The sequence below is a fragment of the Archangium sp. genome (assembly GCF_057119385.1).
Window position 1 is genome coordinate 1 of the sequence record NZ_DBNGVP010000165.1, and the last position, 51,076, is coordinate 51,076.

The 51,076-nt window shown below is 68.8% G+C and carries 40 protein-coding genes and 1 other RNA gene; 17 read left to right on the forward strand and 24 right to left on the reverse strand.

The genetic code is table 11. The features are described from left to right. The 6 genes from tnpA to AC16DP_RS40385 all read right to left on the reverse strand — a co-directional run. Nucleotides 1–278 (reverse strand): IS66 family insertion sequence element accessory protein TnpA (tnpA, locus tag AC16DP_RS40360; RefSeq protein ID WP_483956964.1); only part of this gene is annotated, 278 nt, incomplete at its 3' end. Between the two features lie 73 nt (nucleotides 279–351). After that, nucleotides 352–708, reverse strand: a complete 357-nt coding sequence (locus tag AC16DP_RS40365; RefSeq protein ID WP_329731240.1) for a DUF2019 domain-containing protein — start codon at nucleotides 706–708, stop codon at nucleotides 352–354. Beyond that, entirely contained in the window at nucleotides 702–2,090 is a 1,389-nt protein-coding gene (sitA5, locus tag AC16DP_RS40370; RefSeq protein WP_329731239.1) for a SitA5 family polymorphic toxin, read from the reverse strand. The genes AC16DP_RS40365 and sitA5 overlap by 7 nt, the downstream gene beginning before the upstream one ends. A 196-nt stretch (nucleotides 2,091–2,286) precedes the next feature. Beyond that, complete coding sequence (locus tag AC16DP_RS40375; RefSeq protein WP_329731238.1) at nucleotides 2,287–3,360, reverse strand: M48 family metalloprotease; 1,074 nt, start codon at nucleotides 3,358–3,360, stop codon at nucleotides 2,287–2,289. Then, nucleotides 3,360–3,932, reverse strand: coding sequence for an SH3 domain-containing protein (locus AC16DP_RS40380; protein ID WP_329731237.1), 573 nt, complete (start codon nucleotides 3,930–3,932; stop codon nucleotides 3,360–3,362). The genes AC16DP_RS40375 and AC16DP_RS40380 overlap by 1 nt, the downstream gene beginning before the upstream one ends. Before the next feature lie 2 nt (nucleotides 3,933–3,934). Then, nucleotides 3,935–6,304, reverse strand: coding sequence for an adenylate/guanylate cyclase domain-containing protein (locus tag AC16DP_RS40385; protein WP_329731236.1), 2,370 nt, complete (start codon nucleotides 6,302–6,304; stop codon nucleotides 3,935–3,937). 210 nt (nucleotides 6,305–6,514) lie between these two features. On the opposite strand from AC16DP_RS40385, the gene AC16DP_RS40390 reads away from it, so the two are divergent. The 3 genes from AC16DP_RS40390 (at nucleotide 6,515) to AC16DP_RS40400 (ending at nucleotide 9,831) form a co-directional block, all read left to right on the forward strand. Continuing rightward, nucleotides 6,515–7,852 carry an agmatine deiminase family protein gene (locus AC16DP_RS40390; RefSeq protein WP_329731235.1) on the forward strand — a complete coding sequence of 446 codons (1,338 nt, stop codon included), beginning with the start codon at nucleotides 6,515–6,517 and terminating at the stop codon, nucleotides 7,850–7,852. 197 nt (nucleotides 7,853–8,049) lie between these two features. Beyond that, nucleotides 8,050–9,264 (forward strand): trypsin-like serine protease, encoded by a 1,215-nt coding sequence (locus AC16DP_RS40395; RefSeq protein ID WP_329731234.1) that lies wholly within the window; start codon nucleotides 8,050–8,052, stop codon nucleotides 9,262–9,264. A 72-nt stretch (nucleotides 9,265–9,336) separates the two neighbouring features. Continuing rightward, nucleotides 9,337–9,831, forward strand: a complete 495-nt coding sequence (locus AC16DP_RS40400; protein WP_329731233.1) for a hypothetical protein — start codon at nucleotides 9,337–9,339, stop codon at nucleotides 9,829–9,831. A gap of 123 nt (nucleotides 9,832–9,954) precedes the next feature. Here AC16DP_RS40400 and AC16DP_RS40405 read toward each other — a convergent pair whose 3' ends face one another. Then, complete coding sequence (locus AC16DP_RS40405) at nucleotides 9,955–10,911, reverse strand: phosphoribosylaminoimidazolesuccinocarboxamide synthase (protein ID WP_329731232.1); 957 nt, start codon at nucleotides 10,909–10,911, stop codon at nucleotides 9,955–9,957. A gap of 45 nt (nucleotides 10,912–10,956) precedes the next feature. Then, the gene (locus AC16DP_RS40410; protein ID WP_329731231.1) at nucleotides 10,957–11,472 is read right to left on the reverse strand and encodes a hypothetical protein; all 516 of its coding nucleotides are present in this window, start codon (nucleotides 11,470–11,472) and stop codon (nucleotides 10,957–10,959) included. Between the two features lie 136 nt (nucleotides 11,473–11,608). Here AC16DP_RS40410 and AC16DP_RS40415 point away from each other — a divergent pair, with 136 nt between their 5' ends. Next, nucleotides 11,609–12,376, forward strand: coding sequence for an RNA methyltransferase (locus tag AC16DP_RS40415; protein WP_414640765.1), 768 nt, complete (start codon nucleotides 11,609–11,611; stop codon nucleotides 12,374–12,376). Here AC16DP_RS40415 and AC16DP_RS40420 read toward each other — a convergent pair. The 3 genes from AC16DP_RS40420 to AC16DP_RS40430 all read right to left on the reverse strand — a co-directional run bounded on the left by AC16DP_RS40420 (nucleotide 12,373) and on the right by AC16DP_RS40430 (nucleotide 14,324). Beyond that, nucleotides 12,373–12,642: a vegetative protein gene (locus AC16DP_RS40420; protein ID WP_329731230.1), complete on the reverse strand. Its 270-nt coding sequence runs from the start codon at nucleotides 12,640–12,642 to the stop codon at nucleotides 12,373–12,375. The two genes, AC16DP_RS40415 and AC16DP_RS40420, sit on opposite strands and share 4 nt — an antisense overlap. Nucleotides 12,643–12,785: 143 nt before the next feature. Further along, nucleotides 12,786–13,943 (reverse strand): S1C family serine protease, encoded by a 1,158-nt coding sequence (locus tag AC16DP_RS40425; protein ID WP_329731229.1) that lies wholly within the window; start codon nucleotides 13,941–13,943, stop codon nucleotides 12,786–12,788. Between the two features lie 90 nt (nucleotides 13,944–14,033). After that, complete coding sequence (locus AC16DP_RS40430) at nucleotides 14,034–14,324, reverse strand: hypothetical protein (RefSeq protein WP_329731228.1); 291 nt, start codon at nucleotides 14,322–14,324, stop codon at nucleotides 14,034–14,036. Nucleotides 14,325–14,437: 113 nt separating this feature from the next. Between AC16DP_RS40430 and AC16DP_RS40435 the strand changes: the two genes are divergently transcribed. Together AC16DP_RS40435 and AC16DP_RS40440 are read left to right on the forward strand one after the other, a co-directional pair. Beyond that, on the forward strand, nucleotides 14,438–15,508 hold the full coding sequence (locus AC16DP_RS40435) for a CFI-box-CTERM domain-containing protein (protein ID WP_329731227.1): 1,071 nt from the start codon (nucleotides 14,438–14,440) through the stop codon (nucleotides 15,506–15,508). Continuing rightward, nucleotides 15,505–16,113 carry a TlpA family protein disulfide reductase gene (locus AC16DP_RS40440; protein ID WP_329731226.1) on the forward strand — a complete coding sequence of 203 codons (609 nt, stop codon included), beginning with the start codon at nucleotides 15,505–15,507 and terminating at the stop codon, nucleotides 16,111–16,113. Before AC16DP_RS40435 ends, AC16DP_RS40440 begins: the two co-directional genes overlap by 4 nt. A gap of 87 nt (nucleotides 16,114–16,200) precedes the next feature. Here AC16DP_RS40440 and omp85 read toward each other — a convergent pair whose 3' ends face one another. From omp85 to AC16DP_RS40470, 6 genes are all read right to left on the reverse strand, one after another. Beyond that, complete coding sequence (omp85, locus tag AC16DP_RS40445; protein WP_329731225.1) at nucleotides 16,201–17,559, reverse strand: Omp85 family outer membrane protein; 1,359 nt, start codon at nucleotides 17,557–17,559, stop codon at nucleotides 16,201–16,203. Between the two features lie 17 nt (nucleotides 17,560–17,576). Next, nucleotides 17,577–18,713 carry a DUF819 family protein gene (locus AC16DP_RS40450; protein ID WP_329731224.1) on the reverse strand — a complete coding sequence of 379 codons (1,137 nt, stop codon included), beginning with the start codon at nucleotides 18,711–18,713 and terminating at the stop codon, nucleotides 17,577–17,579. A gap of 4 nt (nucleotides 18,714–18,717) precedes the next feature. Beyond that, nucleotides 18,718–20,049 (reverse strand): pyridoxal phosphate-dependent decarboxylase family protein, encoded by a 1,332-nt coding sequence (locus tag AC16DP_RS40455; protein WP_329731223.1) that lies wholly within the window; start codon nucleotides 20,047–20,049, stop codon nucleotides 18,718–18,720. 84 nt (nucleotides 20,050–20,133) lie between these two features. After that, entirely contained in the window at nucleotides 20,134–21,843 is a 1,710-nt protein-coding gene (locus tag AC16DP_RS40460) for an OmpA family protein (protein ID WP_329731222.1), read from the reverse strand. Between the two features lie 161 nt (nucleotides 21,844–22,004). After that, nucleotides 22,005–23,624: a M16 family metallopeptidase gene (locus tag AC16DP_RS40465; protein ID WP_329731221.1), complete on the reverse strand. Its 1,620-nt coding sequence runs from the start codon at nucleotides 23,622–23,624 to the stop codon at nucleotides 22,005–22,007. Then, nucleotides 23,624–24,982, reverse strand: coding sequence for a M16 family metallopeptidase (locus tag AC16DP_RS40470; RefSeq protein ID WP_483956965.1), 1,359 nt, complete (start codon nucleotides 24,980–24,982; stop codon nucleotides 23,624–23,626). The genes AC16DP_RS40465 and AC16DP_RS40470 overlap by 1 nt, the downstream gene beginning before the upstream one ends. Nucleotides 24,983–25,185: 203 nt before the next feature. Here AC16DP_RS40470 and ssrA point away from each other — a divergent pair. The 3 genes from ssrA to AC16DP_RS40485 all read left to right on the forward strand — a co-directional run bounded on the left by ssrA (nucleotide 25,186) and on the right by AC16DP_RS40485 (nucleotide 28,716). Further along, nucleotides 25,186–25,551, forward strand: a transfer-messenger RNA (tmRNA) gene (gene ssrA / locus AC16DP_RS40475). A gap of 175 nt (nucleotides 25,552–25,726) precedes the next feature. Next, complete coding sequence (locus AC16DP_RS40480; protein WP_329731219.1) at nucleotides 25,727–27,667, forward strand: serine/threonine protein kinase; 1,941 nt, start codon at nucleotides 25,727–25,729, stop codon at nucleotides 27,665–27,667. A gap of 119 nt (nucleotides 27,668–27,786) precedes the next feature. Next, nucleotides 27,787–28,716, forward strand: a complete 930-nt coding sequence (locus AC16DP_RS40485; protein ID WP_329731218.1) for a DUF2381 family protein — start codon at nucleotides 27,787–27,789, stop codon at nucleotides 28,714–28,716. Nucleotides 28,717–28,731: 15 nt separating this feature from the next. Here the strand turns inward: AC16DP_RS40485 and AC16DP_RS40490 are convergent, their stop codons facing one another. Together AC16DP_RS40490 and AC16DP_RS40495 are read right to left on the reverse strand one after the other, a co-directional pair. Then, nucleotides 28,732–29,217, reverse strand: coding sequence for a hypothetical protein (locus AC16DP_RS40490; protein ID WP_329731217.1), 486 nt, complete (start codon nucleotides 29,215–29,217; stop codon nucleotides 28,732–28,734). A gap of 2 nt (nucleotides 29,218–29,219) precedes the next feature. Continuing rightward, a complete protein-coding gene (locus AC16DP_RS40495; RefSeq protein WP_329731216.1) occupies nucleotides 29,220–29,591 on the reverse strand; it encodes a hypothetical protein in 372 nt (123 codons plus the stop codon). Nucleotides 29,592–29,936: 345 nt separating this feature from the next. Here AC16DP_RS40495 and AC16DP_RS40500 point away from each other — a divergent pair, with 345 nt between their 5' ends. Both AC16DP_RS40500 and AC16DP_RS40505 read left to right on the forward strand, forming a co-directional pair. Beyond that, nucleotides 29,937–31,103, forward strand: coding sequence for a serine/threonine-protein kinase (locus tag AC16DP_RS40500; protein WP_329731215.1), 1,167 nt, complete (start codon nucleotides 29,937–29,939; stop codon nucleotides 31,101–31,103). Between the two features lie 2 nt (nucleotides 31,104–31,105). Next, nucleotides 31,106–31,498, forward strand: coding sequence for a helix-turn-helix transcriptional regulator (locus tag AC16DP_RS40505; protein ID WP_329731242.1), 393 nt, complete (start codon nucleotides 31,106–31,108; stop codon nucleotides 31,496–31,498). Here the strand turns inward: AC16DP_RS40505 and AC16DP_RS40510 are convergent. Next, the gene (locus tag AC16DP_RS40510; RefSeq protein WP_329731214.1) at nucleotides 31,495–31,872 is read right to left on the reverse strand and encodes a helix-turn-helix transcriptional regulator; all 378 of its coding nucleotides are present in this window, start codon (nucleotides 31,870–31,872) and stop codon (nucleotides 31,495–31,497) included. The two genes, AC16DP_RS40505 and AC16DP_RS40510, sit on opposite strands and share 4 nt — an antisense overlap. Nucleotides 31,873–32,194: 322 nt before the next feature. Here AC16DP_RS40510 and AC16DP_RS40515 point away from each other — a divergent pair, with 322 nt between their 5' ends. Beyond that, nucleotides 32,195–34,375, forward strand: a complete 2,181-nt coding sequence (locus AC16DP_RS40515) for a KAP family P-loop NTPase fold protein (RefSeq protein ID WP_329731213.1) — start codon at nucleotides 32,195–32,197, stop codon at nucleotides 34,373–34,375. 712 nt (nucleotides 34,376–35,087) lie between these two features. Here the strand turns inward: AC16DP_RS40515 and AC16DP_RS40520 are convergent. Next, complete coding sequence (locus AC16DP_RS40520) at nucleotides 35,088–35,504, reverse strand: hypothetical protein (protein WP_329731212.1); 417 nt, start codon at nucleotides 35,502–35,504, stop codon at nucleotides 35,088–35,090. Between the two features lie 102 nt (nucleotides 35,505–35,606). Between AC16DP_RS40520 and AC16DP_RS40525 the strand changes: the two genes are divergently transcribed. Then, complete coding sequence (locus tag AC16DP_RS40525) at nucleotides 35,607–39,185, forward strand: nSTAND3 domain-containing NTPase (RefSeq protein ID WP_329731211.1); 3,579 nt, start codon at nucleotides 35,607–35,609, stop codon at nucleotides 39,183–39,185. Between the two features lie 633 nt (nucleotides 39,186–39,818). Here the strand turns inward: AC16DP_RS40525 and AC16DP_RS40530 are convergent. Continuing rightward, complete coding sequence (locus AC16DP_RS40530) at nucleotides 39,819–41,189, reverse strand: hypothetical protein (protein ID WP_329731210.1); 1,371 nt, start codon at nucleotides 41,187–41,189, stop codon at nucleotides 39,819–39,821. Between the two features lie 145 nt (nucleotides 41,190–41,334). On the opposite strand from AC16DP_RS40530, the gene AC16DP_RS40535 reads away from it, so the two are divergent. Next, nucleotides 41,335–44,625 (forward strand): nSTAND1 domain-containing NTPase, encoded by a 3,291-nt coding sequence (locus AC16DP_RS40535; RefSeq protein WP_483956966.1) that lies wholly within the window; start codon nucleotides 41,335–41,337, stop codon nucleotides 44,623–44,625. A gap of 39 nt (nucleotides 44,626–44,664) precedes the next feature. Continuing rightward, nucleotides 44,665–46,332 (forward strand): helix-turn-helix domain-containing protein, encoded by a 1,668-nt coding sequence (locus tag AC16DP_RS40540; RefSeq protein WP_329735043.1) that lies wholly within the window; start codon nucleotides 44,665–44,667, stop codon nucleotides 46,330–46,332. A gap of 31 nt (nucleotides 46,333–46,363) precedes the next feature. Here the strand turns inward: AC16DP_RS40540 and AC16DP_RS40545 are convergent, their stop codons facing one another. Together AC16DP_RS40545 and AC16DP_RS40550 are read right to left on the reverse strand one after the other, a co-directional pair. After that, nucleotides 46,364–47,191, reverse strand: coding sequence for a hypothetical protein (locus tag AC16DP_RS40545; RefSeq protein ID WP_329735044.1), 828 nt, complete (start codon nucleotides 47,189–47,191; stop codon nucleotides 46,364–46,366). A gap of 2 nt (nucleotides 47,192–47,193) precedes the next feature. Next, a complete protein-coding gene (locus AC16DP_RS40550; protein ID WP_329735045.1) occupies nucleotides 47,194–47,910 on the reverse strand; it encodes a hypothetical protein in 717 nt (238 codons plus the stop codon). A 516-nt stretch (nucleotides 47,911–48,426) separates the two neighbouring features. Here AC16DP_RS40550 and istA point away from each other — a divergent pair. Both istA and istB read left to right on the forward strand, forming a co-directional pair. Beyond that, nucleotides 48,427–49,947 carry an IS21 family transposase gene (istA, locus tag AC16DP_RS40555; RefSeq protein ID WP_329735047.1) on the forward strand — a complete coding sequence of 507 codons (1,521 nt, stop codon included), beginning with the start codon at nucleotides 48,427–48,429 and terminating at the stop codon, nucleotides 49,945–49,947. Nucleotides 49,948–50,092: 145 nt separating this feature from the next. Then, nucleotides 50,093–50,851 (forward strand): IS21-like element helper ATPase IstB, encoded by a 759-nt coding sequence (istB, locus tag AC16DP_RS40560; protein WP_483956967.1) that lies wholly within the window; start codon nucleotides 50,093–50,095, stop codon nucleotides 50,849–50,851. Nucleotides 50,852–51,076: the final 225 nt, after the last annotated feature.

The following is a 51,076-nucleotide window of genomic DNA, read 5'->3' on the forward strand; positions in this document are numbered from 1 at the left end:
CCCTGCTCCCGCCCTGCCGCGCTCCGCTCGGCGGGCGCCACCTCCACGGGCACGAAGGACATGGCCGTGCGCGCTCCCTCCTTCCCTTCACGCCTGCGCGTCCAGAAGCGCAGCCTCTCGCGCGGCAACCCGTGCTTGCGCATGAAGGCCGACTGCGTGCCTCCTTCCTCCTCCCACGCTCGCACCACCTGCGCTGCTACCTCCAGGGTCCACCTCGGCCGCCGTGCTGCTTCCAACCACGCTGGCTCCGCCTTCGTCGTCGCTGTGTTCGTCGTCATCGCGCCGCGCACTCTGCGGCTCCTCGAGCACCAGCTCTACCTGGGCTGGATCGGACGCTTACGCCGCCGCGCCCTACTCGGGATCCAACGCCCATGTGCCTTCCTCCCAGTGCTTCAGGGTCATGACCGCACCAATCGCCGCCATCCCGTCCCCGCTAGCGGCTGCCTCTAGAACTGCCTTTGCTTCCGCTGTCCGGTAGCGTAGCAGAAACGCAGCAGCCTTGACTCGTACATCCGGGCGAGGGTGCTGTAGCAGGACGGCGAGCGCGTCACGTCCGGCATTACCCTCCGAGCGCAGTTTCTTGAGCGCAGATGTGTAACGGTTTGCGTGCTTGTTTCCGGTCTTGGCATCCCCTCTCTTTACCGCCTCTGTCTGTGCGGCCACATTCTCCGCAAATTCCTCTACAAGTCTATTCAGATCCTTCACCACTCCCCACTCCTGATCTTTTTGATGACAAGCAAGCCAAACGAGCGCTGCGCCTCGTAGCTTTGCGTTCTGATCCACTCTCGCACTGTCAGGCCATACGAACTGGTGACATCGAAGTTCTTCGAGGAGTAAAACGCACTCACTCTGGTATGCAGGTCCTTCTCGAGCGGAATCACGTTTTCGGTATTGTGAATGGCCTCGGCGCCGAAGCGCTTGATATTGAATTTGTGCTTCTCGACAAGGTGATGCCACTCCAGGCCCTCGCCAGCTTTGCCCATCTGACGTTTAAAGGCTCTGAACGAGCTGAAGGCACGATGCCCACCGGCGAGAATTCTGCCGCCTTTCGTGTTCTCCTCGGGCTTGAGTGCAGAACGCCCGCCGCCTCCGTTCCGGGCAGTCATGGACGCAGCGTTGACCGGCAGGACAACGCGGATCGTGCCCTCGTTCACGGAAAAAATGACTCGCTCGGTGCCGGTTGCTGTATCCATCAGGCGAAGCCCGGTGTTTGCCTCGACCGTGCGCGAGGCTTGCCCGAAGCCCGGCAGCTTTGGCCCTTTCGACATGAGCGCCGCCGTTTCGCCTATCGCCGCCGTCGCCACCATGACGAGAATTCGCACGCTATTGGGGCCGATGACATGGCCGAACCGCTCGCCTATCTCGCGCAGCTCCGCAAAATTAGAAGCTTGCGGCGCATCTTCGTAAAGCTGCGCATAGGCACGCAGCAGATCGAAGAATTCCCATCCGAGATAGCCCCACATGAGCACGGAAAATGCGAGCGCAACACCTTTCGTGACGGGCTCGGGTGCAAGCAAAAGCGACATGTATACTGTAATGGTGAAGCTGAGAGTAGCCAGCACCCGCGTAGGGTTGAGCATGGCCCGCACTTCCGCGTCCACTCCCTCCAGGGCAGGACCCACCGCCAGGGCAAGGGCAATGCTGCGCTTATCGTCAGCTTGTAGGCGGGGCCCGTCATCAAACAAAGTCAGACAGTCGCCAGGAGTACCGCGCCGCTCGCAAAATCGCCCATAGGACTGCGCAACGTCTGATTGCCACGCTTCGCCACTCAAAGGCGCAGACGCTAGCACCAGCTTCCGGCCTACGTACAGCGGGAGGCATGCGGTGGACACCCGCAGCGGGACTTGGAGCCAAAATTTTGCCAGAGCGGCCGTAAGCTCGGAGTCACTGACCCGCACCGGCTGAAAGTCCGTGGGCAGGTTGGAAAAGATGGCTTCGCTGTCGCCTGTGTCTTCTTCGTCCAGCCCTCCGCCCGAAGGGGCCCCCGTGGCGCACGCTGTAACCCACATCAACGCCGCCAGGGCCAGTGCCCCCACGCGCAAGGGCCGCCGTGTGTCCACGGGGCGAGTGTCGACGGCATGCCTGGACATTTACGCACCTCTCGGGGCAAGCCGCCCGAGTTGGAAGCCAAACCCGCCGATGACAGAAAACGGCTGCTAGCCAGGTCAAGCCGTCGGGTCTGGTGAAGTGCCCGAACCCCATGCGAGAGGAGGGCGCGGCTCGGAGCGGCGGGTCACTTCTAGTGAAGGCGGCGGGAATCGAAGCCGCCGAGGGGGACGTCCCCGTTCAGCGGGTGGGGGGCGCGGCCGCCGGTTTCTTCTGGAGTGCGTCTCGCAGGGGGACGACCTTCGTCTGGGAGAGGTCCACGGACGTGAGGAACTCGGTGTCCGAGGAGCGCTTGCGCAGCTCCGCCAGATGAGTCCGCAGCCGGCTCTGGCGCTTGTCCTTGCGTGGGTGCTCGGTGGACAGCCCCTTGTCCGGCAGCTTCGACAGGAAGGCCACGTATTCCTCGGGCGCGTAGCCGGCGGCCGCCATCAGCTCCACGGCCTCGGTGTCGGCGGCGTACTCGTCCTCCTCGCCGAAGCCCTTCTCGCTCAGGCGCGCGACGACCCCGTGGGTGATGGCCTGGATCGCCTTCTGGCTCAACGCGTTGAAGTCGAAGTCCGCCTGGGTGGCGAGCTGGTTGAAGAGGCCGCGCAGCTCGGCGGAGGGAAGCATCTGCCCGAGTCCGCCCACCGCGCGGCCGATCTCCTGCACCTTGTCCTCTCCGAACTGCTTCAAGGGCTTCGAGCGCTCGTTGGCCACGCCCTCCTCGCACTGCTCCACGAGGTAGCGCTGGTACTCCCGCATCGCGTGCTTGCCGGTGATGTGGGCAATCTCATGCGCCAGCACGCCCGCGAGCTGGGCCTCGTTGTCCAACTGCGCGAGCAGGCCCTCGGACACGAAGACGTAGCCGCCGGGCCCGCTCACCGCGTTGACGCCGTCGGACTGGAGCACGCCGAACGTCCAGGGCAGACCCGGCCGGCTGGACTGGGCCGCGAGGTTCTTGCCAATCTTGTTGAGCTGCACGTGCAGCGCCCTGGCACCCGGCCGGCGCGTGAGCCCGCCTCCCCGGCTCACCCAGTCGACGCTCACCGCGCCGCCAAAGGCGTTCTCCTCCTCGTAGGTGATGGCGCGGGCCTTCAGCGCGTCGCAGTCCTTCCGCATCGCGGTGGCGCGGAGCTCCGCCTCCTCGGACTGTCTCGCGAGCTGCCCCAGTTCGCCGTTGGACTGGCTCGCCACCTGGCGCAGGGCGGCGCAGCCCGGAAGGCCGCCGAGCAGCAGGCACGCCACGAGGGTCGTCACCTGTCGCCGTGCCATCACTTCCCTCCCTTCTTCCTGGCGGGGGAACGTCCCGCCACCTGGGGACGGCCCACCACCTCGGGCAGCCCTCCCGCGCGCGCGTACTCGGCCACCTGGGCCGTGTCGATGGAGGCGGCGAGCGACTCGAGCTCGATGAGTTGCTGGACGCTCTCGGGCCGGCTCAGCGTCTTGCCATACGCGATGGCTCCGGGCCCCAGCGCCTTGACGGCCGCTCCCGAGGAGGCGAATGCCTCGGGGGACAGCGGCTTGTCCGGGCTCTTGCTGGTGACCTCCAGCGACGGCGGCGAGACGGAGAGGTTGGCCTGGTAGACGAAGCCCTGGACGGGGCCCTTCTTGTCCACCGGCACCGTCACCTTGTACCAGGGCGTCTTGCCCTCGCGGCTGTCGTACGTCACCGCCTTGCCGGGTTGCAGCACCACGAGCGTGTCCGCGGTGGGGCTGCTCGAGGCCTTCAGGTGGGTGTTCTTCGCCTTGATGTACAGCGTGCCCCCGGGCTTCACGGCCAGGGCGGTGCCCGGGACGGCCAGGCACACCAGCGCGAGCAGGGGAGGAAGTTTCTCGAGGCTCACGGTCACTTCTCCAGGCTCACCACCCCATCGAAGGGGAGGGATGGGGGATTCAACGCATAACGCTCGCACCGCGCAAGCAGGGCCCGGCTGGGTCCATCCTCCGGGTCCGCCGCGAGCGCTTCCTTCAGCACGTGGCTCGCCTCCTGGAAGCGGGCCTCCCGGTAGAGCGCGAGCGCCTGGTGGTAGCGCTCCACGGTGGCGCGCTTCGCCGCGGGCAGCTCACCGGCGCGCGCCAGCAGCTCGTACACCGTCACCGCCTCCTGCTTGCCCGCCACCCGCACCCGGTCCAGCTCCCGCGCCTCGATGTGCTCGCGCGCCATCGCGTAGGTGAGCGGGCCGATCATGATGGTGGTGTCGTAGGCCTTGTTGGCGCCCTCCAGCCGGGCGGCCAGGTTCATCCCGTCCCCGATGGCGGTGTAGTCCAGCAGGTGCTCGCTGCCGAAGTTGCCCACGAACATCTCCGCCGAGTTGAGGCCGATGCGGGTGTAGACGTCCGGCAGGCCCTCCTTCTGGAACTCGGCGCGCAGGGCGTCCACCTCGGCGCGCACGGCGAGCGCCGCATGGCAGGCCCGCACCGCGTGGCCGGGGATGGTGAGCGGGGCGCCGAAGAGGCACACCACCGCGTCGCCGATGTACTTGTCCAGGCAGGCCCCGTGCGCCATCAACACCTCGCTGACCCGGGTGAGGTAGCGGTTGAGCAGGGCCCCCAGCGCCTTCGGGTCATCCTTGAAGCGCTCGCTGAAGGAGGAGAAGCCGCGGATGTCGGAGAAGAAGGCGGTGATCTCCCGCGTCTCGCCCTCCAGCGAGGGCAGCTTCTGCTGCTCCACGAGTTGATCCACCAGCGTCTTGTCCAGGAAGCGGTTGAAGGACAGGCGGAGCCGCTCGCGCTCGCGGTTGGCGAACATGTGGTTGAAGGCCACCGCGGACAGCGCGGCGAGCTCCCCCGCGTAGACGGGCATGGCGTTGAGCAGGTGCACCCGGCCGTGCTCGAGGAACAGGCCGGTGACGAGGAAGAAGCCGAAGAAGAGCAGCAGCGGCCAGGCGAGCTCCAGCAGGGGCACGCGCACCAGGGAGATGAGGGCCCCGGAGACGAGCGCCACGAGGAAGGTGAGCAGCAGGGAGGCCGGGTAGGGCGCCTGGGTGATGAAGCCTCCGGACAGGAGGGACTCCAGCATCACCGCGTGCTTGACGAGGCCGGGCGCATCGCTCTGGAAGGGGGTGGGCTTCACGTCGCTGGTGCCCACCGAGAGCCCGCCCACCAGCACCACCTTGCCGCGGAAGGTGCCCTCGGGGATGACGGGCACGTAGGGCGTGCCCTCGCGCTGGTGCTGCTGGCGGCGGGCCCAGTCCTCCAGCACCGCGTAGACACTCAGCGCCTCGAAGCGCTCCGTCCACCTGCCGCCGAAGTCCAGCTCGGCGCTGCCGTCCGCGTTGATGGGCAGCTCGCGGGAGCCGATCCGCAGCCTGCCCGGCGTCAGTTCGACTCGCTCCGCGCCCAGGATGTCCGCCACCGCGGCCAGGGACAGCGTGGCGTAGGTGTTGGCTCCGTCCGAGTAGGCGAAGCGGGTGCGGCGCAGGCGCCCGTCCTCGTCCTCCTCCTGCAGGACGAGCCCGAAGCCCGGTGTGGCGCGCACCAGGCCGGGCAGGGGCGTCACCGGGTGGCGCATGAGCCGGGAGCCCGTGTCGCCCGGCTTCTGCTCCAGCGAGGGCAGCGCCAGGCCGGGGTGGTGCACGGGGAAGGCGAGCGCCCGGGCCACCTCCTCCGGCTTCAGGGGCGCAGGGCCCTCCGCCCCGGCGAGCTCGACGAAGTCCTCTTCCCCGGCCTCCGCGGCGGCCGGGCGGACGTCCGGCGCGGGCGGCGTGGGCCGGTGGGGCAGCCGGTTGACGGGCTCCACCCGGGGCAGGGCGGGCTGGCCCGCGTTGATGCTGAAGCCGAGCGTGAGGGGAATGCCGCGCTCCTCCAGCACCTGCGCGAGGGCCAGGTCATTGCTCTCGTCGGTGCCCCGCTCGTCCATCACACCGTCGAAGACGATGGCCCGGGCGCCCTCGTCCACGAGGTGCTCGAAGACGCGCGCCCACAGGTTGCGCGAGTACGGGTAGACGCCGTAGTTGCGGACGTACGACTCGTTGTCCCGGATGCCCTGCAGCGTCGTGTCGTCGATGCCGACGATGACCACGTCCCTGGAGCGCGGATGGCCCCGGGTGAAGAAGGTGAGGCCCTGGTCGTAGGCGCCGCGCTCGGCCTCGCTCATCCGCAGCAGATCGTACCTCTGGCAGAGCGCGGCGAAGGCGGTGGAGAGCACCGCCGCCAGCAGGATGAACTTCCAGCCATGGCGCAGCCGCAGGGCGTAGACGTGGAGGAAGGGCTTCACGGACGGGCTCGGAGGCGTCGGTGCGTCATCTGGCCCGCATGTTACAGAAGTAACGCCGTTTCCGCGCGTGATGTCCCGGCTCGCCGCGTCCGGAGCGGGAGCCGCGCGCCATGGCCCGCTTCATCTCCGCTATGCTCGCGGTGGCGGTTGCCTCGACGCCCCGTGACGCGGCCCGCGCACGTTCCACTCGCAGGACCAGGAGAACACACCATGAAGCACCTTCAACTCGTGATGGCCGCGGGACTCGCGCTGGGGAGCGCGGCCTGCGGTGACTCGAGCCTCGCGCCGGACGAGGGGCTCCAGCCACGCGTGAGCGTACGCGGTCTGAGCAACACGGTCCTTCCGCGCGGGCTGACGGAGGAGGAGCTGCTGCGCACGGAGACGGACCCGGCGCAGGGCGCGGCGCAGGCGTATGCGTGGCAGTGCAACCCGGGGCTGTACGGCTTCACCTCCGCGCCCTCGGGCGTGCGTTTCCCCGGCGAATATGCGTCCACCACGGGCCTTCTCATCGGCTGGCCGCAGTATGGCTGTGACGTCACCGAGCTGTCGGACCTCATCCGCACCGCGCTGGGCCGCACCCAGGTGACGGTGGTGGTGTCCACCGAGCACCAGCAGGGGGCGCGGACGTGCCTGCGGCACCGGGGGGTGAGCGACGTGCAACTGGCCCAGGTGGAGTGGGTGAACGCGCCGGTGGACAGCATCTGGATGCGCGACTACGGCCCCGAGGTGGTGACGGGGGTGGACGGCTCGCGGCAGCTCATCGACATGTCCTACTACCCGCAGCTCTCCGGCACCTGCAACAACCTGGCGGGCCGCACCAGCGACGACGCGGTGCCCACGCGCCTGGCGGAGGCCTGGGGCTCGCCCGTGCACCGCGCGAAGGTGCGCCTGGAGGGCGGCAACCTCCAGACGGATGGCGCCGGCACCTGCTTCCGCGCCCAACGCAATGCCAACGCGCGCAACTGCTTCTCCGGCTGGTGCTACACCGAGGAGGAGCTGAACGAGGTCATCGGCGGCTTCCACGGCTGCCGCGTCCACGCCATGGAGTCGCTGGTGGGCGGCGTCATCGACCACATCGACATGTGGATGACCGTGCTCTCCAGGAAGACCATCCTCGTGGGCCGCTACGACGTGACGGATGACCCGGAGAACGCGGCCATCCTGGACCGCAACGCGCAGCGGCTGAGCGGCCTGGGCTACCGGGTGGTGCGCGTGCCCATGCCCAAGCCCTACTGCAAGCAGCTCAACGCCACCTGCACGGGCCAGGAGAATCTCATCGGGCCGTGCGATGGCACCAGCGAGCGCGTATGGGCCACGTACATGAACTCCATCCGCCTGGGCAACGCGTTGGCCGTGCCCGTCTTCCGCTGGGTGCCCGGCTCGCACAAGGCCATCATCGCCGCGCAGGAGGCCGAGGCCTTCGCCATCTACCAGCGCGAGCTGGACCGCGAGTTCGGCCGGGGCGCCGTCCAGGTGGTGCCCATCCCGTCGGACGGCATCATCCCCTGCCAGGGCTCGCTGCACTGCGTGACGATGACGTACCGCTAAGGGTGGGAGTTTTTCCGGAAATTCCTTGATTTCTGTTCCGGCTTCATTTGAAGTCGGAGCGCCCCCGGAGGGCTTGCCTCGCTGCGGCTCTCACGAGCGGGTGGGTGAGCGCTCGCACCCAGCAACAAGGAGCCATTGCAATGCAAGGACGAATCCATTCCCGCGGGCCGAGAGGCCGCGGGCTCGGAGTGGCGCTCGTGGCACTCGGTGTGGCGGCCGCCCTCGGCGCGTGCTCGGAGGGGTCTCCCACCGAGCTGCCTTCGCTGGCGGAGAACGCACAGGCCATCAAGAACGGGCTCCCCTGGGATCCATGGACGCAGACCACGCAGACCTGGACGCGCAACGTGGTCCGGCTGGGGGGGTGCACCGGCACGCTGCTCAACCGCGAGTGGGTGCTCACCGCCGCCCACTGCTTCTCCAACGGCGCCAGCACGGAGCCCTCGACCATCACCGCCAGGCTCACCCTCGCCGATGGCAGCGTGGCAAGCTCGCCGGGCGTCGAGCTCCTCTTCCACCCTCGGGTCCCCGACGGCGTGGACGTCGCGCTCGTGCGCCTCGCGAATCCGATCGACCCCGGCGTCGGCTCGCTGCCCATCTACTCCGGCACCACCGCTTCGCTGATTGGAAAGACTGTCTTCTGTGCGGGCTATGGCGCCATCGACACCGGCTGGGCCTGCTCCGACAGCAGCCAGTGTCTGTCGGGTCAGTTCTGCAAGTGGGGCGTGTGCATGACGTCGAACGACGGGACGCTGCGCACGGCGAACTTCACCATCATCGGGGATACGGACGACCCGGTCATCTGGTACCAGTTCCAGGTTCCGAACATGCTCGGCCAGCTGGAGCTGCCCGGGGACTCGGGCTCGAGCTGCTGGGATGGGACGGGCCTCACCGGCGTCATGAAGGCTGGCAACCCGACGAACTACAACCGCCAGACCAGCGCCCAGGCCTTCATCGACTGGGTCAACAGCGTTGCAACCCCGGCCGTGCTCAAGCAGGTCAACAAGCCGGGGGCCGCGTGCCAGGCGGCCCAGGGGGGCCAGGCGACCTACTCGGGTGACGGCGAGGCCTTCAATGGAGGCAGTGGCACCCTGAAGCTCCTGTGCCCCATCCCACGCCCGGGTGAGGCCGGGTTCGCGGACGTGGTGGATGTCCCGCGGCTGTTCGTGTTCGATCGCCACCCGAGCCAGGACGTGTGCTGCCACCTCCAGTCGAAGAACCCCGACGGCCAGCTCATCACCACCACGCAGGTCTGCTCGAGCGGCGCGAGCTCTGCCTACCAGTCGTTGAGCCTGCCGTCCGTCTACGACGGCACGACCTGGAGCCAGTTCAACCTGGTCTGCTCCGTCCCGGGGAGCGCCACCCTCGGCCTCTCCGGCATCCAGGGGTATCGGTCGCGCCTGTCGAAACGCTGAGCCCCCTCACGAATTTCGGAACCGAGCCATCAAGCGTCAACCCAAAGAATCGGACAAATGAGGAATCAATCCATGTACAGCCAGCTCCACCGCCCCCTGAAGAGACTGCTCCTGCTCACCGGACTGCTCGCCGCTGGCGCCTCCCTGGGGGACTCGACCACCAACGCCCCCGGCTCGGCCTGTGTCGCCACGGGCAGCGCGAACCTCACCGTGCGCGACGACGGCGAGGCCGAGAATCGCACGGCGGCCGTGGTGACCGCCATCTGCCCGGCCGAGCGCCCGGTGGTCACCGGGACGACGACCCTCCTCAGCGGCCGCGTCTTCGTCGTGGATCAGAGCACCACGGGGAGCGTGTGCTGCCGCGTGGCCTCCAAGAACCCGGGCGGCACGAAGATCACCGGCGCGTGGCAGTGCTCGACGGGCAGCAGCAGCAGCTACCAGATCCTCGACCTGGCGCAGCTCACCGACACCTACACGTTCAGCTCGTTCTACATTGAATGCCAGTTGCCGGCGCTCAGCGGTGGCCTGGCCTCGAGGCTCCAGATGTACCGGGCGGTTCAGCAGTAGCGCCCCCGCGGGGGGCGCCGGAGGCCAGGCAGCCGCTCCGCTTTCGAGCCGCGGCGGCGCGGCGCGGCTCCCCTTCAATGTCTCGTGGATGCGGCGGGAATCGACCCCGCCGCCGGAGGCTTCTCAGAGATACCCGCGCGCCTTCAGGTTCTTCTCGATGCGCGCGTGCACGTCGCCCACGTTCAGCTCCAGCGGCGTGCCGGTAATCTGCGCGTAGGCCGCGAGGTACTTCTCCGCGAGCGACACGCGCACGTCATCCGGAATCGCCGGCGGCGTGCCATGGCCCTGGAAGCCCCGCTCGCGGATGAGCCACTGGCGGATGTTCTCCTTGTCCAGCATCCGCTGGTCCTCGCCCTGGGCGAAGCGCGCCTCGTACTCGTCCGCCACCCAGTAGCGGCTCGAGTCCGGCGTGTGGATTTCGTCGATGACGTACAGCTCATCGCCCACCTTGCCGAACTCGTACTTCGTATCCACGAGGATCAGCCCGCGCGTGCGCGCCCACTTCTGGCCCTCGAGGAACAGCCCCTTTGCCGCCTCGGTGATGCGCGCCCAGTCGCGCGCGCTCGCCAGGTTCTTCGCGAGAATCTCCTTCTCGGAGATGGGCTCGTCGTGCTGGCCGTACTGCGCCTTCGTGGACGGCGTGAGGATGGGGGAGGGGAACGCCTCGTCCTTGCGCATCCCGTCCGCGAAGGGCACCCCGTAGGCCGTGTGCGTGCCCTTCTGGTAGTCGCGCCACAGGCTGCCCGTGAGGTAGCCGCGCACCACCACCTCCACCGCGAAGGGCTCGCAGGCGCGCGCCACCGTCACGTTCGCGTCCGGCACGTCCAGCACGTGGTTGGCGACGATGTGCCTGGTGCGCTCGAACCAGAACGTCGCCAGCCGGTTGAGGACCTCGCCCTTGAAGGGGATGGTGGTCAGCACATGGTCGAACGCCGACAACCGGTCCGAGGTGACCAGCACCAGCCGGTCTCCCTGGCGGTACGTGTCACGGACCTTCCCCTGGTAGTGCTGGCCCAGGGTGGGCAGGTTCGTCTGCCGGAGCGTATGCGGAAGCTGCGCGTGGAGTGCGGAGGTGTTCACAGGAGGCGCCTCTGCCCCTCAGCGGGGCGGAAAGGAGGCGCGACTCTACTGGCCCGCGCCCGGCAGGGAAGCGGGACCTTGGGCCGCCGCCATGTACAGGAACGCCGGGTTGATGCGCAGGATGCCGTCCACGTACGCCGCCGCGTACGGCGCGCCCGAGGCCCGGTCCACCTGCACCCCGCCCGAGGGGTTGATCCGCCAGTGCGCCAGCAGCGTCCGGGCCACCAGCTCGGCCGCCTCGCGCTCCGACAGGCCCTGCAGGCCCTCGCGCCGATCCTCCGGCCAGCGCTCGCCCGCCCGGCCATCGAAGCTCAGCTGCAGCGGCGCCCCGGCGTCCGGCGCCAGGAGCAGATCCGTCCGCGCCTCGAAACCCGGGGCCGCCACCAGCTCACCGCGCTGACTGATGGGGAAGAGCACCGGGGCCTGCGCGGCCTGGCCCGCCTCCACCTCGGAGATGCGGGCCACCTCGCGGTACAGCTCCAGGCGGGTGGTGGACGTCTCGAACTCGAGCAGCTCGGGCGGACTGGTGAGTGCCTGTCGTGCGCTCAACGTCGCGCGCACGGGTGCACCCCCGACGCCACAACCGGTCAGGGTTACGAGGGAGAGGAGCAGGCTTGCGACCCAGCGACGCATCACCCGGGAATATACCGATGCGGGTCCGACACGGAAAGCTAAACTCGGATCCATGCTCTCGGTCGTGAACTTGACCGTCGTCCTCCACCAGACGCGATCACCGGACAACCTGGGGGCGGTGGCCCGGGTGATGGCCAATTTCGGCTTCTCCCGGCTCATCCTCTCCGACCCCGCCACCTACGCCTTCCGAGCGGCCGAGCGCCTCGCCGTCAAGAGCGACTCCGTCCTGGACGCCATGGCCGTGGCCCAGAACCTCCCCGAGGCCCTCCAGGACTGCGTGTACGCGGTTGGCACCACTTCTCGCACCCAGATTGAAGGCCGCACGGCGCTCACCCCCGAGGAGGCGGCGGCGCGGCTGGCGGAGCAGAGCCGGCGGGGGAGGGTGGCGCTGGTGATGGGGGGGGAGCAGCGGGGGCTGTCCAACGAGGAGCTGGCCTTCTGCACGGACTTCCTCGTCATCCCCACCAGCGAGGTGCAGCCGTCCATGAACCTGGCGCAGGCGACGGCGGTGCTGCTCTACCTGTGCTCGCGCGAGGGCCGGAAGCCCGCGGAGCAGCCGGTGGCCCCGGAGCAGCAGGGCGCGAAGATGGGGACGGTGCGCGCGCTGGGCGAGCGGATGCGCCAGGTGATGCTGGAGGCGCAGTTCCTCAACCCGCAGGCGCCGGAGCACATCCTCATGGAGCTGGAGCGGAGTCTGTTGCGTGCGGAGCTGACCCAGCGCGAGGCGGAGCTGTGGCTCACGGCCTTCAAGCACGTGGGACGGGCGATGGGCGGGGGCAAGGGCACTCCCGGGAAGGGAGCGCCCTCGCGAGGCCCCGGCCAGGACGGCTAGGCGGCGGCGTCGGCCTTCTTGTACGTCTCGGCGTAGTGCTTCTCGCACAGGCCGGCCTTGGACGTCTTCACGCGGCAGTCCGGCTTGGAGCAGGTGCGGTAACGGGCGTGGGGCAGCTCGCCCTGCCGCCACTTCTTGAAGTGGAAGAAGCAGTAGCTCTTGGCGCGGTAGGGGCGCTTGCAGCCCTCGACGGTGCAGGCCTTCTTGCCACCGGCCTTGGCCACGCGCGGCCACTTCTTCAGGGTCGTCTTCTGTGCTTCAGCCATGGAAATGCTCCTGTGTTGCGATAACGGTGCCTCGCGTCACCATGGGGAGACCCGCGGGGCGTGCAAAGGCGCTGTCTGTAGCTCTGGCCGTACCGGAACGCAAGGAGGCAGGCGGGGTTGCGGGCGCATCCCCCGTTTTCCGGCTAGGGAGAGGGGGCGTCCGGGCGGCCGCTGCCCCCCGTCGCCGGCTGCTCGTCCGGGGGGGGGCCCTTGGAGGCCTGCTGGACCTCGGTGGGGAGCTCCTCGAGCTTCACCCGCAGCTTCAGGGGCCGCTCCCCCCGGCGCACACGGAGGAGCACGCTGTGGCCCACGCCCCGGGCCGCCACCTGCCAGCGCAGCCTGGCGGCGCGCTCCACCTTCCCGGTGTCCAGGCCCTCGATGACGTCTCCCACCTGGAGCCCGGCGCGCGAGGCGGGGCCTCCATCCGTCACCTCGGACACCACCACGCCCCGGGCGTGGGCCAGCCCGTAGGCCTCGAGGGCGTCCGGGGTGCAGTCCAGCACGGACACGCCCATCCACCCGCGGCGCACGCGCCCGTACTTGCGCAGGTGCGGCACCACCGCCTTGGCGATGTCCACCGGGATGGCGAAGCCGATGCCCTGGCCCGCCACGTTGACGGCGTTGGCGATGGCCACCACGTCCCCGTGCACGTCCAGCACCGGCCCGCCCGAGTTGCCCGGGTTGATGGAGGCGTCCACCTGCATGTAGTCGAAGTCCCCGTCGCGGCCGTTGGGCGTCACGTCCGTGCGGCCCTTGGCGCTCACCACGCCCGCCGTCACCGAGTGCGTCAGCCCGAAGGGGTTGCCGATCACCACCACCCAGTCGCCCACGTCCACCCGCGACGCGGAGGCCAGCTTCAGCACCGGCAGCTTGCGGCCCGCGTCGATCTTCAGCAGCGCGAAGTCCGTGCGCTCGTCCTCGCCCAGCAGCTCCGCCGGGTACTCCTCGGGGTAGCCCTGCTCGGAGAGCACCGAGATGGAGATGCTCTCCGCGCCCTCGATCACGTGGGCGCTGGTGAGGATGTAGCCGTCCGGATGGATGATGACGCCCGAGCCGATGCCCTTCTGCTGCTCCCCCTCGGCATGGGTGCCCGGCTGCTCCGTGGTGATGGACACCACCGCGGGCATGGCTGACCGGGCCACCTGGCTCAGCACCGAGCGCTCCTCGCGGACGGAGCGCTGTTGCGCCTCCACCCACAGCCGCTCGTCCTCTCCCCGCCGCGCCCCCCAGGCTGGCGCACCCAGGGTGCCGCACAGCACTGTCGCCAGCGCGACACCCCTCCACCACCGTCCACCCGTCATCGTCCCGCCTCCGACCCCCGCCCGCCTCGCGAGAAGCTAGGGAGGGGGGGGCCGGAGGGGAAGCGGGGCGGCCGGCAAGGGTAGGGAACCCTACTTCTTCTGGGCGATGATGCGGTCGATCGCCGCCCGATCCTCGTTGGTGATGCGCTCGCGCGGCGCCGAGGCCGCTTGCTTCGTCGTCCGGGTGACGGTCTCCCGGGCGTCGTCCAGCGCGTCCTTCAGCTCGCCCTTCACCCGCTCCACCTTCGCCGGCTGCACGTGGCGCTTCCACTCCCGCTGCACGTACTCCATCGGCGGCCGTCCATCGATCTCACCGATCGCCAGGAAGACCCCGAGTCCCACCGCACAGCCCGTCCATACCAGGAACTTCACGAAGCCCATGGTTCACATCCTCCTACCCCCTCATACACGGGGGCAGGGAGGCCGGCCAGTTTCTGTCAGGAGGTGGGGAAGGGCGCTGACAGCGAGCGGGGGGCCCTCTAATGTGCGCGGCCTTGCAGCCCGAAGAGCTCTTCCAGGCCGCGCAGAAGCGTGCGGCGACGATCTCCCTCCCGCGAGCGCAGGAAGCGCAGGAGCAGTTGCGCGCGCAAGCATTGGCCCTGTTCGCCCGGATTCCGGAGCCACCGGTGTACCACCGGGCGGAGGACCCGGCGCGGAAGGCGGCCGAGGCGCTGGTGCCGGAGTTGGAGAAGGTGCTGGCGATGGCGTTGGCGGTGGCGCGCGAGTCGGGGCACTGGGAGGCCACGGAGCGCATCCTCGCGGCGTTGAAGGCGCATGGCGAGGCGCTGTGCCACACGGTGGACGGGCGGCTGGTGCAGGCGGAGGAGGCGTGGCGGCGGGCCATCGAGCTGGAGCGCCAGGCGCACCCCACGCGGGCGCTCGGGACGAAGGAGTCGGTGGCGGCGCCGGTGTACGACCGGGCGTCGGGGGCCTCGAGGTATGACCCGCGGCAGGAGCCGGTGGCGCAGGTGAAGCTCATCTGCCCCAACACGGGCTGCAAGCGCATCAACGACTTCGGGTTCGTGCCGGGGCCGGGGACGCGGCGCTACGTGTGCCCGGCGTGCGGCACGCCGTTCCTGGCGTACTTCGGCGAGCTGCGCGGGCTGGAGATCGAGCACAAGAGCAGCTCGCGGCGCTACTTCTTCACGGTGGACGAGGTGAGGGGCTCGGGCAGCTCGCGCATCGAGTTCGAGGAGGCGAGCGGCGAGGAGTTCCCGGTGGCGAGGAGGGACCTGCTGGTCTTCCTGTACACCGAGGCGCGTGAGCTGAAGGTGGTGCGCAACCTGACGAACGACCGGCTGATGTGGATTTCACCGGCGGGCTCGTGCTTCGTGGTGACGGCGGCGTTCGGGGAAGGGGCGCCGGAGCTGGTGGCGTTCCGGGAGTTCCGGGACGAGGTGTTGCGGCGCCACGGGCTGGGGCGGGAATTCATCCGGGTGTACTACCGGTATGGGCCGGGGGTGGCGGAGTGGGTGGTGCGGAGGCCGGGGGTGAGGCGGGGAGTGAGGGGGGTGCTGAAGCAGGTGCACCGGGTGTTGAAGACGACGAGGAGCGCAGGCACGTGACGGAGCAGCGGAACGCGGACACCGAGGGGCGGCCGGAGCAGGTGGGCGAGGGGAGCGCGCCAGCACCCGGGCGTCATGGATGGAGCAAGGTGCTGCTGGTGGTGACGGCGCTGCTGGGCCTGGCGGGGCTGGGGTACCTGGGGGTGCAGGAGGCGATGAGGTCGCGGCTGGCGTCGGACGGGACGACGGCGCCGTCGGTGCCGATGCAGACGTACGACGGCAAGAAGCTGTCGCTGGCGGACTTGCGGGGCAAGGTGGTGATGCTGGACTTCTGGGCGACGTGGTGCCCGCCGTGCCAGGCGGAGATGCCGTCGCTCATCAAGCTGGCGAAGGAGTACGAGGCGAAGGGGCTGGTGTTCGTGGCGGCGAGCCGGGACGAGATGCCGGACGCGCCGCTGTTCGTGGAGGAGTTCGTGGTGAGCCGGATGCCGGACCTGGCGCCGTACGTGGTGTACGCGCCGGACGAGATGGCGGCGGCGTTCCAGGTGACGGCGTTGCCGACGCTCTACTTCCTGGACCGGGAGGGCCGGGTGGTGGACGCGCAGCGGGGCGCGCTGTCCGAGGCCGCGCTGCGAGCGCGAATCGAAAGGGCCCTGGGCCAGTAACTCCAATCACCCCCCATTTCCCCTCTCCCCCCGGGAGAGGGACGGGGTGAGGGTATCCGGGCCCCGGGTTGCCCCCGTGAGCCCAACTCAGAACAAGTGGTTGAAGTCCAGGTAGAACCCCGAAGTGCCGTCACTCGGGCTGACGCCGTAGTCGAGCCGGAGGATGAAGTTGTCCTCCCAGGCGATGCGAAGCCCGCCGCCGCCCGCGTAGCGCGGCGTTCCCCCGTCGAGGAAGCGCAGATCGGCCCAGGCCTGTCCGGCGTCGAGGAACGTGACGAGGGTGAAGTCCAGGCGCTGATTCCCCGGAGCCACGGAGAGGAACTTCCAGCGCAGCTCCCCGTTGGCGAGCGCCTTCACCTGGCCCTGGAGGCGGTTCTTGAGGATGCCGCGGGCGGTGTACACGCCGCCGATGCCGCCCCAGCCCTCGCGCCACTCCACTCCGCTGAAGGCGGAGAGGAGGACGAAGGGAACGTCTCCGCCCATGACATCGACGAAGAGGCGCAGGGCGGCCACGAGCCGGTCGTCGAAGACGGGGTGGTAGAAGCGCAGGTTGGCGGTGGCGCCCCAGTACGAGAAGGCGCTGCCCGTCACCCCGGTGGCGCCGCGCAGCGCGAGCTCATGGAACATGCCGCGCACCGGTGCCGGCTCGTTGTCGCGGAGATCCAACAGCAAGCCGGCGGTCACCTCGGCGGTGCGGAAGGAGGCCGGCGCGTCCGAGTCCCCACTCAGCCCGGTGAGCAACCCCGCGCGGGCGTCCTCCACCAGCCGCGAGTCCCTCGCCTGTCCCAGGTCCTTCGCGGTGTAGCGCGTCTGCACCGTGGTGAGCCGGAAGCGATAACCGAGCGCCACCTGCCAGGGGCCACTCAGGGGCCGGCGCACGTTCAGCATCATGCTCGGCAGGGAGCGTTGCTCGAAGGTGTAGTAGCGCAGGCCGCGGAAGTCCGGGTTGCCCGGGCAGGCGTTCGGATCCGACTTCAACGCGTCCCGGTCCGCGCACGCGGCGAAGGCGGGCTCATACCCCGCCGAGCTCCCCAGGCCGTAGTACGGCGAGAACCGGTCGTTGAGCAGGCTGATGTCCGTGGTCAGTCGCCAGGGCGACGACAGGAAACCCGGCGCATCCACGATGAGGCGGTGCATGCCCAGCCCATTCGTCGTCTGGAAGAACTGCGCGATGAAGGCGAGGCGGTAGGGCCGCTGGGTGCCGTCGCCCGAGTCCACCACCATCAACCGCGCGCCATAACCAACCCCCTCGTCGCTGTTGAAGTTGACGAGCGGCAGGCCCTGCACGCCCCAGCCCGTCCGGGGCGCGGGGGAGGGCGCGGGTACGGGAACGGGCTCGGGGCCGGGGGCCGCGAGGGCTTCCTGGGGGGCCTCCTCCGCCCACGCGGGGGTGGCGGCCAGGGCGGTGGAGAGCACCACGGCCCACGTCTTCCGAATCGGATGCATGGAAGGCTCCAGGTACGTCAGGGCCGCAGCAACCAGGCCACGGCGAGTCCGAGATAGGTGCCCACGGCGTAGCCCATGATGCCGGTGGTGAGACCGGAGACCATGAGCTCGCGGTTGCGCAGCGCGCGCGCCACCGGGCCGATGAAGGGGGGGCCGAAGATGGTGGCGGTGGAGGTGATGAGGGCGGTGTCCGCGTCGATGCGGAAGAGGGCGGCGAGGGCGAAGTGCAGCCCCACGGCGAGCACCACCACGGCGGCGCAGAAGACGAAGACGAAGAGGCCCGTGTCGCGCATGCGGCTGGCGTCCGCGAGCGTGCCGACGGCCACGCAGAAGACGAGCAGCGCGTAGTCCCCCATGGCATAGCTGCCGGGCAGCTCGCGCACGGCGGGGACGAAGGACGCGGCCAGGCTCAGCGAGGTGATGAGCAGCAGCACCACCGGAGCCTCCATGCCGCCGAACGCCAGGAGCGTTCCGCCCACGGACATGCCCACGATGAGCGCGGCGAGGAGGAAGGCCAGGGCCATGCCGCGCGCCTGGCTCCAGGTGAAGCGCCCGGCCCCTTCCGCCTCCTGCGGGTCGCCGTCATCCCAGCCGGTGGCATTCGGGAAGCGCGGCAGGAAGAGCAGGGCGAGCCGCTGGGCCACCGTCACCAGGAAGAGGAGGTAGGCGGCGCCGACGACGATGTCCGCGGTGTTGAGGAGGATGAGGGTCTCATCGCTGACGCGGAGTGCCAGGCCGATGGCGTTCATGTTGGCGGTGCCACCGGTGTAGACGCCCACCAGCATGCCGGACATCTTCCACCACTCGTCCGAGCGGTCCGACAAGGCGAAGCCCACGACGGCGGCGCTCACCATGGCGGACAGGCACGCGAGGCAGAAGGACACCAGCGTGGGCCGCGCGAGCCGCATCCACCGGGGCACGTTCGTGGTGAAGAGGAGCAGGGGGATGGCCAGCGGGACGGCGGCCTCGCTGACGGAGAGACTCAGCCGCTCCTGCAGCCCCAACTCCGGGAGGTTGCCGAGGAGGATGCCGAAGGCGTAGCAGACGACCACGGGGCCCACCCAGGCCACGGGCTTGATGTGTCGCGCGGCGAGCAGGGAGAGCCCGGGGAAGCCCACGAGCGCGAGCACCTGGAAGAGCCCCACGGTGGTCATGGGCTCACTCCTGCTCGGGGACGTCGTACAGCCCGTCCATGAATTGGAGGATGAAGCCCTCGGCGTCCTTGGGGTCGGGGAGGGTGCCGAGCATGCCGTACATGGCCGCGCTGCCATCCGGGGCGGGCTCGCCGGAGGCGAGGCTGGCGGCGCACGTGCGCAGGTCATCGAGGAAGGGCTGCACCACGGTGGCATGGGCCGGCGTCACCATCAGGTGCAGCGCGGGAGGCATCATCTGCCGATCCAGCTTCCAGCCGCGCGCCTCCATGGCATCGCCCAGCGCGTAGATGTCCAGGGTGTCCGAGGAGAAGGCGAAGATGCTGAGCGAAGGCCTGCCCAGCAGCTCGAGCCCGGGGATGGCGGTGATACCCTCGCGCAGCGCCTTCGAGGTGTCGAGCACCGTGCGGGCCAGCCGCAGGTAACCCTCCTCGCCGAGGTACTTGAGGATGGCCCAGGCCGCGGCGATGGCCCCACCGGGACGGGTGCCGGCCATGGAGGGCGAGGCGTAGATGCCGCCGCTCCAACCGGCGTAGGTGAAGAACTGGTGCCGGCGCAGCTCGGGGGTGCGGTAGAGGACGAGGGAGGCGCCCTTGGCCGCGTAGCCGTACTTGTGCAGATCCGCCGACAGGCTGGTGACGCCGGGCACGGCGAAGTCGAAGTCGGGGATGTCGTGGCCGAGCCGCCTCGCGAAGGGCAGCAGGAAGCCGCCGAGGCAGGCATCCACGTGGAAGAGGACTCCCTTCTCCCGGGCCATGGCGGCGAGCTCGGAGATGGGATCCATCACCCCGTGCGGATAGGACGGCGCCGAGCCGACGACGAGCACGGTGCGCGGGCCCACGGCGGCGCGCATGGCGGCCACGTCCGCGCGGAAGTCGGGCCCGACGGGGACGTTGATGGGCTTCACCCCGAAGTAGTGGGCGGCCTTCTGGAAGGCGGGGTGGACGGAGGCGGGCAGCACCATCTCCGGCTCGGTGATGCCGCGCTCGGAGCGGGCGAAGTCCCGGGCCGTCTTGATGGCCATGAGGATGGACTCGGTGCCTCCGGACGTCATCGTTCCGGCGGCGGTGGGGCCGTGGAAGAGCTCCGCCGCGATGGCGAGCACCTCGGCCTCGAAGCGCCTCAGGCTGGGGAAGGCCAGGGGGCTGAGGCCGTTCTCCGACATGAACTCGGTGTAGGCCTCGGCGGCCACGCGGCGGATGTCCTCGCCCGCGTTGTAGACGAGGCTCCACGTCTTCCCCTCCTGCCAGCGTGCGTCCTCGGTGCGCATCTCGCGCATCCGGGCGAGCACGTCGTGATGGGACAGACCCTGGGAATCCAGGCGGGGACTCTTCGACATCGCATCTCCGGGAGTGTGGGGGGGGAGAAAGGCTGCTCCCGGTACTATAGGCAAACGCCGGGGGGATTGCTCCCGGCCTCCCCGTCACCGCTTCCCGGTATCGCCCTCGCCCTTCTTGTCGGCGGGGACGGTGCGCGCGGGCGTTTCGATCTCCGACTTGATGAGGCGGAAGTCGACGCGGCGGTTCTTGGCGCGGCCGAGCGCGGTGGCGTTGGTCGCGATGGGCTTGGACTCACCGAAGCCCTTGGCGCGCAGGCGGTGGGACTCGATGCCCTTGGAGATGAGGTAGTCCATCACGGACTGCGAGCGCCGCTGGGACAGGTTCAGGTTGAGGGTGTCGGAGCCAACGTTGTCGGTGTGACCCTCGATGAGCACGGGCCCCAGCTCGGGATTGCGGTCGAGCACCACGGCCACCTCGTCGAGCAGCTTGAGCGACTGTTTCTGGATGGTGGCCGAGCCTGTCTCGAAGAGGATGTTGCCCTTGATGCGGATGCGGTCCGATTCGATGACCACGAGCGGCGGATTGTCGATGGGGCAGCCATCGGCCTCGGGAGGGCCGGACTGGTCGGGGCACTTGTCCACGTTGTCGGGCACCTCGTCGCCATCGGTGTCCGGGCAGCCGTCATAGCTCTTGGGGCCGGCCATGTAGGGGCAGAGATCCTGGCCATCGGGCACGCCGTCGCCATCCGAGTCCCCGCAGCCCCCGTCGGCCTTGGAGCCGGCGGAGTTGGGGCACTGGTCCTCGCCATCCGTGATGCCATCGCCGTCGTTGTCCGGATCCGGGCAGCCGTCGTTGTCCCCGAAACCATCGAGGTCCTCGGCCTCCATGGGGCACCGGTCGCGCGAGTCGGGTACGCCGTCGCCATCCGAGTCGATGAAGACCTCGTCGTAGCGCAGGGCCAACATGACGCGCAGCTCCTCGCGGCCGTAGCCGCTGCCGAGCGTCACGCCGCGGCCCACGTTCAGCTCCACGCCCCAGTTGCCGTGGAAGTGGGCGCGCACGCCGCCGAGCACCTCCCAGGGCGTCTTGAGGGAGTCCGCCTGGCGGAAGTTGAAGGGCGCTGCGGCGGGCGTGGCCAGGTGCATCTCGGCGATGGCCTGCACGTCGGTGAGGCGGCCCACGTCGGGCAGGTCCACCACGGCGCCACCGCCGAACGTCACCTCGTTGCCCACGTAGAGGTTGAGGTACTGCGCATGCTGGGGACGCAGGCGCATGCCCAGGTTGCCCAGCACGCGCACCGGACCGAAGGCGCGCTCCACGGCGATGCGTGGCGCCACCAGCACGCTCCGCTCCCCGAGGAAGCTGCCGCCATCCCCGGTGGGGAGACGCACCTCGGCGGAGAGGGCGACGGCCACGGGGAACTCCTCTGGCAGCAGGAGGAAGGCGCGGGGCTGGAGCCGCACGTCGCCGAAACCGAAGCGGCTGACTCCGGCGGCCCCGGGGAAGTCCGGGGCATTGAGGCTGTCGCGCAGCAGCTGGAAGCCATCCCCCTGCGTGAGGGTGAAGGGCACGTCCGCGGCGAGCTCCAGCCGGCGGTGCAGCTGCCAGGCGAAGAGCGCGTGGGCATCCAGCCGGTAGGGGAGGAGGTCCCCCAGCTTCTCGTCGCCCAGCTTGAGGGCGAGGATGCCGCGGTTGTAGTCGAGGAGCAGGGCGCCCCGGAAACTGCCAGCGGGCTCGGCCTTGGCGCCCTCGAGGGCGATGCCGCTCCTCTGGGCAGGCGTGGCCTTCAGCGGCACGGCGTCGAAGCCGCGCGCGAAGGGATCATGGTCCGCCCGCGCCGTGACACCAGCCAACAGCAGGCACACCACTGCGAGTCGGGTTGCTGCGCTTCGCAAGGACCGCTCCCAGGGAGAGGCCCGGAAAGTCGGGCCCTTCAGTGGCTCGGCTCTTACCACCCACTCCCGGGGGGCGGAAGAAAACCCCCGCGAGAGTGTCTGCTCGCTACAGCTTCGCGCTACTTCTCCATGAAGGACTGCGCGGGCACCACCTGGATGGCCTCGGCCCGGATGGGCAGGGGCCAGGTGATGATGGCCTTGTCGTCCTCCAGCAGCGCGGGATGCTTGGTGGACGCGTAGGTGATGGGCGAGGGTGGCTGCTCCTCCAGGTTCCTCGCCAGCTCCTGGGCGTCCTGGGTGACGAAGGCGAAGTTGAGGGCCTCGGGACGCAGCCGCCGGCGCACGGCGGCGTGCACGGACTCGGGGGTCATCTTCGCGAGCGCGGCGCGGTACTCCTCCAGGAAGCCGGGCGTGCCGTAGAAGAGCGAGTCGATGGCGTAGCCGAGCCGGCGTTGATCCGTCTGCTCCCACAGGCGCGTGTAGCCCAGGAGGAAGCCGCGGCTGAGCTCGAACTTCTCCTGGGGAATGCCCTGCTTCACCAGCCGGTCGAGGAAGTAGACGGTGCCACGGGTGGCGAACATGCCGTTGGCGGGCACCACGGGGCGGATCCACAGGGTGAGGTCCTGCTGGGTGCGCGCGATGTTGGTGCGGTTGTAGGTGGTGCCGGGCTGCTCGATGAAGTGCTCGGCGTAGGCGTAGTCGCCGTAGTTGAGGCCGCGCTTCTCGCGCAGCTCGTTGAAGAGGACACCGGAGGACTGGCGGTGCTCGCCGAGGTACGAGAGGGCGAGGGCCACGGGGAAGAAGTCCGGATCCCCCCGGCGCAGGGGTGTGACGTAGCCCATGGAGACGGCGGTGGAGAGGGTGGGCTTCTGCACCACGAGCGCGCGGCCCGCGGTGGTGGGCACGGCGGGCAGCTCCACGCGCGGGGCGCCGGTGGCCGGGAGCGCGGACAGGCGCGAGACGACGGTCTTCTGGAGCGCCTCGTCCACGGGGCCCGCGAGGCCGATGACGAGCCGGTCCTGGGTGAAGACGCGCGCGGCGTGGGCCTTCACGTCCTCGAGGGTGAGGGACTCGAGCCCCTTCTCGGTGCCGCCCACGAAGTGCGCGTAGGGGTGGCCCTCATAGAGGAGCGCATCGAGCGCCACCTTGCCGAGCAGCTCGTCGTTCTCGCTGCGCAGCCCGTTGCGGACGTCGCTGAGGGCCCGCGCGCGCAGCCGCTCGAACTCCTGGGGCGAGAAGCGCGGCTGGAGCAGCACATCCGTGAAGATGTCGAGGAAGCGCGGCAGGTGGTCCTTGTGGACGCGGCCGGCGAAGACGGTGAACTCCTTGTCGGTGGAGGAGCTCAGCTCGGCGGCCATGGGGAAGAGCGCCTCGAGCAACTGGGCCGAGGTGAGGCTCTTCGTGCCGCCCTCGGACAGGAGGTCGGCGGTGAGCGAGGTGAGGCCCTCCTTGCCCTTCGGGTCATCCACCGAGCCCGAGTGGAAGACGAGCCGGAAGCTGACGATGGGGCTGGCCGGGTTGGCCTGGACGACGAGCCGCAGGGGCTCGGGACGCTTCAGGGGGACGGCGGGTACGGACGCGGGGGCCGCGGGAGCCGGGGGCTCGGCGGGAGCCTGCGCCTGCTGCTCGGCCTGGGGTGGGGGCGCCTCGGGAGCGGACGCGGTCTGGGACGTGGTGGCGCAACCGCCGAGGCACAGCACGGCGCAGAGGGCGAGGGAGCGGGACACGAGGGGACGCATCAGTTCTGGCCTCCGGCCTGCTTGGGGGTGAGGGTGAGCTGGGTGCGGTTGGCGGCGGTGAGGTACTTCTTGGCGAAGGTGACGAGGTCGCCCGGCTTCACCTCGGAGACCTTCTGGTAGTGGCGGGCGAGCGCGTCCGGCGTGCCGTAGACGCCGGCGAAATAGGACAGCTGGGTGGCCACGGCCTTGGCGGTCTCCATGTTCATGAGGAGCCCGTAGCGGGTGTTGCTCTTGATGGCCTCGACGCGGCCGGCGTCCACCTTGCCGGTGGCGAGCGCCCTCACGGCGGCGTTGAAGGCGTCGCGGACGGCGGCGCGGTTGCCTTCCTCCTGGAGGACGGCGACGAGGGTGAAGAGGTGCGGATCCCGGTGGATGGAGAAGTCGCTGCCGATCTCCTGGGCGAGCTGCTTGTCCAGCACGAGCTCCTTGTAGAGCGGGCTGGTGGGGCCGACGAGGTAGTCGGCGAGCACCGTCTGGAGGGCGGCGTCGGCGGTGTCGAGCCGGGCGGCGGGGGTGCGCCAGGCGAAGAGGTGGCGGGGCTGGGTGCTCTGGGGCCAGTCGATGTGGACGGAGCGCTCCTTCGTCTGGGGCGGCTCGGCGGGCACGGTGACGGTGGCGCTCTTGCGGTCCCACGGGCCGTAGTGCTCGCGCACGGCCCGCATGAGCGTGTCGTCGTCGAAGTCACCGACGACGACGAGGATGACGTTGTCCGGGGTGTACCAGCGCTCGAAGAAGGTGCGGCTGTACGGGTAGGCCTGGGGCATGGCCTTGATGTCGGCGTAGTGGCCGAGCGTGGTGTGCCCGTAGGTGTGCTTCGTGAAGAGGGTGCGGCCGAGCTCCTCCTCGATCTTCAGGTAGGGCTGGGCGGCGTTCTTGTGGTACTCGCCGAGCACGGCGAGCGCCTCGGTCTGGAAGGAGGGCTCGGAGTACTCGAGGTTGCGGAAGCGGTCGGCCTCGATCTCCACCAGCTTCTCCAGGCCGGCGGTGGGGCCGTACGAGTGGTAGAGGGTGAGGTCATCGGTGGTGAAGGCGTTGTCGTCGAAGCCGTAGGTGCTGATGACCTTGTCGCGCTCGCCCTCGGGGAAGTTCTTCGTGCCCTTGAACATCATGTGCTCGAAGAAGTGGGCGAAGCCCGTCTTGCCCGGCTCCACCTCGTTGCGCGAGCCCACGCGCACCACGGTCTGGTAGGCGATGAGACCGGGCGAGTTGAAGGGCACGCGGACGACCGTGAGCCCGTTGGGCAGGCGATCGACCTTCATGGGGTAGGGGAAGAAGGGGGAGGCGGCCTGCTCGGCGGCCGCGGCGGGGAGGGCCACTCCCAGCAGGAGGAGCAGGAGGGGGATGAAGCGCCGGTGCATGCGTGTCCTCATGTCGCTGAAGCACCCACGAGGTGGGGGGCCAGCAAACGGCGCAGCCTACCCGCTATTCCCACGAGCGGGCGGGCGGCGAGGGGAGGCCGTTGGAGGACGACAGCACGAGGCGTCAGAAGGATTGACCGGGCGCCGTCAGCGGTTATGGTGGGTGGAGCAAAGAGGAAGTGAGCGAAGTTGAAGTGCCCGAAGGGGGCGACCTGGTTTCGACGGGGGCATGGAAGTTCGAGACGCGTGCCGAGCTTGTTGGTTCGCTCGTAAAACCAACCGACAAAGACACAAAAGCCAACGACAACGTTGAGCTCGCGCTGGCTGCCTAACTAGCAGTTTCCTAGTGCGCGGTCCTCCTGCTCTCGGCCCGTGGGGCGGGGTAGGACCGTCATAATGCGGGCTGGCCGTCGAGGGTGCCTGGACTCTCGGCGGTGAGATCATCCAGGACCGGCTCACAGAATCCCGTCCGTGGGAGTCTGGGGGACGTAGCAAATCGCGGACTACGCACGTAGGGTCAAAGGACGGAAGGCTTTCGGACGCGGGTTCGATTCCCGCCGCCTCCACTGAAGTGAAAGAGCCCCGGCCGCCATCAGGCGAGCCGGGGCTTTCTTTTTCCGCCGAGGCTGCGAGGGATTTCTCCGAGCACGAGCGGCCCCAGGTTTTTGCTAGCCTCCTCACTTCCGAGGTTGAGCACGTGACCGAACTCCTACCGTTACACGCTGGTGTCGCAGGAGGGGCACCATGAAGCCCACGCTGGAGGACGTGGTGCGGCCGGACATGGTGGTGGGCGGTTACCGCATCGAGAAGAAGCTGGGAGCTGGCGGCTTCGGCAAGGTGTTCCTCGCGTGGCGAGATGGCAGCCCATGCGCCCTCAAGTTCATCCACCTGGAGAGCGTGGGTGAGTGGGGCTGGCGCGAGCTGTTCATCATGCTCCGCCACGAGTTCCCCAACGTGGTGCGGCTGCTGAGCCACTTCAAGTGGCCGGAGGAGAAGCCCGAGTACCTGGTGCTCGTCATGGAGTACGTGCCGGGAGTGACGCTCTACCGGTGGGCTCGGGACAACAACCCATGCGCCCGCGAGCTGGTGGAGAAGCTGCTGCCGCTCGCCCGGGCGTTGAAGGCGGTTCACGCCCAGGAGGTGAAGCACCGCGACTTGAAGGGCGACAACGTGCTGGTGCGCGAGGCGGACGGAGCGCCGGTGCTGGTGGACTTCGGCGCGGGCACCATGCCGGGCGCTCCTCGCGTCACCGGAGCCCTGGCCCCGGCCAACCTCCGCTACCGCAGCCCCGAGGCCGTGGCCTTCTTCCTGCGCGAGAACCGAAAACGGGGGGAGCGCTACGACTACTCGGTGAAGGACGAGCTGTACGCCCTGGGCGTCATCCTCTACGTGCTCGTCACGGACGTGTACCCCTTCAACGGCCCGGATGACGAGCTGATGGCGGAGATTCGCGCGGGCAAGCCCAAGCCCCCGCACGTGCGCAACTCTCGTGTGCCTCCGGCGCTGAGCAACCTGTGCCTGCGCCTGCTGGCCAAGACGGCTGCCCGCGTACCGGACGCCGAGGCCCTGTGCGAGGCGCTGGAGAAGTTGCTGGAAGAGGCGAAGGCGGACCCCCACCGCTGGGAGATGGCGCTGTGCTACGGCTGGACGGCGGACGGACGCACCACCGATGACGCGCCGGAGCTGGTGGGCCACGACAGCCAAGCGTGGCTGCGCAGGTGGATAAGGCAGAAGCCCAAGCGGGGCAGGCCGCCCGCGCCTCCCGCTGCTCCCGCCCATCCCGTCGAGCTCCCTGCCCTACCCGAGCCGCCCACCGCATCAACCGTCCCCACCCTTCGTACCCGGGTGAGACGCGCAGTTCCGCTCCTCGTGGCCGTGACCGTGGTGGGCCTCGTGCTGGGTGTGGTGAACGTCCTCGGCCAGCTCCGGCCGGCGCCTCCCGTCCCAACGCCGTCCCCTGCTCCAGGCCAGCCGGTGTTGACGTCTCCCGTACCTGCGGAATTCTCCTTCGACGGACCGATGCCATGGGCCACGCCCGTCCACGAAGTGGCGCCCCCGTGGAAGCCGCCCGAAGCTGACACAGGCGCAGCGCCCTCGAAGGCGGACACCCCTGCGCCCGTCACCACCGTGACGCTCAGCAAGGGAACCACCCGCATGAAGAAGAAGGCCCCCGGCTCACAGGTGGAGAACAAGGGAACCGGCTCCACCGGGGCCAACGTGCTGCTCGCCGTGGCCGCCGCCGCCAACATGGCCTGTCCCGGTGCCCAGGTCCGCAAGGCGCCCGCCCCCCAGGCGTGCCCGGCCGGTGCCGTCGAGACCATGACGCGCCAGCTCGGCATCCCCATCGGGAACAGGGCCGGGAGCGCCGTCTTCCCCGGGTGGGAGACGGGCAAGCCCGTCCCCGTGAAGGAAGGCGCCTTCTCGATTGAGCTGCAAGGCGACTGGGACGTGGATGGACGAACGGCATTGCCGAACGGCACCCGCCTCTCCGGCCAGCTCTGCATCGGGGAGAAGCGCGTCTACGGCCACATCACCCAGGCCGTGACGCCCACCGGGGACACGTTCACCGTCTGCATGGAACTGAGGGAAGCCGGTATCGAGCGTGGCCTGGAGAGCAGGTCCGATGGCGAGGCCATCAGGGTCAACCCCTTCGTGGACGTGAGGACGGTGAACCGCTTCCAGTAGCGCCATCCGAGTGCCTGGCGGGCAGGAGGCAGGGGGCAGCTCGCGCACGACCGGGGAGAATGGTGTGTTAGAGCCCACGCCTCCGGTCTCTTCGCTTTCTTCGTAGAGGTGCCCGCTCCGTGTTCGCCCTGTCCTCCACCGCCCTGCTCGGGCTGGCCCTACTCGCCTCACCCACCGACGCGACCGAGCAGGTGCCGCTCCCCACCTGCGAAGAGGGCACGCGCTACATCGAGCTGACGGCGGACGCCCCCAGCAAGCCGCCGGAGGTGTGCATCCGGCCGGAACTGACCCTCAACCTGCTCTTCGACGCGAAGCTGGCGCGCGTGGTGGTGGAGGGACGGGAGCGGTTCCGCCGGGTGAAGGTGGTGGACGACACCCTGATGCTCGTGGCCTCGGAGGCGCTGCACGACGGAGAGCACGTGCGGGTGACGGTCCACTTCGAGGACGGCGCGGCCCCTGCGAGCGCCACGTTCGTGCTGGTGGTTCACCCCTCCCAGGCGGAGCGGCAGGTGGAGGTGTCGCGCCACGAGCGCACCGTGGCCTCCCTCCGGCAGGGCGAGCAGCAGGCACGAGCCGAGGTCCAGCAGTGCCGGGAGGAGAAGGCGCGTCTCCAGGCCGAGTGCGGCGGTCAGGTGGGGCTGATGGGCCTCATCGAGAACGGGTGGCTCGACGAGAAGGACATCGTCGCCAAGGTGATTACCCTCAACGTCACCCGGCGTCCGGGAAACTCGCTCGTCGCGCAGAAGGTCATCAGCTACCGGGCCGTCGGACCGGAGGGGCGAGGACGAGTGGCCGTGAAGGTGAAGCTGTTCAATCCGGGAACAGTGGCGTGGACGCCCACGGGGGCGGCGCTGGTGGGCGCCAGGCAGGAGGCGCTGACGGGGCTGACGGTGTGGCCCCTGGAACCCATCCCGCCGGGGAAGTACGGGAGCATCACCGTGGAGATGAACGCGACGGAGCGCGAGGCCCGGGGCACCTTCATGCTCAAGCTGTGGGCGGATGAGGCCGGAGACGGGGGCGTGACTCTCGACGGCGTAACGTTCCCGTAGGCATACAGCTCCCCTTCATCGGGAGGTGGGCCTGCCCACCGGGGCCACCTCCTTCGCGTAGGCAATGGCGTTCAGGCTCTCCTTCCGGAGGAAGTGAGCCTTGCGGATGCGCAGGACCCTCCGCTCCGCGTCCTCCAGCATCTCCCATGCCTCCCGGGCCCGGCGGGGGTAGAGGTGGAGCGATTGCACGTAGAGGCAGGCGATGTGGACACGCAGCGCGAGGTTGGAGAAGCCGAGCCGTTGGACACGGCGAAGCCACTGGCCGAACTCCTCCCACGGCATGTCGAACGAGTACGCCTGAGAGATGAGATCCTCCGCGATGCTGCGCCGGGTCTGCTGACGTTCAACCTCGGTCTTTGCCTCGCTCAACCACCGTTTCTCCAGCTCCAGCAATGCACGCTTGATCTCCTCGTAGGGGGCGTCGGCCTTCAACAGCTTCACGAGGAGCTGGTCCTTTTCCTGCCCACGCGCCAGCCCGCGCTCTTTTCGTGTGCGTCGCATGGTTACGCTCCCGGACAGGGCTTGTCGTTGGCCTCCTTGGGCCATGACCCGTAGCGCATGCAGGCTTCGAAGCACGCCTTGCACTGCGTCTCGCCCCAGACGCGGCCCTCAACGCTTCCACCGCCAGCATCGATGCACCTGTCGTAGGCTGGCGTGCAGATGTCCTTGCGCCATCTTTCCTTCTCCGCGCGAGTCGGGAGCTTGGGAACCGCTGCATTTATTCGTTCAACCGACTGCGGCGGGGGCGTCACGCCACACCTCTCGTACTGGCCGGGGTTCATCTTCAGGCAGCAGGTGGCGGTGCTGTCCGTCTGGTTGCACTCGACGTCCGCGAGTGCCGCATCTGCACCCGCACACCCCGAGGCCAACATCATGGCGATGACAACCTCTAGGCGCGGGCCGCACGTGCTGCCCGATCTGCCAGGTCCCAAGAAGTGCATGAGCCCTCCTACGGTGGGTTGTCATGCGATTCTGGACCAGGTCGCAAAGACCATCAATCCAAGTAATGCGGTAATTCCTCGCCGCGTGGGGTTATCAACACGTCCAACCGTCTACTGGCCAATCAGCCGGGTTTCAGGTGAGGGTTACCCACTCCAACAGGTTGAGGCAAGCTACCGACTTGCGCAGTTGCACGGGACTTTCTTCAGGGGGCCACTCGTGTTACCTGAAAGGAACTCATTCTTCAATATGAGAACCTGAAAGGTTCAGGAGGCATCCTCGTGAACGAGCAACCAGGCAGCGGCAGCTTCCCCATCCGCCCCTCGGGTCCTGACGGTCTTCTCTTCGAGGGACCCGAGTACCGCTACACCTTCGTCGCTCCGCTGGCGGACGCACATGATCCCATGGCCATTGCCCGGCGCACCTCCTTGCACGGGGAGAGCGTTCCGTGCCTCGTCATCCTCAAGGGCGTGAAGATGCCGCCCGAGGACGAGCGCCGCCAGCGGGCCGTGGAGGAAGTGCAGCTCGCCACACGGCTGCGCCACCCCGGCATCGCCCAGGTGTACGGGCTGGCGGAGCACCAGGGCGAGCCCTACGTGGTGATGGAGCACGCCCCGGGCCTCTTCCTGGCGACGGCCATGGAGACGGCGCTGCTGCTGGGCAGGAGGCTCGCACCGGCCCATGCCGTCTACATCGCCGCCGAGGTGGCCGACGCGCTCCACTCCGCCTGGAACAGCCAGGACGAGGCGGGCCGGCCGCTGCACGTCGTCCACCGGGCGGTGAGCCCCATGAGCATCCGGCTGGAGTCCAGCGGCCGGGTGAAGCTCACCGACTTCGGCGTGGCGTACTCGCGGATGGTGGGACGGCTGGACACGCCCTCCAAGGTGCTGCGCGCGGAGCTGGACTATGCCGCGCCCGAGGTGGTGCGCCATCAGGAGCCGGATGGGCGGGCCGACCTCTACTCGCTGGGCATGGTGCTGCTGGAGATGCTGTCGGGTCAGTACCCGCTGGACTCCCCGGACGAGAGGCTGCCTTTCCCTGAGTCCCCGGAAGCAGTCCGGTACAGCGCTCGCGTGCGCGCCGAGCGTCCCACCTGGACGAGCGTGGGGGAGCTGGCTGACCGCATCCTGAGCTTCGGCCCGGAGGACGTGGAGCGCGTGGCCCGCAAGGTGCCCGAGCCGCTCAAGCGGATTCTCCACAAGGCCCTGCGCGGCAACCCGGACGAGCGCTACCAGAGTGGCGGAGAGATGAGGGACGAGCTGTGCGCATGGCTGAGCGGCCAGGGCAAGCGGTTCGGACGCTCCAGGGCAGCGGCGGAACTGCGAGCCCTCGACCGCGACAAGCCAGCTCCCCAGGAGACAGGCGCCTTCCCCATCGAGAAGGGCGTCCTGCTCACTCCCGAGGAGGAAGCCACGGCCGAGGAGGAAGAGAAGGAGCGGAGCGAGTGACCATGAAGAACGGCACGCACCTGATGAAGAAGAAGCTGACCGTCCACCTGGGAGAAATGCTGCGAGAGGCCCGGCTCGAGGCCGAGCTGACCCAGGCGGACGTGGCCGAGCGCGTGGGAGTGGTCACCGAGGTGTACGGGCGGATGGAGCGGGGCCACCTGACGCCCAGCGTCCTCACCCTGTGCAAGCTGTGCATGGTGCTGCGGGTGGATGCCAGTGCCGCCCTGGGACTGCAAACGGGCGAGGCGACGGCCTGGTTGAAGGAGTCCGAGCCCACCTCGGAGGAATCGCCGCAGATGCGCCGTCTGCTGCGCACCCTGCGCCAGTTGGACGACAAGCAGCTCACCGCTGTCGGTGACATGGCGCGCAGCCTCGTGCAGCCCGAGGCCCGTTAGCTCTCGCCCGAGAGGTGGGTGTCGGCCGTCTCCAGCAGCTTGCGCAAGAGCGCCAACCTCTCCGGCGGCCAGCCCTGCAAGATGTGGATGATGCGGCTCAGCTCCGGGTGCTCACCAGCCTCGGGTGGAGGGGTCGGCACCGTTGCCTCGTGGGCCTGAGTACCCAGGGACAGGAGCGCATCCGAGGAGATGCCCAGGGTCTCGCAGATGCGCCGTAGCGTGGGCACGCTGGGCACCATCGCGCCCCGCTCGACCCGGCCGTAGACGCCGGACTTCAGGCGCACCTTCTTGGCCACCTCCGCCTGCGTGAGGCCCAGCCGCAGGCGAGCAGCCCGGGCCGCGTCCCCCAGCGCGTGTCGCAGCTTCTCGTCCATGGTGTGCGTCTACCGCAACAGGAGGGGGACCGCGATGATCAACATCAACACGTGACGGGGACCTACCTGATGGCGGCTGCTCCCCCCCTCTATGACAACTTCGAGTTCGACTGGTGAGCAGCTCGGGCGGTGCGAGCCCAGGTGGCTGCGCCCAAGCCCGAGGAGCAGGACCAGGCCAAGGAGCTGCGCGTGATGCTGCGGCTCGTAGGGAGATGCTCCCGATTTCGTTCTGTCAGCCATCCCTGGAGACGTCGACTCATATTCTGGGCTGGAGGCTGGCGCTCTGAGGTACCGTCCGCTGTACGGGCCTGACGGAGACACCATGAACCGAGCGCTGCACCTGCTGGCGGACGATCCCATCTTCGAGTCCCGCGACGACAAGCTCAACCGCTGGGGCTTCGCCCGCCAGATCGTTGAGGTCATCCAGAGGTTGCCCGCGAAGGAGTCGAGCACCGTGCTCGCGCTGATCGGCCCGTGGGGGAGCGGGAAGTCCTCGCTGCTGGGGTTGGTGACGCGCTCCTTGGAGACCTACCACTCCGACGAGTGGAAGGTGGTGGCCTTCAACCCGTGGGAGGTGTCCTCGCTCGACGGGTTGATGATCGGCTTCTTCGAGGCCATCTCCAGCGCGATCCCCGACGACTTCCAGACGAAGACGGCGGGCGAGACGCTGCAGAGCTACGCCAGCAAGCTGCTGTCGCTGGGGGGCGCATTCAAGGTCCCCAGTGCGATTCTGGCGAACGCCATGGGGTTCCTCGACCCGGGCAAGCTGGCCGAGACGCTCGGGAAGCTCCTGGACAGCAAGGCCTCGACCCAGAAGCTCAAGAAGCGGCTGGAGGTGGCGCTCGCGGATCTCCCGCAGCGCATCCTGGTCGTCATCGATGATCTGGACCGGCTGATGCCAGACGAGCTGCTGATGGTGTTCAAGCTGATCCGGCTCCTGGGACGGCTGCCGGGCATCCACTATCTGCTCGCCTATGACGAGCAGACGCTCCTGTCGGTGCTGAAGGAGAGCCAGTTGGCGCGGGGCAGCCCGGACCGGGCGCTCGCGTACCTGGAGAAGATCGTCCAGGTCCGGCTGGACCTGCCCACCGTGCACCGGGTGCAGGCGGAGGAGATGATCCAGAGCTGTGTGGAGGATCTCCTCTCCGGGCTGCGCAAGCCCATCACCGATCAGGAGAAGGCCCGGCTGCAGGCGCTGCTGAAGAGCGATCTCCTGATGAGGCTGAACGAGCCGCGCAGCATCAAGCGGTTCTTCGCCCAAGTCGCGGCGTACCTCCCTCTGGTGGTGCATCGGGTGGACCTGCCGGACTTCGTCGCGCTGAGCTACGTGCGCACGTTCTACCCGCTGCTGTACCGCGAGCTGCATCGCCGCAAGCAGGAGCTGCTCACGAACAAGGGGCCCACCGATAGTATGGGCAGGCAGCTGCAGTGGCCCGTCATCGCCACGAGCGCTGGCGTGCCGGAATCCGAGGCCACGACGATCGTCAAGCTCATCGCGGCGGTCTTCCCGGCGGGCTCTTTCTCATCCTCGGGCGGGGATCTCCTCGGCGGGACCACCGAGCGGCGGGCTGCGGATACGCACTACTTCGAGCGGTACTTCTACTTCGGTGTGCCGCCGGGAGATGTGTCCGAGGACGAGATCGAGAAGGTGTTCTCCACCCTGGGGAGGGCAGGGACCGAAGCGGAAAGGGCCCGGCTCGAGGGTTGGCTCCGGGAGAGTTTCGAGCTGGTCCTCCCAAAGCTGAAGGCGCTGGAGCCTGGCCTTGACGCGCTCCAGAGAGCCCACCTCCTGATCGTACTCGCGCGCCGGTACCGGGCGGCGCATGAGAGCGGTGAGGACCTGCTCCAGCGCACCGACTTCCGGGACCTGTCACTCCATTTGCTCGTGGTCCTCTCCGAGGGTGCAACAGAGCTCGTGAGTCTGGCCCTCACGGACTCCATGGAGATCCGCTTCCTCTTCCGGCTGATGCGACTCCGTGTGCTGCTGCCCGCGAGTGACCGGCAAGGAGGGAGGGAGCTGCTGCTCAGGATCGCTCACCGGGTGCCGGAGATTCTCGCCGCCATGACGAACCAGGAGCTGCCCAAGGTGCAGTGGTGCATCGCCATGGCGGCCACCTGGGCGGAGGTTGAAGGACGCAAGCGCGTGCATGACTGGATGGTCGCGGAGTTGGAGCGCGCAGAGAGTTCCTGGCGAGTCGAGGACCTCCTCGGGTGCTGCGTTGTAGGGGTCAAGCCCGTCTCGGGAGGGTACCAAGTGGGGGAGTTCTTCACTCTCGACACGATGACACTCGAGGCGGTCGTACCCAGGGCCTGGTTGCTGGAGAAGTTGAAGGACAGGATCCAGAACGCCACCGAGACGGTGCTGCAGGACACACATAGGCAGGTGCCGTTCGCGGCCCTCATCAGCTATGGGCTGTGGAGACTCCACGAGTCGATCAACGACGTCAAAGAGGAAGTGGCGCGCCTCGCCGGGGCCCCCGATGAACGAGGGGATGCTGGGTGAGCCCCATCCCGTTGCAGCGTCAGATTACCGATGCGGCTCGTTCGTGGGGATGTAGCTTTCCTGGAGCAGGTGCTTCTTGAACGCGCGGCGTATGCGTATAGGCGGGATAGAGGCCATGTTGGGGGTGAGGGCAGGAGCGGAGGTGCCGAGGAGGAGCGCTGACAGGCGCCGGCCGAGCAGTGAGCCAAGCGGGTGGACAGGCCGCGCAGCCCCTTGAGATACACGACTGCCCAGGCCGACCTCCCATGGGGGGAGAGGTAGGCACGCAGGTGAACACGTCCGCCAGCAGCGTGGCGAGGTTGTCCCTCACCGCCGCATACAGCACCGTCCCCTCCGGCTGTCTCCGCCGGTACTCCCACCCGCGCTCCTCCACCTGCTCCTCCCCAGCCACTCCTCGCCAGGGCACACGCTGTCGTCAGCCTCCCACTGGGCTCCGTGGAGCCCCTGCCTGCTTGTGGGGTTCGGGACCTATGAGAGCAGGATGCGGAGGAGGGTCGCAGCCCGCGCCGGGTTGCCTCCTTCCAGGGTCGCCAGGGCCGCCGCGACGTGCTTTGCTACATTGCTACAGCAGACCCGCTCTGGAGCGCTCTCAACACAGCTCGGCGTGGGGTAGGGGAAGGTGTTGGCCGCCGTAATCCGCTGCGGGGAGCGGCTCCTTTGCCTCCCCATCTCGCCGGAGAGACGCACAGGGATGGGTCCAACCCAGGAGGACTCAAGGGTCTCGTGGGGTGAGGACGAGGCCGTCGAGGACACCGTAGGCGTAGAGGGCAGCGAATGCGTAGGCCCCCACGAGGTAGGAGATGTTGAGCCCTCGGGTCACGCTCGCGTCCCCGGCGCTGTACCGCCCGTCGGGGCCTCGCAGCGCCAGCGCCGTGTCCAGCGCTGCCGCGGAAATGGCCAGACTCGCCCCCTGCGTCACCGCCAGCACGGTTCCCTGGGTGCGCCGGCCGTGCTGGAAGTGGCCCACGCCGAAGGGCACCAAGTACCAGCCACGCGAGGGGGAGGCTGTTCCCCGGAGTGCCAGATCCGCCGCGGAGGGCTCGGGGGTTGAAGGGAGGGGCGGCGTGAGGGAGGGCGGACGGCGCATGGCGGTCATCGCGCCGATGCGCTCCCGATGAACGGTGCGCACGCGCTCCACGAAGGCGATGAAGTCCGGAGGGTATAGCAGCGGAGCTGACGAGACTTGACATGCTCCGGCCGGTGGAGAGGCTTCCAAGAACGCCGCGACGGCATGGGTACGCGCCGCCTGGGCGACATCGAGTGTGAGGAGCGGATGACAGGGGCCATCGTTGCAATGAGCGGCTTCCACTATCAGGTCCGGGTGACCGTTTGGATGGCCCTGGAGCTGATGTTCCATCGCCGCGTATGCGACGGCATCACCGTCGAGCCGGTGGATCGCGAGGACATCGAGGCGGTCCTGCGGAGGGCCGCGAACCCCGAAGGTGAAGAACACGCGGAGGCCCGCGCGGTCGTTGGCCTGAGCGACTCGCGCCTGAACGTCCAGGTGAAGCGGCGCGCCGCGCATTGGACGTCCGGGGACTTCACCAGCTTGATGACGGCGAGCATCGCGGAGCCAGACGCATCCACGAGTAACCGCCGCACGCCCCCCCTCGTCGCACTGAGGGACCCCTCCACCCGGTACCTCCTCGTCACCTCCTCGCAGGCGACAGGCGAGCACCTGCCGTCGCTGCGCGTACCGGAGTTTACCGCGGCCCCCATCGAGCCTCGACTCCCCGTGGCCGTGGAGGAGGCCGCACGGAAGCAGGGGCTCGATCCGGCACGGCTCGCCCCGCGTATCGCCATCATGGACATGTGCTCCGAGGAACTGGTCACACGCCGGTCCAAGGATCTGCTGATGACCCACGGGCACGTCCCGTCGACGCGCGTCGACGCATGCCTCGACCTCCTGGAGCGGCAGGTCTGGAGCAGGCTCCAGGGAACACACCCCGGACAATGGCGGCGAGAGGAGCTCGAGCAGGTCATCTGCTCGCCGGAGAGCGGAGGACGGCCGCGGAGCTCGCCGGAGCTCGTCGGCTTCGTTCCACCTGTCTCCTTTCGGATCGCGCAGGAGCGGTTGCAGGAACTCCATGCCGTCTTCCTGCTCGGCCCGCCTGGGAGCGGAAAGAGCCTGACGGCCACGACCCTGACGGAAGAGCTCCGACGGGAGGGGGTGCCCTTCGAGCTGGTTCTCGATCCGTCATGGCTCGAGGTCGACGAGCGCATACGGCTACCCGGCCGGCACCTCTTCGCCTTCGAGGACCCGTGGGGAAAATACCAGCGACGCGAGGGGCGTGAGGGGTGGGCCTCGGACCTGCTTGAGAGACTGAGGCGGGCGGGACCCGACAAGAAGTTCCTCCTCACCTCCGCATGGGGCCTCTACCCGGGGCCCGTCACGGAAAAGGAGCGGGAGAAGCTCGCCAGGTTCCAGGTCACGCTCAGCGCGGAGGACTACCCGCTGGAGGCCCGTGCCGAGATCGCGCGGCGCCGCCTGGGCGCCGCTGGAACCTGGCGAGCGGAGTGGCTGGAGGAGCACATCCCCGAGCTCGTTCGACGAACGGGCAATCCACTGGTGCTTGTCGAGTTCGTGGACCAGCTCGCTGGCCTCGAGACCCGCGAGAAGGCCAACTTCGAGTGCCTCCTCGCGGGAGCGCAGCACGAGATGCTCAGTGAGCGTCTTGCCAGGGAAGTCAGGGAGCGGGGTCTGTCCTTCGCCCTGGGTGCGCTCGTCATCTGGGCGTTGCTGACCACGAAGGGCACCGTGACGGAGGAGGCCGCCGGCCATTTCGGCCGAGCGCTGAGCGGGGCCATGGACGGCCAGGAAGTACGGGCCGTGGGTGTCCTGCGGTGGCTGCGTGACCGCCGCTCGCTGCGCGAGCGGACCACGGGCTACACCGTGCACCCCTTGCTCCAGAAGGGGCTCGAGCTGGCCTGGAAGAGTGACGACTTCGTGGACGCCATCGAACACGCGCGCGCGGACCTCGTCGAGAAGCTCATCCAGGAAGAGGACTTCGGGTGGGCGGTCACCATGCTCGAGGCCTTCCAGCCGTCTGTCCTCGTGTTGAGACCCACACGCCAGAAGGCGCTCGACACCTGGCTCCGCGACGGCGTGCTGGAAGCGCCGACACCCCACGCATTCGCTCAGTCCCTGTATCTCCTCCGAGCGTTCTCGAGGGCCGCCGATGCCGTGAAGAAGGTCACCGACGCCCTGCTGAACGACCAGCGGATGCCGGATGGCCTGAGTACCTTGCGATGGGTCGCTCCACGCTGGGCCGACGAGGAACTGGCCCAGATAGCGAAGGACGCCGCGGCCCGTCAGCTCGCCGGACGATACGTCGAGTGGATGCTCCCATTCACCGAACTCCCACTCGAGAACCACGAGCGTCGTCCGGAGTTCCTTCGTCGCTTCGGCTGGAACCTCGCGCCCGAGTACCTCCGTGGGCTCGACAGCGTGCTCGACAATGCGCCCGCCGGCACGACGGGAGAGTTCCAGGAGTTGGTGCTGGGTGCCCTGCTGGAAGGAGCGCCCTTCGAGGACGTGCTGATGCGCTGCGTGCGCGCCCTCCGGGCACATGAGCACGAATGGAACAAGCGGGTCCCTGAGACCGACTGGGGCGAGCAGGTGATGGACACCATGGCCCAGGAGCACTTCTCGGAGAAGGCCTCGGAGGGGGACGGGTGGCTCCAGGACGGGCTTACAACCGCCGTCTCCTGGAGGAGGCGGCAGCCCGAGGGCTGGCGGTGGATCCTCACGCATCCGGAGCAAGCGTCCTTGATCCGCCCCTGGGCCATGAGCCTGCTCAAGCGAGGACAAGACATGACCCCGGACGAGTTCGATGCGCTCATCGAGCTCGCGGAGACACACGACCAGGATGACGACGTGTGGAACCAGTTCCCCTGGGACTCCACACTTCCCACCCCCCTGGTGGAGACGTGGCTCCTTCGGCTGGAGGCGCTTCCCGCCCGACGTCTGCAACACCTCCTCCGAAAGGAGTCGCACTCCCTGGAGCCGGGCCGCTTTCAGGCGTCGTTCAGCGCCGCCCTTCGACAGGCCTCCGCGCGCCGTCGGATCGAGCTGGTGTTCGCGATGTTCCCCTTCCACCAGGGTAGCTCGGAGCATGCGGCCCTCGAGCCGATTCGTCGCCTCGTGAGAGAGGCGACACCAGGAGCGGGGCCGATCGAGAACGCGCTCCAGGCGCTGGGGGCAAAGGATGAGGAGGGGCTGATTCGCGCGACTCAGGCCTTCGACACGGAGGCGAGCGCCCTGCTTCGTGCGGTCGTGCTCAGCCAGCGACACACCTGGGCGGCGACCGCGCTCCTGTTGCTGGCGCGCGCGGGGGCGCCAATGCGCGAACAGGCCCAGCAGCTGCTCCACTCTCCGGAAAAGGAGGCGCGTTTGCGCGCCGGGCTCGCGCTGCACGCCGACCCCATGGCCAGGGAATCGGTCAAGGCCCTGCTCAAGGACCCACATTACCGCTGCCGCCGCCTGGCCATCGCGATGCTCGCGGACTCCTCGAGTGATGAGGAGCGACTGGAGCTTCTCGCGATGCACACCGACAAGAGCGGTCCCGTCCGCCAGGAGGTCGCGGAGACCATCGACCGCCTGGGCTGGCTCGACGGCATCCCGGCGCTTGAGGCGCTCGCACGAGATACATGGGACCAGTCCTGGTACGTCCACGAGGAAGACGGGGCGGATATGCCGGTGCGGAGTGCCGCCAGGCAGGCACTTGCGCGTCTCCGTCTTGGGGAGCGAGTGGAAGGGACCGAGGCGGAGCGATGGCCGGTGGGGCTGCTGAGCTACCTCGGTCGGTAACTCACGGGCTGAGCAGCACGTCTCGTAGGAGCGCGAACGTCGCCGCCAGATCCTGCAGCGACTGCTCGAGTCCTACGAAAGCAGGATGCGGAGGAGGGTCGCAGCCCGCGCCAGATTGCCCCCTTCCAGGGCATCCAGGGCCGCCGCGACGTGCCTTGCTACATTGCTACAGCAGGCCCGCGCTGGAGCGTCCTCAACACAGCCCAGCATGGGGCAGGGGGCGGCGTAACCGGCCGGAAGTCCTACGGAAACCGCTCTCGACCGCTCTGGAGCGCTCTCGCCGGAAGTCTCTGGCGGCGGGTTCGATTCCCGCCGCCTCCACTGAAGTGAAAGAGCCCCGGCCGCCATCAGGTGGGCCGGGGTTTTCTTTTTTGCGCGGGGGATGGGGGTCGTCAGGCGACACCGGCATCGGCGAGTGTCCGCTGGAGCGATTCGCGGGAGCGCCGCGCGATCTCCGCGGGCGACCGGCCCCTTCACGCGCCAAGCTCGCCTCCTCCTCACCTGCTTGGGGGAGCACTGGTGCGCGGCGCGCAGAGCGCAGGACTGCCTGCGGAGTACATCGAGCGGCTGCGCCTCGGGGGAGTAGGACCCGGACAAGTCGCGGTGAAGGCCACCAGGCCGTGACGTGAGGCTTCAGGCCACCGCTGCCACGCGCGTGGTGGCGAGCGGCAGGACCTTGCCCTCCGAGGGCTTCCACTCCACCAGCGACACCTGGGCGCCTCCGCTCGCATGCGGCTCGGCGATCACGGCGGTGAAGCGGGTCTCCAGCTTCGCCAGCTTCGCCTTCTCGGGGGCGAGCCCGGGGTTGCGCTGCAGCTCTTGGAGGAAGTCCGTCCACACCGCGTCGGACGCCTCCGGTGAGGGCAGCCGCATCACCCAGATCCAGCTGCCCGAGTTCGCGTAGACCCTTCCAGCGTCCTCCTTCCAGCGGCTTGCATGGGTGTGGCCGATGATGACCGCTCCGGCCTCGAACTTCTCCGCCAGCCGCCAGGCCTCCTTCGCCTCCGTGGGCTCCAGGCTGAAGTAGCGCTCACCGCTCTGTCCCACCACGAGCCGCTGCGTGCGCGCATAGGCGCCCAGGCAGGCGCGGGCCAGCTTGAGGCGGGCCTGGGTGAGCACCTCCTCGTCCCCGTCGAAGCTCATCGCCGAGGAACCGAGCACCCGCTCCAGCTCCTCCTGCTCCTCGGCGGTGAGGCCTGCCTCGGCGAGCCTCGGGGCCAGGCCCAGGTCCGCCGGGGCCGGCTCCTCGGGGTCGAAGCTCATCGGCATCTTCGACTTGCGGAACAGCTGCCAGAGGATGTCGAGGGAGGTGCGCTGGAACATCAGCTTCACCGCCGTGGGGTTGACGGCCAGGGCCGCCATCACCGCGCCCTGGAAGTCCGGCACCAGCAGGTCCGCGAAGCGCATTCCATACTGGCGCTTGAGCGGATTGAGCAGCGTCTTCACCAGCACGGAGCCGGCGGAGTACTGGTAGTCCTCGGCCCGCGCGCTGTCGGCGGCGCCCGGGCCGGGCAGGTGGGCGTACTCCACCTTGTTCCAGTCGTCCCCGTGCTCGCCATGGGCCAGCAGCAGCCGCGCTCCTCCCACGTCCAGCAGCTCCGGGGTGTCCCCGCGGCGGAACACGAGCCGGGCGGCCACCTCGCGCGGCTGGCGCAGCGCCTCGCGAAACACGGCTTGCACCTCGCCCAGGGCCAGCTCGATGTCATGGTTGCCCAGGCGCATGAGGACCTCACCGCCCCCGGCCAGCAGGCGTCCCAGGGAGGCGAACACCGCTGCCGTGGCGGGGCTGGTGACGAGCGCTCGCGCCTGCGCCACCGCACGCTCCGTCTGGAGCTGGAGCGGATCCTCGTTCATCAGGAAGTCGGCCGTGTCTCCATTCAGCACCACCCGGGTGGGACGATCCGCGAGCGAGTCGAGATACGCGGGGAGCGCCGTGTCTCCCGCGAAGATGTCGTAGCCCTGTCCGTTGCCCAGGTGCAGGTCACTCAGGATGACAGTGCGCATGTGAGTCCTTCGAGGGTGAGGTGCTGGGAGTCTTCAGATCTCCTCTAGCAGACCTGGGCCGCGGCGGACCAGACAGGCGCTGTCCGTGGTGGCGCTTGGGGGAGTGCGCTAGGGTTGGCGTCTCCGTCGTCATTCCGGGGGGAAGATGGGCCCGACCCAGAAGAAACCGTATGCGCTGGTGCTGGAGTTCTCGCGAGCCCGGGAGGCGGGAGACCCGTACGCCTTCCGGTTCGAGGAGCAGGATTACCAGCTCCGGCTGGAAGGCGGGGTGTTCCAGAACGCGCCCTTTCCGTGGAACCCGGGGGTGTTGGCGGACCTGGAGGCACTCGAGAGCCCCACGCCTGGGAGCGAGGCGGTGCAGCGCCTGGGCAACAACCTGCGCTCCTTCCTGGGACGGCTGGATTGGGGAATGCAGGAAGCGGCCATCGAGCAGGCGCTGGCCGAGGGCCGCGAGGTGCAGGTGTCCTTGCGCTCGGGAGCGGCGGAGCTGTACGCGCTGCCGTGGGAGCTGCTGACGCTGAAGGGGAGTGGGCAGCACCTGGGAGAGGTGCCCGGGTGCACGCTGCGCTACGAGTGGCCCCGGGCGGAGGGCCCGGCACGCACGGCTGCGCCCGCGGAGGGGGGACGCATCCTCTTCGCATGGTCCACGGCGGCAGGAGACGTGGGGGCGGAGGCGCACCAGAGAGCCATTGCGCGAGCGTGCGAGCGGGGAGACGTGCCGTTCGATGCGCGCCAGGACGTGCTCGGCAATGTGTCGCTCAAGGGGCTGGCGGAGGCGCTGAGGACGGCCCGGGAGCCCGTCGCGGTGCTCCACATCCTCTGCCATGGAAGCCAGGCAGGAGCCACCTATGGGCTGAAGTGGAATGCCTCGCGCGAGGGAGGGGAGCCGGACTTCGTGGATGGAGCGAGGCTGCGCCAGGTGCTGGCCCCGTACGCCAGCACGCTGCGCCTGGTGGTGCTGAGCGCGTGCCGGAGTGGGAGCTCGGGCGAGCCAGGCAGACACGTGGGGAGTGTGGCGCAGGAGCTGCACCGGGTGGGGATTGCGGCGGTGGTGGCCTCGCGGCTGCCGTTGTCGGTGGCGGGTTCCATCCGGATGACGGAGGTGCTGTACGAGCAGCTGCTGGGGGAGTCGTGCTCGCTGGAGCGGGCCTTGGGGGAGGCGCGGCAGCAGCTGAGACTGGAAGGGCGCCAGCTCGACTGGGCCTCGCTGCAGCTCCTTGCCCGCGCCGATGAGGGGACAGATCTCCGTCCGCTGGCGCTGAGGCCGTACCGGGGCCTGCTGGCCTTCGAGGCGAAGCACCGGCGCTTCTTCTTCGGGCGGGAGGCGCTGGCCAAGGAGCTGCGGGAGCGGGTGCGGGAGGCGGTGGAAGGGCAGCGGCCCCGCTTCCAGGTGGTGGCGGGAGCGTCGGGCGCGGGCAAGTCCTCGGTGGTGATGGCGGGGCTGGTGCCGCTGCTGCTGGAGGAGAAGGACTGGGACGCGGTGGTGGTGCGTCCGAGCGAGCTGGTGGGCGGGGGCGGGGGCTCGGAGGGGAGCTTCCCCTCGCTGGGGGGGCTGCGGAAGCGGCTGCGTGCACTCGGTTCCAGCGAGCCGGTGGTGGGAGGGCCGGGCGCCTCCGAGGCCGAGGTGCTGGAGGAAGCGCGGCGGCTGCACGAGAAGCGGCCCGGGCGGAAGCTGCTGCTGGTGGTGGACCAGTTGGAAGAGGCCTTCACCCAGCTGTCAGGCCCGGAGGAGCAGTCCGCGTTCGTGCGGGTGTTGTGGAAGCTGGCGATGCGTACCGGGGGGGAGTGCGTGGTGATGAGCACCCTGCGGGTAGACCACTTCGAGCGCTGTGGAGAGGTGGCGCTGGACGAGCGGACGCGGCTGGACAGCGTGGTGTACTCGGAGGCGCACCGCCTCTTCGTGGGGCGCATGGGCGAGGAGGAACTGGCGGCGGCCATCGAGAAGCCCGCCCGAGCGGTGGGGTTGGAGCTGGAGGCCGGGCTGGTGCAGAAGCTGCTCGCGGACCTGGGCCAGGAGCCCGGAGCGTTGCCCTTGCTGGAGTACGCGCTGGACCTGCTGTGGAAGAACCGGGTGGGCCGGAGGCTGACGCACCAGGCGTACGCGGACATGAAGGGAGTGACGGGAGCGCTGACGGAGACGGCGAACCAGCTCTACGCCTCCTTGTCGAAGGCGCAGCAAGGGCAGGCGAGGCGGCTGCTGGTGAAGCTGGTGGGCTCGCGGGACATGACGAGCCCGCGGACGCGGCGGCGGGTGTGGGTGGAGGAGGTGAGACCGTCCGGGGAGGCGGCGCGCAAGGACTTCGAGGTGGTGCTGGAGAAGCTGGTGAGGAGCCGGCTGCTGGTGAACGGGGAGGAGGAGGGGCGAGTGTGGGTGCAGTTCGCGCACGAGGCGCTCATCCGGCGGTGGACGATGTTGCAGAAGTGGGTGAAGGCGGACTGGGAGCGGGAGCAGCAGCTGCGGGAGCTGGAGGCGTGGGCGGAGGCGTGGGAGGAGCACCAGCGGGGAGAGGACCGGGGTGCGTCGTACCTGCTGACGGGGGATCGGCTGGGCTACGCCCACCAGGTCCGGGACAGGTATCCCGGAGAGTTGTCGGCGAGGAGCTTGCGTCTGGTGGGGCAGTCGGATGCGGCCGAGGCGGGCAGGAAGAGGCGGCGGAAACGGGTGCTCTCCGCGATGGCCGTGCTCGTGCTGCTGTCCGTCGCTTTCGGGCTCGTGGCGGCGTGGCAGGGAAGGCAGGCCCAGAGCCAACGGCTCGTGGTGATGGATACCTCACGAGTTGTTCACGCCAGCAACCTGCTTGGGCAGGTTCCGACCCTTGCGGCTCTGGTGCTACGTGAGGTGACGCACCCGGAAGGAACGCTGGAGTGGAGACAGACCGCCATCGACATTCTCCAGCGTCCTCTGAGCAGCGCGGTTCTTGCTGGGCACCAAGAGAGCATCAGCTCTGTCTCCTTCAGCCCGGATGGAAAGTGGGTGGTGACGGCCTCCTCGGACGGGACGGCGCGGGTGTGGAGTGCGGACGGGAAGGGCGAGCCGGTGGTGCTGCGCGGCCATGAGGATTTAGTGAAGTCCGCCGCCTTCAGCCCGGATGGCAAGTGGGTGGTGACGGCCTCCTGGGACAAGACGGCGCGGGTGTGGAGTGCGGACGGGAAGGGCGAGCCGGTGGTGCTGCGCGGCCATGAGGAGGTTGTGACTTCCGCCGCCTTCAGCCCGGATGGCAAACGGGTGGTGACGGCCTCCGCTGATAAGGCACGAATCTGGACGGTAGGGATTGCAGAACTCCAGGGTTTGCTGCACTCCGCTACGAGCATTTGCCTGGACCCGAACGAGCGCCAGCGCTTCCTTTCGGAGTCTCCCGAGGAATCACAATCAGGCCATGAGCAATGCGAGCGCTCGCACAGCCGGACGCCAGCAGCCGCGGTCCTCACCCAGTGAGTCTGTTGTCCGGATGCCCTTCCACCCCAGGTGAGGCCCATGGAGTTCGAACTGCTGCTGGCCGGTGCTGATGACCATCAACCCATCCTGAGAGAGGGATTGCCGCTCGACACCGCGGCCCGGCAGCCCAGGCCCGAGGCTCCGCGCACCCCTGAGCATCTGTATGACCAGGGCGGCGACCCGGACTCGCTGCCGCTCCAGCGCTGGGGCGTGGTGGCCCCCGAGGGTGCACGGGGAGACAGGCTGCTGGAACTGATGGCCCCGCTGCGCGCGCTGCGCCGGGAGCAGCAGGAGGGCGTGGAGCCGCGCGTCTACCGGGTGCCTCCCGGGCAGGATGCCACGCAGGCCGTCCAGTGGATGAAGACCGTCCTGCACGATGAGCGCGTCCCCACGAGGGACCAGCCCCGCTACCTGCTGCTCCTGGGCGACTTCGACGAGGTGTCGCTCGAGCTGCAGCAGGTGCTCGCCAGCGACGGCTTCGTGGGCCGGCTCGCCTTCTCCTCGGACGCCGGTTACGAGGCCTATGTGCGGAAGGTGCTGCGCTGGGCGCGCACGCCCCTGCCCGCGCGCAAGGCCCGTGCCCTCTTCTACACCGCCCACGATGGCACCGCCGCCACCACCCTGGGCTACCACGCGCTCGTGTCCCCCAGCCTCGCCAGCTGCCGTGCGCTCCAGGAGCGGGGCGACTTCCCCGCCGAGCTGCTGACCGAACTGGGCCAGCCGGCGGACTGGTCCAAGGAGCTGTTGCTGGAGCAGGTGTCCTCGCCCCAGGCCTCGCTGCTCTTCACGGTGAGTCACGGGCTGGGTGCGCCGCGGGGGGGCTGGAAGACGGTGGAGGAGCAGCGAGCGCTCCAGGGCGCCATGCACCTGGGGGCCCATGGGAGACTGGAGGCCTCTTCCCTGGCCTCCACGCCCTTCCTGCCGGGTGGCATCTGGTTCTACCTGGCCTGCTTCGGCGCGGGCACTCCCGCCCGGAGCGCCTATCACCCGTGGCTGTCCCAGCTGCGCGGGGCGGGCGAGTTCTCCGGCCGGCTGGAGCGGGTGCTGGAGTCCCTTCCCCGCGAGGGGGAGCGGCCCTTCGTCGCCGCCCTGCCGCAGGCGGTGCTGGCCAACCCCGAAGGGCCGCTGGCGGTGGTGGGACACGCGGACCTGGCCTGGACGTACTCCTTCCAGGACATGGGCCAGGACGGCCGCCCCCGCCCCTCGCGCTTCCAGGGCCTGATGAACAGCCTGGTGAGGGGCCGCCACGCGGGGGTAGGCCTGGGCGAGCTGTTCCGCTTCTTCACCCAGGCCAACACCGAGCTCACCCTGCTCTATGACCAGGAGGCGTATGCCCCGGCCTCCAGCGGGGGCAGGCCCGTGGACCCCGCGAAGCGCGCGCACCTGTGGATGCTGCGCCACGATCTCGCGGGCTACATCCTGCTCGGAGACCCGGCGGTGACGCTGCCCCTCTCACGCGAGGTGCAGGCCGCGCGGCCCCAGGCGCCCGAGGCGCGCATCTCCTCGCTGCTGGGAATGCCCGTGGCGGCGCCGAGTCCGAAGCCCTCGGCCGACGTCATGGCCGAGGCGGTGCTCGCGATGCTCTCCGGTGAGGAGAGCCAGAAGGCCATCGCCGAGCGGGTGGGGGTGACCCTCCAGGAGCTGCGCCGCTGGGAGCAGGCGTACAAGGACGCGGGACGGGCGGCCATGGAGCGGCTGCGCGCGTAGCGGCCATCGAGCTCGAGCTGGCGCTCGAGCCTCAAGTCAGGTGGGCCACCTCCACCACGAGGCGGCCCACCTTCAACTCCCGCAGCAGCCGATACAGCTTCGGGGAGAGGAGGATTTCGGGTTTCGGGTGCAACACGCCCCGTCGGGCGCCCGTGAGCTGCCTCGTCCGGACCAGGTCACTGCCGTCGTAGCTCTCCTTTCGTACCCACAACTCGGAGAGACGATTCAAACCGAGCACGTGGCCCTGAGGGCAGCGGTACTGCCCCTGCTCGTCGAGATCGAAGAGGTCGTTGCCAACCAGGGTGGGCGCAACGACATCCACCGGCGCGGAGGTGATGGTGAGCTGACGCCAGTCCTCGAGGAGACTCCCCGTTGGCCCTCGTACCGGTAGGAATCCGGCTCCCGTGATGCCATGGGTTTGAAGGGCCTGGGCCAGCCGATTCGAGATGACCATCTCCCTGGCGATCGTAAAGCTCAGATCCCGCTTCGGAATGCTTTCCGGCTCGAGGTGCAGCTCCGTTGATTGACGTGCACCTGCGCCGCAGAGGGGGCAGGCCTCCGATTCGTCATACTCCGTCCCGCACATCTCGCCGCAGGGCTCGAAGATGGAGCGGGGGCGAAGAGCAAATAACTGGGCGGATTGCATCTCCTCGGGCGTGTAGTGGCGGGAGATGGACCAGCCCGTGTAGAACGAGCGTCCTCGCCGGTTGAACTCGCGATCCAACTCGCCTATCAGGCGGACCCGCTCGTCCTTCAGGGGCAGCCGGACATTGCGGACGTTTCCCAGGCTCCTCCCTATCTTTCCCAAAAGCGAACTTGCCTCGGCTTCTCCAATCCTGAATTCGATGATCTCGCGCATGGTCAGGGATTGATTCCGATGAGTTGGGGGATGGGGTACTGGGAGTAGATCTTGAGCAGGATTTCCTGACGCCGCTGCTGAGTGGGCTCTCCCCTGTCGTAACTCCATTCCCTCCGGAACTCGCGGGTGAGCAGCTTGTGGTAGGCGGTGGGAATCCGGTACGTCGTGCCGCTCCTCGGTCCACCGAGGTACACGGGAACGAGGTGGTGGTCCTGGTATCCCTGGCTGTTGGGATAGAGCGCCTGTGCCTCGGCCAACCGCTGGACGTAGAGCTCGCGCGCGGCCTGCACCGCCGCCAGGTCCGCCGCGCGCCGCTGCATCTCCTGGCGCTGCCGCGGAGTGGGACGAGGGTTGAGCGAGGGCGGGCGCCGCACCGGAGGACCTCCCGGGCCACCTCGTCTGGGAGGGCGCCTCGACAGGAACTCACCCTGCTCGTTCCCCGCAACCTGGGCGGGTGCGGACTCGACCGTGTCCTCGAGCTCGACGACGGAGATGCGGTAGCCGGCCGAGCGCAGCGCCTCCGCGCTCCAGCCACCGAGGCTCACCTCGTCGAGTTCCACCGGGAGGAAGACGGCCCATTCATCCAGCTTGTCTGCTTCGCCACGCACCAGCAGGCTCGCCCCCGCCGGAGCCGAAGCCCCCATGCCTTCCACGAGTGGGCGGGAGGGGCTCGGGGTGCACCCCAGGAGCATGAGGACTCCCAGCAGCAGCAGGCGCATCGGAGGTGCTCCTTCCGGGCAGAGTGCGGAACCGAACGTCCAAGGTCGCACTGCCGTAAACGAGGAGCTAGCCGTTGAATTAGTGGGCGTTGACCTCCCAACGCGGCCGGTCCTCCCGCTCCGCCGGAGAGGAGCGCCCCCTGCGTCAGGGGAGTTGACGCTTGGAGTCACCTTCAGGCAAACCACTCTCCAAGACACCCGGCCGCAGCCACCGGATGCACCTGCTGGAATGGGAGCTCGGGGCGGGCTGCCCGCGTGCGCACCGAGCGTCCCACCTGGACGAGCTGCGTGCACCGGACCATGTGGAACACCGATTCCGGGGCAAGTGGAACACTGATTCCGGAGCAAGTGGAACGCCCATTCCGGCCATGTGGAACACCGATTCCGGGCAAGTGGAACGCACCCGGAAGGTAGGCCGAGGGATGGGCGACACAGTGGAGCGTTGACGGTGCTGGACGAGCCGCCGCCTCTGACCTCCCCCCAAAGGAGGACTTGATGGCGGCAGAGAGGCTGTCCATGCGCAAGCTGAGAGAGTTGTTGAGGCAGAGGTTGGAGCTGAAGCTGTCGGTGAGGGAGATAGCCCGGAGCCTGGGAATCGGCGTGGGCACGGTCAACCGCTACCTGTACCGGGCGCAGGCGGCGAAGGTGACGAGTTGGCCGCTGCCGCCGGAGTTGGATGACGACGCGGCGCTCACGGCGCTGCTGTTCGCGGACGAGGGGAAGGTGGTGGCGAGCCGGCCCGAGCCTGACTGGGCGCACGTGCACGCGGAGCTCAGGAAGAAGGGCGTCACGAAGTTGCTGCTGTGGCAGGAGTACCGGGAGACGCACCCGGAGGGCTACCAGTACAGCCAGTTCTGCGAGCGCTACGCGCGGTGGGCCAAGAGCGTGAGCGTCACCATGCGCCAGGAGCACCGGGCCGGGGAGAAGTGCTTCATGGACTTCAGCGGAGACGGGCTGCAAGTCCACGACGCGGTGAGCGGAGAGGTGCGGGTGGCGAAGCTGTACGTGGCGGTGCTGGGGGCCAGCAACTACACGTACGTGGAGCCCGTCTTCAGCGAGGACGTGGCCACGTGGGTGGGGTGCAACCAGAGGGCGTTCGCGTACTTCGGAGGCGTGTCGGAGATGGCGGTGCCCGACAACCTGAAGGCGGCGGTGACGCGCACCAACCGGTACGAGCCGGACATCAACCCCAGCTACGCGGACATGGCGCGGCACTATGGCTTCGCGGTGGTGCCAGCGAGGCCACGCAAGCCGCGGGACAAGGCGAAGGCGGAGAACGGGGTGCTGCTGGCCGAGAGGTGGATTCTGGCGGCGCTGCGCAACCGGCGCTTCACGTCGCTTGGCGAGGTACGCGAGGCGGTGGCGGTGCTGCTGGAGAAGTTGAACACGAGGCCCATGCGCAAGCTGGGCAAGAGCAGGCGGCAACTCTTCGAGGAGATGGAGAAGGCGGCCCTCAAGCCGCTGCCGGACAAGCCCTACGAGCTGGCGCACTGGAAGAAGGCGCGCGTCAACGTGGACTACCACGTGGAGCTGGAGGGGCACTGTTACAGCGTGCCCTACGGGCTGGTGGGGCAGCAGGTGGAGGTGCGCTACACGCAGTCATGCGTGGAGGTGCTGCTGGGCGGCCGGCGCGTGGCCAGCCACGTGCGCAGCGAGGAGCGCGGACGCTTCACCACCCAGGCCGAGCACATGCCGGCCAGCCACCGCGCGCACGCCCAGTGGACGCCGAGTCGAATCCTCTCCTGGGCCGCCACGGTGGGCCCCAGCACGGCGGCGCTGGTGGAGGAGTTGATGAAGCGCCGCCCCCACCCCGAGCAGGGCTTCCGCTCGGCCCTGGGCGTCATCCGCCTGGCTGAGCGCCACGGACAGCAGCGCGTGGAGAAGGCGTGCGCGCGGGCGCTGCGCCACCGCGCTTACAGCTACAAGTCCGTGGCCGCCATCCTCCAGCACCACCTCGAGGAGGTGGAGGCGGCGCACGAGGACAAGGGCCCGCTGCCCCAGCACGAGAACGTGCGCGGCGCCGACTACTACCACTGAGGCTTCCCGCGCCCGGCCACGGTGCGCGGACAACGCTCCGCGGTGCCAGCCCTCACGGCTCGGTGCCTCGGAGGACGCCTGCGCGCGCCCTTCGGGCGCGCTCCGGCGGAGCAACACCCCACAACCCCAACGAGGAGAAGAGACGATGCTGGTGGAGCAGACGCTTACGAAGCTCAACGCGATGAAGCTGTACGGCATGGCCAACTACCTGCGCACCTGGATGGAGCGGCCAGCGGACACGCAGATGGGCCCGACGGAGCTGGTGGGCCTGCTGGCGGACGCCGAGTGGGTGCACCGGGAGAACAAGAAGCTCAGCTCGCGCCTGCGCAACGCGCGGCTGCGCCAGACGGCGTGCCTGGAGGACATCGACTACAGCCTGGCGCGTGGGCTGACGAAGGCCCAGGTGCTGGAGCTGTCCACCTCGCGCTGGGTAGCGCAGGCGCAGAACGTGCTGGTGACGGGCCCCACGGGCGTGGGCAAGAGCTTCCTGGCGTGCGCGCTCGGACAGAAGGCGTGCCGTGATGGCTACGGCGTGGTGTACCGCCGCACCTCGCGTCTCTTCGACGAGCTGGCGCAGGCTCGCGCCGACGGCACCTATCCGCACCTGCTGCGCAGGCTCGCCAAGGCCCAGGTGCTGATTCTGGACGACTTCGGCCTCGAGCCCCTGGGCGCCAGCGAGCGCAAGGAACTGCTGGAGGTTTTGGAGGACAGGTATGGCTCCGGCGCCACCGTGGTGACGTCCCAACTCGATCCCAAGGACTGGCACGCGGTGATTGGTGAGGCCACTCTGGCCGACGCCATCCTCGACCGGCTGGTGCACAACGCCCACCGCCTCAAGCTCACGGGCGACTCGGTGCGCGACCCGGAAAGGAATTTGACCCGGTCCAAGAAGGGGGCGAAGTGAACCCCGGCCAGCGTCGCTGACGCTCCGACTGTTCCACATGGCCGGAACGGGTGTTCCACTTCGCCCGGAACGAGTGTTCCACTTCGCCGGAATACGCACGCTCAAGCAGCGCTACCCCAACGTACGCATAGTGGTGCGCGGGGATTCGGGCTTCGCCATGCCGCGCCTCATGCGAATGCTCGAGGAACTCAACGAGCAGTGGGGCGACGTCGACTACCTGCTGGG

Bases quoted from the DNA above. Each gene is read 5' to 3' on its own strand.
- AC16DP_RS40420 (WP_329731230.1), bottom strand. From the start codon at position 12,642: ATGGCTGAAGCACAGAAGACGACCCTGAAGAAGTGGCCGCGCGTGGCC.
- AC16DP_RS40470 (WP_483956965.1), bottom strand. From the start codon at position 24,982: ATGCACCGGCGCTTCATCCCCCTCCTGCTCCTCCTGCTGGGAGTGGCC.
- AC16DP_RS40510 (WP_329731214.1), bottom strand. From the start codon at position 31,872: ATGGACGAGAAGCTGCGACACGCGCTGGGGGACGCGGCCCGGGCTGCT.
- AC16DP_RS40530 (WP_329731210.1), bottom strand. From the start codon at position 41,189: ATGCGCACTGTCATCCTGAGTGACCTGCACCTGGGCAACGGACAGGGC.
- istB (WP_483956967.1), top strand. From the start codon at position 50,093: ATGCTGGTGGAGCAGACGCTTACGAAGCTCAACGCGATGAAGCTGTAC.
- AC16DP_RS40495 (WP_329731216.1), bottom strand. From the start codon at position 29,591: ATGATGTTGGCCTCGGGGTGTGCGGGTGCAGATGCGGCACTCGCGGAC.
- AC16DP_RS40545 (WP_329735044.1), bottom strand. From the start codon at position 47,191: ATGCGCGAGATCATCGAATTCAGGATTGGAGAAGCCGAGGCAAGTTCG.
- AC16DP_RS40400 (WP_329731233.1), top strand. From the start codon at position 9,337: ATGTACAGCCAGCTCCACCGCCCCCTGAAGAGACTGCTCCTGCTCACC.
- AC16DP_RS40465 (WP_329731221.1), bottom strand. From the start codon at position 23,624: ATGCGTCCCCTCGTGTCCCGCTCCCTCGCCCTCTGCGCCGTGCTGTGC.
- AC16DP_RS40425 (WP_329731229.1), bottom strand. From the start codon at position 13,943: ATGACGGGTGGACGGTGGTGGAGGGGTGTCGCGCTGGCGACAGTGCTG.
- AC16DP_RS40375 (WP_329731238.1), bottom strand. From the start codon at position 3,360: ATGGCACGGCGACAGGTGACGACCCTCGTGGCGTGCCTGCTGCTCGGC.
- AC16DP_RS40515 (WP_329731213.1), top strand. From the start codon at position 32,195: ATGAACCGAGCGCTGCACCTGCTGGCGGACGATCCCATCTTCGAGTCC.
- AC16DP_RS40535 (WP_483956966.1), top strand. From the start codon at position 41,335: ATGGGCCCGACCCAGAAGAAACCGTATGCGCTGGTGCTGGAGTTCTCG.
- AC16DP_RS40490 (WP_329731217.1), bottom strand. From the start codon at position 29,217: ATGCGACGCACACGAAAAGAGCGCGGGCTGGCGCGTGGGCAGGAAAAG.
- omp85 (WP_329731225.1), bottom strand. From the start codon at position 17,559: ATGCATCCGATTCGGAAGACGTGGGCCGTGGTGCTCTCCACCGCCCTG.
- AC16DP_RS40390 (WP_329731235.1), top strand. From the start codon at position 6,515: ATGAAGCACCTTCAACTCGTGATGGCCGCGGGACTCGCGCTGGGGAGC.
- istA (WP_329735047.1), top strand. From the start codon at position 48,427: ATGCGCAAGCTGAGAGAGTTGTTGAGGCAGAGGTTGGAGCTGAAGCTG.
- AC16DP_RS40480 (WP_329731219.1), top strand. From the start codon at position 25,727: ATGAAGCCCACGCTGGAGGACGTGGTGCGGCCGGACATGGTGGTGGGC.
- AC16DP_RS40505 (WP_329731242.1), top strand. From the start codon at position 31,106: ATGAAGAACGGCACGCACCTGATGAAGAAGAAGCTGACCGTCCACCTG.
- sitA5 (WP_329731239.1), bottom strand. From the start codon at position 2,090: ATGTCCAGGCATGCCGTCGACACTCGCCCCGTGGACACACGGCGGCCC.
- AC16DP_RS40525 (WP_329731211.1), top strand. From the start codon at position 35,607: ATGGGTACGCGCCGCCTGGGCGACATCGAGTGTGAGGAGCGGATGACA.
- AC16DP_RS40550 (WP_329735045.1), bottom strand. From the start codon at position 47,910: ATGCGCCTGCTGCTGCTGGGAGTCCTCATGCTCCTGGGGTGCACCCCG.
- AC16DP_RS40430 (WP_329731228.1), bottom strand. From the start codon at position 14,324: ATGGGCTTCGTGAAGTTCCTGGTATGGACGGGCTGTGCGGTGGGACTC.
- AC16DP_RS40540 (WP_329735043.1), top strand. From the start codon at position 44,665: ATGGAGTTCGAACTGCTGCTGGCCGGTGCTGATGACCATCAACCCATC.
- AC16DP_RS40455 (WP_329731223.1), bottom strand. From the start codon at position 20,049: ATGTCGAAGAGTCCCCGCCTGGATTCCCAGGGTCTGTCCCATCACGAC.
- AC16DP_RS40450 (WP_329731224.1), bottom strand. From the start codon at position 18,713: ATGACCACCGTGGGGCTCTTCCAGGTGCTCGCGCTCGTGGGCTTCCCC.